This is a genomic window from Amycolatopsis sp. NPDC059235 (assembly GCF_042754125.1).
GTDB lineage: Bacteria > Actinomycetota > Actinomycetes > Mycobacteriales > Pseudonocardiaceae > Amycolatopsis > Amycolatopsis albidoflava.
This window is the reverse complement of sequence record NZ_JBHZAG010000005.1, coordinates 1-57,277: the sequence shown is the minus strand read 5'-3', so window position 1 is coordinate 57,277 and position 57,277 is coordinate 1. Positions and strand designations below refer to the sequence as shown.

Sequence of the window (57,277 nt, the reverse complement as noted above, 5' to 3'; positions counted from 1 at the left end):
CTCCAACCTGCTGTACACGATGACTGGCGCGCACGAGGCGCTCACCAGCGCGGAACCGGCCGACGCCGCCGAAGCGCTGGCGGTCCTGGCGCGCGGGGCGGTCGCACACGCGCGAGGCAATTCGGGCGTGATCCTGTCCCAGGTCGTGCGCGGGATGGCCGACTGGGCGGCGAACGGCGAGGACCTCGACGGCACCGGTCTCGCTGCCGCGCTCGGGCACGCGGACCAGGCCGCCACGGGCGCGGTCAGCAGGCCGGTCGCCGGGACGATGCTGACTGTCCTGCACGCCGTGGCCGCCGCCGTTCGAGGGACGACGCGGACGTTGCCCGAGGTCGCGCGCGAGGTCGTCACCGTGGCCGCGGCGGCGTTGGAGGAGACGCCCAAGCAGCTGCCCGCGCTGGCCAAGGCCGGGGTCGTCGACGCCGGGGGCCGCGGACTGGTCGCGGTGCTCGACGCGCTGGCGGGCGTGATCACCGGCGAAACCGAGGAACCCGGGCACGACCTGCGGGCCGTCGCTTCGCTGCCGGAGCAGGTGCCGTACGCGTGGGAGGTCATGTACTTGCTGGACGAGGTCGACGAGGCCCGGCTGCCGGCGTTGCGCAAGGAACTGAGCGGGTTCGGCGACAGCGTCACCGTGGCCGGCGACGGTTCGGGCAGCCACGCGGTGCACGTCCATTGCGCGGACATCGGCGCGGCCATCGAAGCCGGTCTGCAGCTGGGCAGGCCGCGAAAGATCAGGGTCGAGCCGCTGCTCACGCCGACGCCGATCGAACCGGGTGGCGGAATCGACCGGTCGGTCGTCGCGGTGGTGCGCGGCGGCGGGCTCGCCGAGCTGCTGCGGGCCGAGGGCGTCGCGGTGCTGGCGGTGCCGGAGGGCGAACTTCCCAGCGTCGAGGACATGATCGGGCTGTTCAACGAGGCGGCCGGGCAGCATCTGAGCGTGCTGCCGGGCGGGCCGGACCTCACCGCGGCCGCCGACACCGCCGCCGGGCATCCGATGGCGGGCGAACGCGACGTCGTGGTCATCCCGTGCTCGTCGCCGGTGCAGGTGCTGGCCGCGCTCGCGGTGCACGACGGCGACCGGCGGGTCAACGACGACGTCGTCGCGATGGCCGAGGCCGCGGGCGCGACCAGGCGTGGCGAGCTGCGGATCGCCCGGGAAGAGTCGCTAACCTGGGTGGGCCGGGCCCAGTCCGGCGACGTGATCGGTCTGGTCGACGACGAGGTGGTGCTGATCGAACCCGCCCCGGCGTCGGCGACGAATCTCGTCGCGGCCGCGGTCAGCGTGCTCAACCGGATGCTGGCGCTCGGCGGCGAGCTGGTCACCGTCCTGAGCGGGGCGGACGCTCCGCCGAGGGTGGCCGCGGAGCTCGCCGAGCAACTGCGGCTGGAGCACCCCGAGGTGGAGTTGACGAGTTACGCCGGCGGTCAAAGCGACGCTGTGCTGCTGATGGGGGTCGAATAATCATGGCCGGTCTTCGCGACAAACTCCCGCTGCTGCTGGGCGCGAAAACGGCGAAAGCGCTCTCGAGCTCGCTCGACATCGAGACGGTTTCCGATCTGCTGCGCCACTATCCGCGCCGCTACGCCGAACGCGGCGAGCTGACCGACATCGCCGGGCTGGAGCTGGGCGAGCACGCGACAGTGCTGGCGCGGATCGAGAAGATCAGCAAGCGCCGGATGAAATCCCGCAACGGCACCATCCTCGACATGGTGATCACCGACGGCAAGCGGCGGCTCGCGTGCGCGTTCTTCAACCAGGCGTGGCGCGAGAAGGACCTGGCGCCGGGCAAGACCGGGCTGTTCGCGGGCAAGGTCACCGCGTTCCGGGACACGCTGCAGCTGGCCAACCCGGAGTACGAGCTGCTCGACGCCGAACGCGAGGCCGAGGCGGTCGACAACTTCCTCGCCGAGATCATCCCCGTTTACCCGGCGGCGCAAGGCATGCCGACCTGGTCGATCGCCAAATGCGTCCGGCAGGTGCTGGACGTGCTGGAGGTCGGCGAGGACCCGATGCCCGACGAACTGCTCAAGCGGCACGGGCTGCCCGGCCTGGAGCGGGCGTTGCGCGGCATCCACCGGCCGGAGGACTGGGCGCACCTGGAGTCGTCGCGGCACCGGCTCAAGTGGGACGAAGCGATGGCCGTGCAGCTGATTTTCGCGCAGCGACGGCATTCCGCGGTATCGCGTCCGGCGAAGGCGAGCCCGCACCTCGACGGCGGCCTTCTCGACGCGTTCGACAAGCGGCTGCCCTTCGACCTCACCGCGGGCCAGCGCGCGATCGGCGACGAGATCGCCGCCGACATGTCGTCCGAGCACCCGATGAACCGGCTGTTGCAAGGTGAAGTCGGTTCCGGCAAGACGGTGGTCGCGCTGCGGGCGATGCTGCAGGCCGTCGATTCCGGACGGCAGGCGGCGATGCTCGCTCCCACCGAGGTCCTGGCCGCGCAGCACGCGCGCTCGCTGCGCGAAATGCTCGGCGACATCGGGATGGCTGGCGAGCTTGGCGCGGCCGAGAACGCCACCCGGATCACGCTGCTCACCGGGTCGATGGGCGCGAAGGAACGCAAGAAAGCGTTGCTGGAGACGGTAAGCGGCGAGGCGGGCATCGTCGTCGGCACGCACGCGCTGATCCAGGACACCGTGCAGTTCGCCGATCTAGGGCTCGTAGTCGTGGACGAACAGCACCGGTTCGGTGTCGAGCAGCGGGATGCGCTGCGCTCGCGCGGCGCGGATTCGACGAGTCCGCACGTGCTGGTCATGACGGCGACGCCGATTCCGCGCACGGTCGCCATGACGGTCTACGGCGACCTGGAAATCTCGGCGCTGCGCGAAATGCCGGTCGGCCGGTCGCCGATCAAGACGACGGTCGTGCCGGTCGCGGAGAAGCCCGCCTGGTTCGACCGGGTGTGGCAGCGGGTCAGCGAGGAAGTCGGCAAGGGACATCAGGCGTACGTCGTGTGCCCGCGGATCGGCGACGAGCCGCCGTCGGACAAGAGCGACAAGCGGCCGCCGCTCGCGGTGCTGGACGTCGCGCCGGATCTCGCCAACGGCGCGTTGAAGGGCTTGAAGATCGCCGCTCTGCACGGCCGGATGCCGACCGACGAGAAGGACGCCGTCATGCAGGCCTTCGGCGCGGGGAAGGTCGATGTCCTGGTCGCGACGACCGTGGTCGAGGTCGGCGTGAACGTCCCCAACGCGACGGCGATGGTCATCCTCGACGCCGACCGCTTCGGCGTGAGCCAGCTGCACCAGCTGCGCGGCCGGGTCGGGCGAGGGAGCGTGCCCGGATTGTGCTTGCTGGTAACGGAAACCCTGGACGGGACTTCCACCCGCGAACGGCTGGCCGCCGTCGAGTCCACAACGGACGGTTTCGAACTGTCCCGGTTGGACTTGGAGCTGCGCCGCGAGGGCGACATCCTCGGCGCGGCTCAGTCCGGCAAGCGGTCCGGGCTGAAGTTGTTGTCGCTGCTGCGCGACGAGGACGTGATCACCGAGGCGCGGGAGCAGGCGCAGGAGATCGTGACGGCCGATCCGGAGCTGGCTTCGCTGCCGGGGTTGGCGCAGATGGTGGCCGACGTCGTGGACCTGGAGCGCGCGGAGTACCTGGAGAAGAGCTGACGCGCTGTCGGCTGCTTCGTCTGCTTCGGACGGCGCGTGCTGACGGCGAAGGGGCCGGGACTTCTTGTCCCGGCCCCTTCGCCGTGCTGGCGGTTGTGTCTGGTCAGGCTGGTCGCTCAGGCGTCGTAGAGGTCGTCGTCCGAGTCGTAGCCGTGCCGGTTTCCGCCGGAGTGGCCGCCGCTGTAACCGCCGCCGGTGTAGCTGCTGCCGCCGCCGGTGTAGCTGCCACTGGAATGGCCGCCACTGCTGGGTCCGTAGACGTATTGGGTGCCGTTTCTTCCGCTGCTGCCATAGGCACCGCTGGATCCGCCGGCGTGGCTGCTGCCGCCGTAAGTGCCGTAGCTCCCGCCGGAATGGCCACCGCTGGGGTAACCGCCGCCTCCGGAATGGCCATAGCCGCCGCTGCTGGAATGGCTGCCGGTGCTGGGTCCGTAGACGTATTGGGTGCCGTTTCTCCCGCTGCTGCCATAGGCGCCGCTGAACCCGCCGGAATGACTGCTGCCGCCGTAACCGCCGGAATGGCTGCCGCCGCCGGAATAGTGGCTGCTGCCGCCGCCGTAGCCGCCGCTGCTGTAATGGCCGCTGCTGCCGTAGGTGCCACCGCTGGTGTAGTGGCCGCCGCTTGAATAACCCGGCGGATGAACAGTTTGGACATAAGGCGCCGAACTCGACGACGGCCCGGCATGCCCGCCGGAGTAGCTCGTGTGCCCGCTGCCGCCGGAATAACCTCCGCCGCCGTAACCGCCGCTCCCGCTGCTCGGCTGGACTTTCTTGACCTCCGGCCGATATTCCGCGACCGGGTTGCCGCGGTAGTTGGGGGCCTTCGGGTCCCACCATTGCCGGTTGGCGCCGTTGCTCGGGGTCGCGTCCCGGTACTTTTGCTCCTTGCCGCCGCTCTTGTCGGAATCAGCGCGCTTCTCGAGCCAGCCGAAGGAATTGGGGTCTTCGTTGTGCGCCTTGTTCTGCGGGTAGGTGTTCTTGTAGCCCGTTTTGTTCCAGTGCGCGCTGGCCGAGGGGTTGTGCCCCATGACGAGGTTGCTGTGGCCCTTGACGATGCCGGTCGGCTTTCCCTGGTAGTCCCGGGTGTAATAGCGCCGGTTCGAGTCCATGTACCACTTGGTGTCCTCGCCCCGCTTCTTGAACGAGGGCGGCGGCGACACCGCGTTGCGCTGGAAGATCGGCCGCATCTTCCCGCTGCTGTGCGACAGGTTGGTGTACCCGTAGTCCTTCCGCCGGTTCTTCTTCCCGGATTTCTTGTGCTCCACGTAAACCGTCCCGCCCGGCGACTGCTTCCGGGACCGGCCCTGCGGATCCGGAGTGAGGCTCGGCCCGCGGTCGTAGGGATCGGGGCTGGGGCTGCGGCTCGTGCAGTTGCTGCCCGCGAGGCCGAGCGGGTCGACCAGGACGTGCGGGTTGCTGACGTAGGCGTGCGGGTCCGGTCCGCCGGCCAGCCCGATCGGGTCGGGGCTGACGTAGCGGGCGAGCGCCGGGTCGTAGTAGCGGTGCAGGTTGTAGTGCAGGCCGGTTTCCGCGTCGAAGTACTGGCCTTGAAAGCGCAGCGGGATGCCGGTTTCCCCGGCCGCGTCGACCACCAGGCCGAACAGGCTGGTGCGGGCGTGCCAGACGATCTCGCCCTGGTCGTCGAGCAGTTCGGTCGGCGTTCCGGACGGTTCGGCGACGATGGCGAAGAACTGCGCGTCGATCTTGTCCTGCGAGTCTTTCGAGACCGGGCGGCGGCGTTGCAGCAGCGGCCGGAAGCTGTCGAGTTCGTAGTCCCACACCGTCGTTTCCGCCGTGCTGTCGACGGAACGGGTTTCCTCGACCAGAGTGTCGCCGTCCCAGACGAAGTCGACGCGTTCGAGCGAAGTGGTCCCGTCCGCGGCGAAGTGCTCCTTGCGGGTCCGGCGGCCGATCGGGTCGTAGGTGTAGCGCCACGAGGTGCCGTCCGGGACCTTGACCGCGACCAGCCGCTCCAGCGGACCCCAGGCGTACTCCCAGGTCCGCCCGTCCTCGTGCTGGCGGGTGAGCATCCGGCCGGCGTCGTCGTAGGTGTAGCGGACGCCGCCCGCCTCGGTGATCACCGAAGCCGGGCCCGCGCGCCTGCCGAGCCGGTCCTCCTCTTCCGGCGCGGGCCAGGCGGCGTCGACGAGCCGTCCGGTCGCGTCGTAGGCGTATTGCTCGCTCCAGCCCTCCGCGCGGACCGACGTGACCCGGCCGCGGACGTCGAGGGCGAACCAGCGCGAGCCGGACGTCTGGTCGTCGATCCGGGCGGGCAGCCCGTCGGGCCGGTAGTGGTAGCGCCGGTCGCGGCCCAGTTCGCCGGACGCGCCCTGCACGGCCTGGCCGGAAAGCTGCCCGGCCGGGTCCCAGGAGCGTAGGATCGCCGCGCCCTTGCCGAACGTGCGGCGGACCTCGCGGCCTGCCGGGTCGTACTCGAAGCGCGTGGTCCGGCCCGAGGCGTGCATCTCGGCGAGTTCGCCGGCTTCGCTGTACTCCCAAACGCTTTCCGCCCCGGACGGAGTCCGCCGCCGGACCAGATTGCCCGCGCTGTCGTATTCGGAACGGAGAGTGCGCCCGTTGACCGTCTCGGCGATCACGCGACCGGCCGCGTCCCGCGTGTACTCGACGCGGGTGGTGCCGTCGTCGACGGCGGCGAGCTGGCCGAGGACGTCGTGCTCGAACCGGGTGCGCACGGTCCCGGACGGCCCTTCGACGACCTCCTCCACGAGGTTGCCGCGCAGGTCGCGGCTCATGGTCACGACGTCGCCGGACTGGCTGCGGATCTCGGTGAGCTCGCCGGCCGCGTTGTAGCGGTAGGTCGAGGACGCGCCGCCGAAATCGGTCTCGCGGACGAGGTTTCCGGCCGGGTCGTACTCGTAGCGCCAGACCTGGCCGTGTTCGTTGGTGACGCCGGTCAGCCGCAGTTCGGTGTCGTAGGAGTATTCGAGCCGGGTGCCGTCGGGCCGGATCTCGGCGGAGATCAGGTCGAAGTGGGTCACTTCCTGCTGGGTGATCGCGGACGAGGCGTCGGCGTGCAGGCGGTTGTTGCCCTCGCCGTCGTAATGCCATTCGTCGGTCGACCCGTCCGCGCGGCGGTGCCAGGCGAGCGAACCGTTGACGGTGTAGCCGAATTCCTCGACCGCGCCGGTCGGGTCGACGGTGGAGGAGAGCCTGCCGAAACAGTCGTAGCGGTACGCGGTGGTCGCGCCGTGCGGGTCGGTCACCGTGATCGGGTTGCCCGCGTCGTCGGACACCACGGTCAGCTTCACGCCCGCCGGATCGGTGACCGACGCGAGGTGGCCCCACTCGTCGTAGGTGTAGACGGTGGCGCCGCCGCCGGGTTCGACGAACCGGGTCACGTTGCCGCGTTCGTCGTATTCCCAACGGGTTTCGACGCCCGGAGCCTCGACCAGATGCACTGGTTGGCCGAATTCGTTGCGTTCGACGGACCATTCCGTGCCGTCGGGCCGGTGCATGCCGATCAGGTTGTTCAGCTCGTCGTAGCGGTAGCGCTGCGTCCGGCCGAGTTCGTCGGTCTCGCTGAGCAGCCGGTCATTGGCGTCCCATTCGTAGCTGCGCGAGGCGCCGAGTGCGTTGACCTCGCGCAGCAGTTGACCGGATTCGTTGAGGTGGAAGGCGGTGCGGTGGCCGAGCGAATCGACGACGTGGGTGACCAGGTTGACCAGGTCGTACTCCATCGTGACGGTGAGGCAGTCGCCGGAGCCCTCGGTGCGCACCACCCGGCCGGTTTCGTCGTAGTGGAAGCGGTACCACTCGCCGTTGCGGTCGGACCACGTCTCGATCCGGCCCGAGCGGTCGTAGCCGTACCGGAACGGGAGCCCGGATTCGTTGGTGACCTCGGTGAGATTGCCGTTGACGTAGCCGTAGCGGACCAGTTGCACCTCGGCGCCGTCGCCGGTGACCGTCGACAGCCCGGTGACGAGCCCGTCCTCGGTGGCGATGTTGATCCGGTAGCCGCCGCTGTGCCGGATCGCGACCGGCGTGCCGCGCGGGTCGCGCTCGAAGTAGATGTGCTCGTCGTTGCGGTCGGCGATCGAGCGGATCGGCCGGATCTGCTGGCTGCCGCGCTCGAAGGTGAGGATCCGCTGCCGCTCCCGGTCTTCGAGGACGAACCCGCCGCCGGGCTCCTGGGCGAGAAACCGCGCCGGCCCGTGCTCGGCGGCCACCCACTCGTCGCCGTGCGGACGCGGGAAGACCTGGACGATCCCGTCGGAACCGGCGAACCACACCTGGTCGTCGTACACCTCGACGCGTTCGTCCAAAGTGGACACCCAGGCCCCGCCGAGCCAACCGCCCGCGCGGAACGCGGAAAAGTGCGCGCGCTCGAAGACCATCGGCAGCGCGCTGCGGAACACCGCGTCGGTCTCGGTCATCACCATCTGCCCGCTCGCGACGTCGATCGGGTCGCCGGTGGTGCAGATATTCTCGACAGTGCGCGAGTTCTCGCCCTGTTTGTCCAGCGACCTGGTGTTGCCCTGCCCGCCGCGGGCCCCGGACGCCGACGTGTGGCCGTCCAGCCCGCCCCTGACCCCGTTCGGCCCGTCGGGTCCCGGCTCAGGCTTGTCCGTCTGGTGCTGGCCGCCGCCGTGTTCGCCGGACGGGTGAGTGGCCCCGCTGTGGTCGCCGGACGTCGTGGTGCTCTCGTCTTTGGTGCTGGACTTGGGTTTCTCGGACTTGACGTTGATGTCCTTGGGCGTGTGCGTCGGCGCGCCTTTGCCGCTCTTGAGCCCCTTCAACGCTTTGCCCGCGTCGCCGAACAGCGTCCCGGCCTTCTTCAGCAGCGGGATCAGCGCCTTGAGCGCCTTGACCAGCTTCGTCGTCACCTGCGTGATCTTCGAAGCGGTCTTCGCCACCGCCGACACGACCTGCGGCACCACCCAGGCCATCCCGATCCCGAGCGTGAACAGCACCTGCAACGCCCACGAGATCAGGTGCCCGACCAGGTCCGCGATCGTGTCGCGCACCAGCGAGCGGACCGCCGCCACGATCTCACCCGCGGTCTTGACGCCGCTCGCCGCGCCCTCGCTGCCCTTCTGCGCACTGCCGATCAGCGCGGAGGTGTCCTCGGCCTTTTTGCGGTACGTGTCGGCCGCTTCGCCTTGCCAGTCTTGGAGATCCTTCTTGACCAGCTCGGTCAGCTCGGCCGAAACGCTCTCGAGTTCTTTGGCGACATTCGTCCAGGTCTCCGCCTGCGAATGGATCTCGTCCGCCTTGCCGGTGAGCGCGTCGAGCGCCTCCTTGAGCGGCCCGACATGCTCCATCAGCCACCCGACCCCCGCCGCGAAAATCGCGCCGAACGGATCCATCACCGCGGTGAGCACATCGAGCGCAGTCCCCACCGCTCCGATCGCGACAGCCGCCCAGTTCTTGCTCTCGATCGCGGTCTTGAGGCCGGTCGCGTCCTCCAGCAGAGGAATCCCGGACATCGCGGTCGTGGAGTCCTTCACCGGCGCGATCAACGGGTTGGTCATCGGTTGTCCCATTTCCTGGTACGCACGGGCATGACGAACGAGCGGAGCCTGATCCGCCAATCCGCCGAGGCTATCGGCTGGGCGCCCCCGGTGCTGGCGGGCCGCGGCGGTGATGCCTGAAGTCCCGGAACCCTTGCCCGAACACACTCGCCTGCTCCGGGTCGCCTTTCGGCACTTTTGCCCGTCTCCGCGCCGTCGACTGTCCTTTGTGGCCACTTCGGTAAACCGCATGCGCCCCCGCGGGCCGGTGTGCTGAACTGCCAGCGGTTTGATTTCGTCGCCGAGCCGCTGGAGGAATGGTGCCCGAACTCGTGATCCGCCCCGCGACCCCGGAAGACGCGTCCGGCATAGCAGCGGTCCACGTAGGCTCCTGGCAAGCGGCCTACGCGGGCTTGCTGCCGGACGAGTTCCTGTCCGGCCTGTCGATCGAAACGCGGGAACAGTTCTGGGCTTCGAACCTGGCGGACACCTCCCGGCGACACACCGTCCTGACGGCCAGCACTGCCGCGTCGATCACCGGTTTCGCGGTCTTCGGCCCCAGCCGCGACGACGACGCCACTCCGCAGACTGGCGAACTGTCGTCGATCTACCTCCTGCGGTCAGAGTGGGGCCGGGGGCTGGGACGAGCGCTGCACGAGGAGTGCGTACGAGGCCTGTCGACCCAGTTCGAGACAGCGACGCTGTGGGTGCTGTCGACGAACACCCGGGCGCGGACGTTCTATGAACGAGCCGGGTGGGTCATGGACGGAAAGACCAAGGTAGAGACGATGTCCGACGGCGCGGTGACCTTGGAGGAGGTCCGGTACCGGTTGCTGTTGGAGAGTTAGGCTTCGTGGCTTCCGTTCGTCCCTGCTTTTTCTCGTTCGCTGCTGCTCGCCCTAGCCCGCCCCGGTAGCTTCTCTCCGTCACCAAATTGCTGCCACGTCAGCGCCGTCCACCGCCGATCGCTCGCACCGGCCGCTGGCAGACGGCCCGGGACCGGTTCCCGCCGCTGCCGTCATTGCGCTGTTAGACCCGCAGTTTGCCGCTGAGCGGCGACTGCCTGCTCAACCTAGCCCCGTCCGGGCATTCGCCGTTTTGCGGCGAGGGCCAAGCTGACTCGTCCTCCAGTTCTGCACTGCTGTCGCCGTTTGATGGCGAACACCAGGCCAGCTCGTCTGCGGTTTTGTTCCATTGCCACCGTCTTGGCGGCGAGGTCCCGGCCAGCTCATCTGCCAGCCTCGCTTCGCCGCCGCCGCCGCCGCCGCCGTCGCCGTCGCCGTCGCCGTCGCCGCCGCCGTCGCCGTCGCCGCCGCCGTCGCCGTCGCCGTCGCTGCGCCGTCGCGGTCGCGGTCGCGGTCGCGGTCGCGCGGCGAGGGCCAAGCCAGCTCACTTAGCCAACCCCGCTCCACCCATCGCCATTTTCCGGCAACAAGCCCCTCGCCCCGGCCGAGAATCAACCCCCGTCGCCACTCCCCGGCAACCGCCTGCCCAACACCCCCGCCCGAGCCGCCGCAGCCCCCGCCTCCGCCGCGACCCCAGCCGTCTCCTCCGACACCGGCTCCCGCGACACGAACAACCGGTAGAACACCGGCCCGCACACCGTCCGCGTCACCTCATCCGGATCGGTGTCAGCCGGCACCTCCCCGCGCGCGACCGCCCGCTCCACGATCACCGCTGCTCGGGCGTGCCGGTCCTGGTAAAACTCGCGCAGCGCTCCAGCCGCCTGTTCGGAGTGGAATGCCGCCAGCACCGCGGCCGTCGGCAGCTCCCGTTGCCCCGGAGCGGTCAACGCGCGCACCACCTCCAACGCCATTTGCCGCAAATCGGCGACAAGCGAACCGGTGTCCGCCGGGCTCCACGGTTCGTCCGCGCCGAACCTCAACGCCGCGGCGACCAGTCCTTCGCGCGATTCCCATCGCCGATAAACCGTCGTCTTGTGCACGCCCGACCGCTCGGCGACCGCCTCGACCGTCAGCTCGGTGAACCCGACCTCCGCCAGCAGATCGAGCGTTGCCCGCAAAACGGCGACGCGCGTGCGTTCGGTACGCCCGCCCGGCCGGCTTGTCCCCGGTAACTCGGTTGCCAATCGCTACCCCTGTTGCATTAGTGTTCTCAGTATGACACCGCTGAACACCCGTTCGCCGCTGGACGGCGACGTCGCCTCGATCACCGACCTGATCGGCGACGCGCGCATCGTCGCGATCGGCGAGAACAACCACCACATCCGCGAGTTCGGCGAACTCCGCGCCCGGTTGCTCCGCCGGCTCGTCGAGGACCACGGGTTCACGGTGCTCGGCTTCGAATCGGGATTCGCCGAGGGCGATCTGGTGCAGCAGTGGCTGAGCGGTGGTCCCGGCGATGTCGCCGATATCGGGCGAGAGGGATTCACCTTCTCCCTCGGCGAGTCGGCCGAAGTGCACGAAATGCTGACCTGGATGCGCAGCCACGGCGGCGTCCGCTTCGCCGGACTCGACCTGCCCAGCTCGGCCGGTTCGCCGCAACCCGCGTTGCGGATTGTCCGCACCTTCGTGGCGGAAGTCGATCCGGAGGTGCTCCCGCTGGTCGACGCCGCGATCACCACGTCCGAGCCGTACTCGGCGGTCAGCAGCGCGGCCGCGCCTGGCCGTTATGCGGCAATGACCCCCGCCGACCGGGACGCAGCGACCGCTGCGTTGACGACTCTCGTAGCGCACCTTCGTTCCCTGTCGCCAGTTTACCGGCAACGGAGCGCGCCGACCCGATACGCCATCGCCGAACACCACGCGATCGGCGCACTTCGCGTCGACACCTACCTGCGCGAACTCAGCGCGATGATGGCGGGAACAGCACCATCGCTCCAAGGGTCGTCTCGTGACACGTACATGGCCGCCACCGTGAAGCTGCTTCGCCAGCTACACGGCGAAGGCGAGAAGATCGTGGTGATGGTCCACAACGGACACCTGCAGCGAGTGCCCGTCGCCGCACTGCCGACCATGACGTTCCCTTCCGCCGGCACGCATCTCGCCGCAGAGTTTGGTGACGACTACTTCGCTCTCGGCCTGACCGCAGGCACCGGCACGACCACCGGCCTCGAACCGGACGAGACCGAGCGTCTCGGGTTCCGTGTCTACGAGCAGAAACTTGAGCCGCCAGCCGAGGGCAGTGTCGAAGCGGCTTTGGCCGGTTCGGATCCGTGCGTGGTCGATTTGCGGCAAGACCGAGCACAGGGCCTGACCGGACCGTCGAGCCTGCGGCACGCGCACATGTTCACGAAGGTCGACGTCGCGCAAGCCTTCGACGCGCTGGTCTACCTGCCGACGATGTCGGTGAGCGCGCACGTCCCAGCCGCGAAGTAGCCGCCGGTCGGTCAACGGCTCGCCACCCAGCGGCGAAACTCGCTGGTCGGTCGGCGGCTCGCCACTGAGCGGCGAAACCCGCTGGTCGATCGGCGGCTCGCCACTGAACGGCGAAACCCGCTGGTCGGTCAGCGGCTCGCCACTGAACGGCGAAACCCGCTGCTCGGTCAGCGACTAGCCATCCAGTGGCGAAATCCGTCGGTCTGCCAACGCTTGGCCGCGCAATGGCGAAGCCTGTCGTTCTGCCAACAGCTGGCCGCCTGGCGGCGAAACCCGTCGGTCTGTCAGCGGTTGGCCATCCAGCGGCCAAACCTGCCAACCGCTCAACGGATGGCCGCGCAATGGCGAACCCTGTCGGTCGCGCACCCGTTAGCCGCCCAGCGGCGAAACCTGCCAGCCGGCCAACGGGTGGCCACGCATCGGCGAAACCTGCCGGTCGGCCACCCTCTAGCCGCCAATCGACGAAACATCGATAACCCCTGTCCATCGTCCCCTCACCGGTCGCTTATCAGTGCGTCCGGTCGGGCGGGCACTGGACAGGGACCAGCCCATCGTGTGACGTCGAGTTGCCGCTGGATGGCGGCCGGGATACGACCGCAGGCATGCGGAACCGAGCGGCGCGTGGCCTTTTTTCGGCAACACTGACATTCCTGCTGGTCGCCGGTGTGCAACCGGCGGCGCTGGCGGCGAGCGGGACTCAGGCCAACCCGCCGAGCTGGGCGCTCGACCGGATCGACCAGCGAACCGGCCTCGATCAGAAGTACCGCTACGACTCGGACGGCTCCGGTGTCACCGTCTATGTGATCGACAGCGGCGTCGACGCCAAACACCCGGATTTGCAGGGCCGAGTCGTGCCTGGCAAGGATTTCCTCACCACCGGCACGGACACGTCGGACACCAACGGCCACGGCACCCGGGTCGCGGGAATCGTTGCGGGACACAGCTACGGCGTCGCCAAAGGCGCGCAGATCTTCCCGGTCCGCGTGCTCGACAAGGCCGGCGGCGGCGCGACCGACACGATCATCGCCGGCCTGAACTGGGTCGCCCAGAACGCGCACCAGCCGGCGGTCGCGGTGCTGGGCATCGGCGGAGTGCCGAACGAGCAGCTCGACAACGCGGTCAAGGGCGTCGCCGCGGTGATGCCGATCGTGGTTCCGGCGGGGGAGGGCAGCACCGATGCCAGCCAGACCTCGCCTGCCCGAGTGCCCGACGCGCTCACCGTGGGTGCGACTGACGTCCAGGACCAGGTCGCGCCCTTCTCGAACTTCGGCACGTCGCTCGACCTGTACGCACCGGGCGTCGACATCCCCGCGCCGATCGCCGGAACCACCGATGTCGGGACCCTGTCCGGCACCTCGATGGCAGCGGCGGTGACCGCCGGCGCGGTGGCCCTCTACCGGTCATCGCACCCGGATGCCGCGCCCCGTGCGGTCAGCGAAGCAATTGTGCAGGACGCAACGCAGAACGTGGTCAAGAATGCGCCCTCCGGAACTGCGAATCGGCTCTTGTGCACACTGCCTGCGGGAACGCCCTGACGGTTGCGGGACGACGCCTCGGCCAGCATCATGCATGCAGGTCGGCGTGCATGATGTCCATCACCTGGACTACGGCTCCCGCACCGCGGGACGAACCGGGTAACGTGCCTTCGATACCGATCCGAAAAGGGAAGGACCGGGCATGTTCCGCAAAGTGCTGGTGGCCAATCGCGGCGAAATCGCGATCCGGGCGTTCCGCGCAGGCTACGAACTGGGCGCGGGCACAGTGGCTGTGTTTCCGCACGAAGACCGCAACTCGCTGCACCGGCTGAAGGCCGACGAGGCCTACGAGATCGGCGAACCGGGCCATCCGGTCCGCGCCTACCTCTCGGTCGAGGAGATCGTCAAGGCCGCCAAGAAGGCGGGCGCGGACGCGGTCTATCCGGGCTATGGCTTCCTGTCGGAGAACCCCGACCTGGCCAGGGCCTGCGAAGAAGCGGGGATCACCTTCGTCGGCCCGAGCGCCGACATCCTCGAACTGACCGGCAACAAGGCGCGCGCGGTCAAGGCGGCGCGCGAGGCCGGCGTGCCGGTGCTCGGTTCGTCGCAGCCGTCCAGCAACGTCGACGAACTGGTCGCGGCGGCCGACGAACTCGGCTTCCCGGTGTTCGTCAAGGCGGTCGCCGGCGGCGGCGGCCGAGGCATGCGCCGCGTCGAGGACCCGGCTTTGCTGCGCGAGTCGATCGAGGCCGCCGCGCGCGAGGCCGAGTCCGCGTTCGGCGACCCGACCGTGTTCCTGGAGAAGGCCGTGGTCGAACCGCGGCACATCGAGGTCCAGATCCTCGCCGACGGCGCGGGCAACGTGATCCACCTCTTCGAGCGCGACTGTTCCGTGCAGCGTCGCCACCAGAAGGTGGTCGAGCTGGCCCCCGCGCCGAACCTCGACCCCGACCTGCGCGACCGCATCTGCGCCGACGCCGTGAAATTCGCCCGGCAGATCGGCTACCGCAACGCGGGCACTGTCGAATTCCTGCTGGACCGCCAGGGCAAGCACGTGTTCATCGAGATGAACCCGCGCATCCAGGTCGAGCACACGGTCACCGAAGAGGTCACCGACGTCGACCTCGTGCAGTCGCAGCTGCGCATCGCTTCCGGGGAAACTCTCGACGACCTCGGCCTGTCCCAGGACAAGATCTACCTGCGCGGCGCCGCGCTCCAGTGCCGCATCACGACCGAGGACCCGGCCAACGGTTTCCGCCCGGACATCGGCATGATCAGCGCCTACCGCTCGCCGGGCGGTTCGGGCATCCGGCTCGACGGCGGGACCGCGTTCTCCGGCACCGAGATCAGCGCCCACTTCGATTCGCTGCTGGTGAAGCTCACCTGCCGCGGCCGCGATTTCCGCACCGCGGTCGGCCGGGCCCGTCGCGCGGTCGCCGAATTCCGCATCCGCGGAGTGGCGACGAACATCCCGTTCCTCCAGGCGGTGCTGGACGACCCGGACTTCCGCGAGGGCAACGTCACCACGTCGTTCATCGAGGAACGGCCGCATCTGCTGACCGCGCGCCACTCCGCCGACCGCGGCACGCGCCTGCTCACCTACCTCGCCGACCAGACGGTGAACCGGCCGAACGGCGAGCGTCCGCGCACGCCCGAGGCCGCGGCCAAGCTGCCGAAACTGCCCGCGGACCTCACTCCTCCGGACGGCTCCAAACAGCGGCTGACCGAACTCGGCCCCGAGGGATTCGCGCGCTGGCTGCGGGAAACGCCGCAGCTCGGCGTCACGGACACCACCTTCCGCGACGCACACCAGTCGCTCCTCGCGACGCGTGTCCGGACGAAGGACCTGCTCGCCGTCGCCCCGGTTGTCGCCGCGACTGTGCCGCAGCTCCTGTCCCTGGAGTGCTGGGGCGGCGCGACGTACGACGTCGCCCTGCGCTTCCTCGCCGAGGATCCGTGGGAACGGCTGGAGCGGCTGCGCAAGGCCGTGCCGAACATCTGTCTGCAGATGCTCCTGCGAGGCCGCAACACCGTGGGCTACACGCCTTACCCGACCGAGGTCACCACGGCTTTCGTTGAAGAGGCCACCGCCACCGGCATCGACATCTTCCGCATTTTCGACGCGCTCAACGACGTCGAGCAGATGCGGCCGGCCATCGAAGCCGTCCGTGCCACCGGCACCGCCGTCGCCGAGGTCGCGCTCTGCTACACCTCCGATCTGTCCGATCCGAACGAAAAGCTCTACACGCTCGACTACTACCTCAAGCTCGCCGAGCAGATCGTCGGAGCCGGGGCGCACATCCTGGCGATCAAGGACATGGCCGGCCTGCTCCGCGCACCGGCCGCGGCTCGGCTGGTGACCGCGCTGCGCAAGGAATTCGACCTTCCGGTGCACATCCACACGCACGACACCGCCGGCGGTCAGCTTGCCACCTACCTGGCCGCCATCCAGGCCGGCGCCGACGCCGTGGACGGTGCCGTGTCCTCGATGGCGGGCACCACTTCGCAGCCGTCGCTCGGGTCGATCGTCGCGGCGACCGACCACTCGGATCGCAGCACCGGCCTCGACCTGCACGCGATCGGTGACCTGGAGCCGTACTGGGAGAGCGTCCGCAAGATTTACGCCCCGTTCGAGGCCGGTCTCGCTTCGCCCACCGGTCGCGTCTACGACCACGAGATTCCCGGCGGCCAGCTCTCCAACCTGCGCACGCAGGCGATCGCGCTGGGTCTCGGCGACCGGTTCGAGGACATCGAGGCCATGTACGCCGCGGCGGACAAGATCCTCGGCCACCTCGTGAAGGTGACGCCTTCGTCCAAAGTGGTCGGCGACCTCGCGCTGCACCTCGTCGGCGCCGGCGTCTCCCCGGCGGACTTCGAGGCGGAGCCGAACAAGTTCGACATCCCCGACTCGGTGATCGGGTTCCTGCGCGGCGAACTGGGCGACCCGCCCGGCGGCTGGCCGGAACCGTTCCGCACCAAGGCGCTCGAAGGCCGTTCGGCGGCCAAACCGGTCGCCGAACTGTCCGAAGAGGACCACAAGGAACTCGCCGACAACCGCCGCGGCGCGTTGAACCGGCTGCTGTTCCCCGGGCCCACCAAGGAATTCCTCTCGCACCGCGACGCCTACGGCGACACCAGCGTGCTCCCGAGCAAGGACTTCTTCTACGGTCTGCGCCCGGGCGAGGAGTACTCGGTCGACCTCGAACCCGGCGTCCGGCTGCTCATCGAACTGGAAGCCATCGGCGAGGCCGACGAACGCGGCATGCGGACCGTCATGTCGACGCTCAACGGACAGCTCCGGCCGATCCAGATCCGGGACCGTTCCATCGCCTCGGACATCCCGGCCACCGAAAAGGCCGAGAAGGGCAACCCGAAGCAGATCGCCGCGCCGTTCGCGGGCGTGGTGACGTTGCAGGTGGCCGAGGGCGACCAGGTGGCGGCGGGAGCGACCGTGGCGACGATCGAGGCCATGAAGATGGAAGCGTCGATCACCGCTTCGGCGGCGGGCAAAGTCGGTCGGCTGGCAATCACCTCCGTTCAGCAGGTCGAGGGCGGAGACCTTCTCATCGTGCTCGAATAGCCCGCTCTCGCGCCACTTTTTACCGTACGAGGGGTCCCCTCGCTCCAAAACGGAGCGAGGGGACCCCTCGCACCATTTGTGGCTCGCCTTTTCCGGGGTGTTCGCGCTAGCGTCGATGCATGCTGATCAACGCGGTGCCGCAATGGCAGGGCGCGACCAGTCCCCGGGCAAGGGGGCTGATCGAGGGCTGCCGGGCACTTTCCGAATTGGCCGGGCACGTGCTCGGCAAACCGGTCCACCACGTGCGCCAGGAAGCAGCGACGTCCGACGTCGTGACCGGAATAGCCAACCGGGCCGTGCTCACGGGCACGAACCGGCAGCTGCAGCTCGCTGCGCTCGAAGCTCCGGAAGGCCCGGTGCTCACGATCGGCGGCGACTGCGGGGTCGAGCTGGTCCCGGTCGGCGTCGCGCGTTTCCGTTACGGCGCAACGCTTGGCGTCGCGTGGTACGACGCGCACGCTGACTTGAACACGGCGGAGTCCTCGCCGTCGGGCGCGTACCACGGCATGGTGCTGCGGTCGCTGCTCGGCGAGGGCGACAAGGATTTCGCCGCGAGCCCGGCGCTCGAACGCGGGCGGGCGGTGCTGTTCGGCACCCGTTCGCTCGATTCCGCGGAAGAGGAAGCCATTGCCCGCGGCCTCGCAGGGCGCTCCGACGATGTCGCCGGGGCGCTGAACGCAGCAGGAGCCGAGCGCGTTTATCTGCATGTGGATTTGGACATTCTCGATCCCGAAGAGTTCCCCGGAGTGAATTATCCGGAGCCCGGCGGGATCACGATTGCCGAATTGGCGGAAGCGATCGACGGACTTTCCGGAATGGAGGTCGTCGGTGCGGGCATCACGGAATGCGTCGGCACGGAAGTCGCCACGCTGGAACCCGTGCTGGCCGCGGTGGGGAGGGTGCTGATGGAGGGCTGAACCTCCGCATCGAGGCGGTGAGATCCGCGCCTCGTCCGGTGAGTGGACCACGGGAACGCACGGGCAAGAAGGAGGTGCCCGAGACCGTGCGGAAGACGGTTCACAGAACGGCGAAAACCGCGCCGGCCGGACGAACGCCCGGGATTCACTGCGACGGTGCGTCCAGGCTCGCCAAAGCCACGCGCACGGCGTTGACGGCTTCGTCCGGCGCGACCCCGAGTTCCCGGCTGTGCCGGGCGTATTCGGCGGCCGCGTTGCGAAGCAGCGTGCCGGGATCCGGTCGTTCGGCCGGGCCGGTCACGACGGTTCCGCGTGCTCGTGCGGTGGTGACCCAACCGGTGGCCTCAAGCTCGCGGTACACGCGGGCGACGGTCCCGGAGGCGAGCCCGAGGTCCCTCGAGAGCTGACGGATCGGCGGCAGGCGGGCGTCCCTGGCCAGGGAACCGGTCGTGATCGCGCGGACGATTTGGTCGTGCACCTGACGCCAGGGCGGAACCCCGCTTTCGGCGTCGACCACAACTCGCAGCGGCATCTACCGAGCTGCCGTGGTTGTCGCGCGCTGCTTCGGCGGCGGGCCGACGATCGCGAGGAACGCGGCGACGGTGACCACGAACGCGAGGAACGTGGCGAGGTTCCCGATCGTCGTCCAGCCGAGTGTGGCAGCCGTTCCGGTGCCGAGCCCGAGAGCGACACGGGCGCTGCGAACGCGCAGTGCCAGGTCGACTTCCGGGTCGCCGGCGGCCGGACGCCGCACCGCGAGGAGCACGATGATCCACGACACCGCGGCCGCGCCGACGGTCACCGCGAGCGGGCCCCATTGCCGCAAAACGGCGAGATGCACGACGGCGGCGACGGTGGCTAGCCCGGAGACGATGACCGTCCACAACGGAGCGAAATCGAGCACGCCGCGCGGTGCGAGCACGGCTTCCCTGCGGGGTCCCCTCGCGGGTCGCTGCGCGAGGATTTCGGCGGCCAGGCCGCCGAGCAGCACCACGAACACCAGCGAGTTCGCGTTCCGTTCGCCGACGAGATCCGTCGCGCCCGGGATGAGCGGGAGGCCGAGGAACAGCCATGGATACCAGAATCGCCGACGGCGCAGGTAGCGCACGGCCACCGACACCTGGTCGGCGGCCGGGTTCCGCACGCCCCATTTCGCGAGCAGCCGAGCGCCCTGCTTCTCGCCTGGCCACAACGCGACGAGGATGAGCAGGCCGAACAGGCCGGTGATGCCCGCGACGGCGAGCGCCGAGTCGAGTTGCATCGTGGACCCCTCCCTCTTGTATCAAGCATATGCTACAAGAGGGCGCTCCACTCTGCCGTGTGACGCTCCGTGGTCGTTTTCGTTGCCCGCTGGATCGCCGCTGAAGGCAGGCACTCTGGTTCGCCCGTTCGTACGCACGGCGTAGCGCGCCTGGTGGTGTGTTGTCGCGATGTGCCGCTCTGACCTCGTGAACTTGTCACGAACGTGACAAGAAATCGGTTTCTTCGGCGGTTCGTGACACATTTGGCGTTGGTTTTTCGATGTGCCGGGTGTCACCCCTCAATGGATGCGGGGGCTTCCGGCGGTGCTGCGGCGCCGCCGGGGAACCGGGGCGGAGCGAAGGAGCTGCGATGTCGGTGGAGCGGGGACTCGATCACGCTGTGCCGCCGGCTGCGCTGCCGCGCAAACTCGCCGAGATCCTTCGGCCTGAGCTGGCGAGCCTGTCCGCCGAGATCGTCGACGAAATCCGCGCGACGATTCCCGCCTACGCGCGCCCGCTCGACGGGCCGTACGGGAGATCGATCCGCGCGGGTGTCGAGTATGCGATCACGCTGTTCGTCGCGCAGATCGCTGACCCGCGAGCGTCGAAGGAGCAGTCGCACGAGGTGCATCATCGGCTCGGGCAGAACGAGATGCGGGAAGGACGGAGCCTCGACACCCTGCAGTCGGCCTATCGCGTGGGCGCGCGCGTGTCGTGGCGCCGGATCATGCGCGTCGGACGGAGGGCAGGTCTTTCTTCGGCAGTGATGTCGCAGCTGGCTGATGCCATGTTGGCGTTTATGGACGAATTGGCGTCTGTCGCGCTGGATGGCTACTTAGAGGCGAAAGCTCGCACTGCTGGCGCGTTGGACACTTGGCGGCGACGGCTGCTCGGCGTCTTGCTGGAGGTGCCGGCCGCGCCGCCGAAGGCGATTGCGGAACTGGCACAGCTCACCGGCTGGGCCGTGCCGGAACAGGCGTCGCCGATTGCCGTCCATTCGCCATTGAACGGCAGGGCTCGCCGGCACGCGACGTTGGACTCCGACATCCTGGCGGAACTGGACTCCGCCGAACCGTGCATCGTCGTCCCTGGTGTGGTCAACGGTGCGCGGCTGGCGACTCTCCAGGCCGCGCTGCCGAATTGTCGGTTGTCGGTTGGGCCGTGTGTTCCGCTGGCCAGCCTCGCCGATTCTCTGCGCTGGGCACGCCGCACACTGGTTCTCGCCGATAGGGGGCGAATCCCGGGCGAGCGGGTGCTCCGCGCGGAGGAACACCTCGCGGCGCTGCTGGTGCATTCGGATGGTGCGCTGACGGAACTCCTTCGTGCTCGGCTGTTCGCTCCCTTGACGGACATGACCGACAAGCAGCAGGATCGTTTGCTCGAAACGCTGCGCGCGTGGCTCGACAGTCAGGGGAACGTGGTCGAGATCGCCGAACGTCTGCAAGTCCATCCGCAGACGGTGCGGTACCGCATGCGCCAATTGCAGGCGACATTTGGCGAGTTGTTGCGCGATCCGGCTGCGAGGTTCGAGATGGAGCTGGTCTTGCGCGCGGCCGCGCCCGAGAACCTGCGGGCAGAACTGCTTTGGCCAGCACCGCTCAAGAGCGCGAGCGTGGTGCCGGCCAGTCGACGGCCCAGCTCGTACGAGGAGGCGAAAAGCCGCCGTTGACCAGCGGATCCCGGCTGTTGCCAAAAAATGGCGAAACGTCGGCGAGGGCATTTCGAAGCCGGGTTGACGTGCTTCGGACCCGCTGCGGCTAGGTTGGTGGAACGCGGATTGGCTGCGGTTGAGTCGGCAGCAGCTGGTTATATCGCTGGTTCGCCGACTGTGTGGTGGGCAGCGATCAGCCAGGTCGGGCGAGGGTATCGCTGGTTTGGCAGTCCGGCGTCGGCTGGGCGAGCGGTCGAACCGGCGGTTGTGCGAGGTGTTGTTTGTTGGCTGCGAGGATTCGCCGTTTTGCGGCCAAAGCCGGTCAGGTCATTGTGTGTAGCGGCGTTGGCTGAAGGCGGTGTTTGTCAGTTCGGCTGGGGAGACGGGGAGCCGGCTGTGGCGGGATGGTTCGTCGTGGAGCCGGGGGTGGGCGGGGTTGTTTCTGTCCCGGTATTGAGCGTCCGTCCGGTGTTTGGCGCGGTGCTCGGTTTGGGGGTCGATCCTGGCGGGGTCGGGGGTGGCGGGCATTGGGTGTGGTTCGGCTTGGTGCATTCACCGAAGTTCACGGCGACGACCTTGGCCTGGTTGATGTTCGTCGTGGTGGAGGCCATGCCGGTCAGCAGGGCGTTGAGCGGTTCGGCGACGCCGCAGTGGACGAACGGGGGCAACGTGAAACCGCGGTAGTCGGGGTCCGGCGCGTTCGGGTCGGTACCGACGGTGCCGCCTTGCAGTGCGTTGTACGGGCCGAAGAGGTTGAGGGAAATCGGCGAGGCGGAGACGCAGTCCGGACCGAGGTCAAGGGGGACGCCATTGACCGTGGCGTTGCTCATCCTGGCCATGACCTTGACGTGAGTGGTCAGGATGGTGTCGCCGGGCGGTGCGCTGAGCTGCGCGTTGAGCTCGATCAGCTTGGCGTTGTGGTAGTCGGCGGGGAGGAATTCGACCGTGGCGCTCACCGGCACGAAGCCGAAACCCAGGAAAGTCGCCGTGACCGGCTTGAAGCCGACGGATCCCGTGATCGTGCTCGGATCGTGCTGGATGCCGTTGTCGTCCAGCACAATCGTCCAGACTCCGTTGAGCAGGCCGGTCGGTTTGCTGGTGACGGTCGCGCCCACCCGGTAGATCGACGAATTGGCGACGATCTGCACCAGGTTCAGCGGCGTCACGATGGTGAACCCGCCGCTGTCCTGCGGGGCCGCTTCATCGCGCCGCGCGGCGGGCGGCGGAGTGTCCGGGTTGCCTGTGCTTGGCTTGGCAGGAGCCGGGGCGACGAGGATCGAGGCCAGCGTGGTCTTCTGGTTCGGGGCCAGGGTGCACCGGACTGGCGTAGTCTCGCTGGTGGCTTCGGGCACCGGTTTCAGGGCGATGGCCGGGGCACCGACGTCGAAGGTGACTTCGCCGGGGACGGTGATCGCCTGGTCAGGCAAGTCCGCGGTCGCAGTGAACTGGATGTCGCCGTTTTCCGGCAACGGCGTGGGGGCGATCGTGAACGGCGCGGGGATCGCGGTGCTTTTGTCGCCTTGATGGGCGGTCAGGTCGAGGGTCAAGCCGCCGCGGAGGCTGGTGGCGGGGGCCGGTGCCAGTTGGGTCGCGACGGTCCGGGGAAGCGTGAACGACGCGGTCAGGGAACGGAATTTGACCGCGGAGCCCACCGTCGCCGTCGCGGGCAGGGTGGCGGTCGTCTTGAGCGTGATCCGCTGAGGGCCGGCGGGGGCGGCGAACGGGCAGTCGAGGGCGACGTCCGCGGATGCTTGTTGTTCGCCGGACGAGGGCGGGGCGGCCGGGGGTGTCGCGTCGGTCGCGGCGGAGCTGATGCCGGTGAGGCCGCCGGTTCCGATCGACAGGACAGCGAGGATCGCGAGCGCGGTGAAGGTCGTGCGGCGGGCAGTCAGTCTGCGGAGTGCTGGCATTGAGACGCCCTCCTCGCCCGCCGGGAATCGTTCTAGGGCGAAGTTACCGGTGGGTTTACCAGGCGAGCAAGAGGGTCGGTCGCCGGGGTGGATTTCCCTTGGTGGAGAAGGGTTTTCTTATGCTCGCGGGCTAGTTCGGAGCGGTGTTTTCATCGGAATCTGACAAAGAATCCGCGCGTCCGCCGACGGCTGCGAGTATCGCCGGAAAAGTGCGGAGAAAGGGGCTGCGATGGCGACCGGATACAGACGGTGGGGCAGGGCCGCGGCACTCGTTGCCGCGGTCGTCGCGCTCGGGACGGGCGAGGTGACCGTGGCTGCGGCGAGTGAGCCGCAGTTGACGGCGGCGAACGGTGTCTACGCGTGGGGGGTGACGAACGCGATTCTCCGGACGCCGGCGACAGTGTCGTCCGGCGTGTCCGCGGTGTCGGCTGGGGGACTGGTCGCGCTGGCGCTCAAGAACGGCGCCGTGATCGCCTGGGGAGACAACAACTTCGGCGAGACTGAGGTGCCCGCGGACCTCGCGTCCGGGACGAGTCAGATCGCCGCCGGCTGGACGCACGGGCTCGGCCTCAAGGGCGGCAAGGTGTACGCGTGGGGGAACGACTGGTACGGCCAGACTGATCTTCCGGCAACGGTGTCCAGCGGCGTGACGGCGATTTCCGCCAGTTCGGTGCACAGCCTCGCGTTGCTGGGGAACGGCCAAGTCGTGAGCTGGGGCAGCCGGTCGGACGTGCCGGACTTCGCCCAGTCGGGCGTCACCGCGATCTCGGCGGGCGGGGACCACAATCTCGTGCTGAAGAACGGCGGCGTGCTCGCGTGGGGCAACAACACGTACGGCCAGGCAACGGTTCCGGCGGCGGCGCAATCCGGGGTGACGGCGATTTCGACCGGGTTCGAGCACAGTCTCGCGCTCAAAAACGGCGGCGTGCTCGCGTGGGGGCGCGACAATGTCGGCCAGACTGACGTGCCGCCGGCGGCGACGAGCGGGGTGGTCGCGATCGACGCGGGATGGAACCACAATCTCGCGTTCAAGGCGGACGGGTCCGTCGTCGGCTGGGGCAACAACACCTACGGCCAGGCGACCGTGCCTCGGCCGCCGATCTGCGGGCCGGTCGTCAGCGGGTCCGCGGGCGACGAGTTCAGCCTGGTGGTGACGGATCGGTCGATTCCCTGCCACTGAACCGACAACGGAGGGGCGGCACTCGGCCGCCCCTCCGCCGGAACGGGTCAGGAAATGGTGCCCGACGGGCTGAAGCTGGTGCCCGACGCGGCGGTGCACTGCATGGTCCAAGGAGTCCAGCTGCCGTCGGACGCCTTGTGGAACTCGAGTTGCGCCGACAGCGCCGTGTCGAGGCCGAACGTCACCGTGCCGGGGCTGGCGGGCGCGGTGTAGGTCGGGATCGACGACGTCGACGTCTGGGCGATGTTCACCGTGATCGGGCCGCCCGCCGGGTAAATCTGTTCCGGGATCTGCAGGCCGGAGGCGTCCGACGGGGAGAGCGAGCCGTTGTCGACGGTGATCGGGACGTCGGCGGTGCCGCGGATTCCGTCGTATCCCGCGGCGGTGAGCAGCGCGTGGACCAGCGCGGTGATGGTCGCGGTGCCGGACACGTTGGTCGGCGTGGTGGTGCCGTTGACGGGGATCGTGTCCGGGCCGTTGAACTGTGCGGTGACCGCCACGTTCTGGGCCGGAATGGCCGGGAACGTGCAGCTGTAGGTGGCTGGGCCGGCCTGGTAGGTCGCGGTGGCGGCCGAGGCCGTGCCGGCGGTCAGGACCGCGATCGCGCCTACCGCGACGCCGGTCATCACGCCCGTGGACAGTCTGCTGAGCCGGGGCATACCATTCTCCTTAGATCGGATTGCAGTTCTCGCGGCGATCCTGCGCAGTGGGGACGGAGGTTTCCGCGGATTCCGTTCCGGGACATTCGCCGGGAACGGGGATCGGCTCGGTAGGGAATCCCGGCCGCGAGCCCAAGGTTACCCGTGAGTTCAGTCGGCAACAACCCTGGTCCGTGCCTGTTTCGCGGGTTGGCCACTGGACCGATTCTTTTGTCAGCGGCAGCGTAAACAGTATCGCCGTTTCGTTCGCCGGTGACAATTTCGGGAAGTCCGGGTATGCGGAAACGGAGTGCCGGAACAGTTTCCGGCACTCCGTTTCCGTGTTGTCGATCAGTTCTTGGAGGTCAAAGTCAGGGAGATCGTGTTGTCCGGACCGGACACCAGTGCGCCCAGGGCAAGATCGGCGATGAAGCAGTTCTTGAAGTCTGGAATGGTGTAATTGCCGGTGAGGGTGATCGGCTTGGTGATGTCGACGTTCGCCGCGGCCAGGGTCAGGTCGATCGGCTTGACGGTCGTGCAGCTGCCGGGCACGGTCGGCACTGGGAAGACCGGCACGATCGGGCCCGCCCAGATGTCGCTGATCTCCATGTTCGCGGTCTCGTGGGTGGTGAGGGTGCCGTTCGCGAGGGTGCCGGTGGCGGGCGCGGTCGGGGTGACGGTGACCGTCGCCTTGATCTTGAAACCGCCCGCGAGCAGCGAAATGTGCGCGGTGGACGGCGGCAATTGCAGATTGGCGTTGAGACCGACTGCTCCGGTTTGATCGTCGACCAGGAGATTTCCGGCGAGAGTCCCGGGGCCGAGGTCGAGGGTGCTGCCGGTCTTCTTGACGACGGTGCTGCCCGTTACCGAGTAAGAGATCGGAATGGGTATTTCGGACGCCGACGCGGGAACGGCGGAGGCGAGGCTGACCGCGGCCGCGGCGGCCGCTGCGAGCACGCCGATTCGGGTGATCCGGGAAATGGGCATGACGGTACTCCTTCGGCGGTGAGGAAACAGAATTTCATCGGGGCGCGAGATCTGTGACGTACCAGTTTCCGTCAATGCGCTGCGCGGTGACGGACAGTTGTGCGGCGGCTGTCTCCGGAGTGGCATTCCCTCTCGTGGCGGACTGGTCCAGGAATACGAGCAACTGTGCGTGGTCATTCGTGAGTTGCTGCACGGAGGTGGCGGAGACGCGAGAGGCGAGGGTCAGGCGCTGGCCCGGGGCCATGGTGCGGACTTGGGCGAAGAGCTTTTCGTAGGAATCGCGGGCGTGGCCGCGAAGCAGGGTGGCTGCGGCGTTCTCGGTGACGTCGGTTTTGTCGTAGGTGTAGGAGAAGATCTTGTTGAGGGCGAGGCTGATGGCGGAGGTGACTTCGGCGGTGGCCGGTTGATCGGTCAGCGCGTGGTTCGAGGCGGCGGCGGACGCGTTGGTGGAGCGGGCTTCGACGATGCACCAGACGCCGGCGGCGGTGAGGAGAGCAGTCAAGGTCAGGAGGAGCGCGGGGAGGCGGCGGGTGCTGGCCGGGGTGGAGAGGACGGGATCTGCGTGAGGTGGGGAGGGAGTTGGCTCGGCGTCGGGCGGGTCGGCGGCTGAGGGCTGGGCGGGTTTGGGTTCGGAGAGGGGGGATTGGACGGGTTCGGCGGTGGGTGGTTGAGCTGGATTGGAGGTTGTTGCGGACTGTCGGGGAGTTGAGTCGGTGGGGTGCTGGGTGGGGTCCGCGGTGGTGGGCGGGTGAGCGGCTGTGCTGGCTGGGTGGGCAGCGTTGGCTTCTGCGGTGGTTTGCTGGCTGGCGGCGGAGATTGAGGTGAGGTCTGCGGCGCTTTGCTTGGCGGTGCCGGTTGGGGTGGGTGTCTCGGCGGCGGAGGTAGGGGTGAGATCCGCTGCGCTCGGCTGGGCGGTGCCGGTTGCTGCGGGTGTCTCGGCGGCCGAAGTTGGGGCGAGGTCCGCTGCGCTCGGCTGGGCAGCACTGGTTGCGACAGGTGCCTCGGCGGTACTGGCTGCCCGCAGTCGAGCGGCAGAGGTAGAGGCGGAGGCGGCAGAAGCAGAAGCGACAGAAGAGCGTTCGGATTCAGCCGCACCCGCTGAGGAATCAGCGGGCCGAGTGCGTGACCTCGACCAGTGCAGAGTGAGTTTCATGATCCGGCTACCCCCAACTGCTCCAGCGCGCTGAGTTTCCAGCCCGACGCTGTGCGGGTCAGGGTCGCGGCCAGGCGGGTCCGGCGGATGGGCTGGGCGGCGCCGTCCTTGGTCACCGTGATTTCCACTGACGCCAGGAGTTTCGCGGTACCGGCTTCGGCGTCCAAGTCGGCGAGCCCGGCGTCTAGGACGTGGCCGGTGGTCGCGGATCCCTCAGGTGGAACGTTGCCGGGCAGGGTTGCCTGGAGCGCGCCGGTCGTCGCGGCTTGCCAGCGGGCTAGATCCGGGTGTTGCGGGTCGAAGGTGGTGACGGTGGTGATCAAGGCGCGGCCGGCGGCGACGGCCTCGTCTCTCCTCGCGCCTGCGGTTGAGGTGGGGGCTGTCGCGGCGGCGTGCCACGACCAGGCTGACCAGGCGGCGAAAGCGGCGGCTGCGGTCAGGGCGATTCCGGCGGCCCACGTCAGGCGGGATTTGGCGGGCGAGGATGCGGTGGAGACGGCCGAACTGTCTGCGTCGACGGGTGGGGCCGAGGTTGCGGAGTCGTCGGTGGGGGCCGAAACATCAACCTCGGCAGAGGGCAGGGCGGCATCATCGGAAGAAGCGACTTCCGGCGACAAGCTCAGTTTCCCCGGCGCAGCCACAGCATCTCCTCCAGATCAGTCGACGTCGGAAGCCCCTCGGCAAGACCTCCGGCAGGGCCCCCGGGCTTGGCCGGTTCCGGCACTCCGGGATGCGGAGCGTTCTGCGAACCGCGCACGGAAGACGGATCTCCGGCGGGCAGGGTGCAGGCGGCGGAGGTGTTGAACGGGAGCACCGGCAGTTCCTTGCTGCTGCGGTACTTCGTGCTCTCGTAGCCCTTCCGGCAGGGCGGTGGGTCGAAGAACGTCAAGGCCAGCGACAACTTTCCGCCGTCGGGGGTAATGGCCGACGACGTCGCGGCGACGGTTTTCGGCAGCGTCACCAGCAACTGCTCCAGGCCGTCGGTTCGGGCGCTGAAGACGTCGGCCGTCGTGAGCAGGTTGGCCATCAGGATCGGCAGGCCTGGGCTGGTGTCCCGCAGCAAGCCCGTCACCTGGGAAGCGGCGGGCGGGGCAGTCGCGATCAACTTTCGCAGGTCGCCGTCCGAGGACGCCAGTTGCGAGGCGAACAGGCGGGCGTTTCGGCTGAAGTCTCGCCACGCTGTCGAGGAGGCGGCTTGGGTTTTCAGCACCGTCGAGCCGTCGTTGATGAGGTTTACTGTTTGCGGCAGGTGGGTGGAGGCGGAGTTCGTGAAGGATCTCGCGGTGTCCATCAGCAGTTGCAGGTCTGGGCCGCTGCCTTGCAACGCGTTGTCCAGTTCGTTGACCACCGTGCGCAGGTCTTCTGTCGGGACCGACGCGGTCAGGGAGTCCACATCGGACAGGAAGGTCTGCACGGGGAGCGGCAGAGCGGTCGCGCTGCGGGGGATTACGCTGCCGTCCTCCAGGAAAGGTCCCTGGTCCGTTGACGGCTGCAGGTCGACGTATTGCTCGCCCACCGCGGAACGGTTCGCGACGATTGCGCGGGAGTTCGCGGGGATCGGCGGGGCTGAGGTGTCCAGCAGCAGGTCCGCTTCCATGCCGCGGTCGGTCAGGCGCAGGGGGCCGATCCGGCCGACGGCCACGCCTCGGTAGGTGACCTCGCCGTTGGTGAAAATGCCGCCGCCTTCGGAAAGTTCCAGGCGGACGGTGTAGGTGCCGGCACCGAAAAGACGCGCGATTCCAGCGTATTTCGCGCCGACGAAGGAAGTCGCGGCTAAGGCGACGATCACGAAGGCGATGACCTGGATCCGGATCCGTCTGGTGAGCATCAATGGCCCCCGGAGGTGAGCGGCAGGGTCGGGAGGCCGGGCGGGACGCCTTGGCCAGGCGGAGGCAGCGGAACGCCGGGGCCGGGGACCATCGAGGCGTAGACGTTTACGTAGTCGCCCTTGATCGCGTCCAGCACGGGGTCGGTGAACGGGAACGAAGGGAGGATTTCCAACGCCTTGGGCAGGTTTTGCCCGGCATCGGCCAGACGGCGCAGGATGGGGGCGAGCGCGCGCAGGTCGGCAGCCAGGTCGTCGCGGCTTCTGTTCGTGACGTCGGTGGCCACTGTGGACAGTTGGTCTAGCGATTGCAGCATCGTCACCAGCTGCGGTCGCTGGTCGGTAAGGGTCTTCAAGCCGGGCGTCAGGTCGGTGAGGGCGTCGGCGATCTGCGAGTTGCGGTCGGCGAGCGTCGCGGAGAGGCGGTTGAGGCCGTCCAGGGCGGCGGTGATGTCGCGGCGGTGGGCGTCGAGGTTGGTCATCAGCTGGTTGACCCCGCCGAGGAAGCTGCGGATCTCCTCTTCGTTGCCGTCCATCGCCTTCGTCAGTTCGCGGTTGATCGTCTGCAGCTGACCGATTCCGCCGCCGTTGAGCAGCAGGGACAGTGCGCCGAAGATCTCCTCGAACTCAGGGTTGCGGTTGGTTCGCGACACCGGAATGACGGCTTTGTCGCCCAACTGCCCGGACGGGGACGCGACCGGCGCGGCCAGTTCGACGAACTTCTCGCCCAGCAGCGACGATTGCCGCAGTCGGGCGACGGCGTTCGCGGGCAGGTGGACGTCGCCGTTGACAGCCAGGACGGTTTCGGCGGTCCAGCCGTCGGAACCCAGCCGGATCGACTGGACGCGGCCGACGGGGACGTCGTCCACCTTCACCGCGGCCTGCGGGACCAGGTCCAGCACATCGGCGAACTGCACGGTGATCTCGTACGGATGCGCGCCGAGGTCCGCGCCGCCGGGCAGCGGGAGGTCGTAGACGCCCCGGAAGCCGCCGGGTGCGGCGCAGCCAGCGAGCGTGCTCACCGCCAGTGCGAGGAAAAGCCGTCGCGCCTTCATCGGCCGCCTCCCGTCACGGCCACGTCCGTTGCCGGCAGCGGCAGGTACTCAAGCAGGTTGGAGCGGCCCTGCAGACGTCCGGTGGCCGGATCGACCGCGTTCAGCACGTTCTGGGCGGCCAGCGGGGCGACGTCCAGCGCTTCGGCCAGCGAGGCGCGCTGGTCGACCAGGATCTGCGTCGTCTTGGCCAGTTTGTCTACATTGGACTTGACCGCAGCCCTGTTGTCCCGGATGAAACCCTGGACGGAGGCGAGTGCGCTGGCGAGCGAGCGCAGCGCGTCGGAGAGCTCGAAGCGGTTCGCGGCGAGCGTGTCGGACACCTTGGCCAGCTGCTGGTTCACGTCCGCGACTTGATGGTCGTTCGTGGCGAGCATGGTGGTGAACTTCTGCAGCTCGTCGACCGTTCCGAACAGGTCCGAGGAGTTGCCCGCCAGCGTGCGCGCGAGGCGGGCGAAGTCGCGGACGGAGGTGTTGAACGCCTTGCCGTTGCCGTCCAGGTTCGCCGCGCCTGTCCGCAGAAGATCCGACAGCGCGCCGTTGGAGTTCGCTCCGTTCGGGCCGAGCGCTTTGCTCAGCGTGTCCAGGCTCGAATACAGCTGGTCCAGCTCCACCGGCGTGCCCGTGCGGTCGGTGCCGATCACCGCGCCGTCGGCCAAGCGCGGGCCGCCGCGGGCGAGTTTGCCCAGCTGGACATAGCGGTCGGCGACCACGCTCGGCGCGATGACCAGCGCCGTGGTGTCGGCGGCGACCGGAATGTGCGGGTCTACCGACAAGTCGACACGGACCTGCTGGCCTTGCGGGAGAACCGCGGTGACCTCGCCGACCTTCACCCCGAGCACTCGGACGTCGGACCCGCTGTAGACACCGACGGCCCGCGAAAAGTAAGCCGTGACGCGGTATCGGCCGGATCCGGAGAACACCCACCACAGCACGCCGCAGACCACCAAGGCCATGACCAGCAGGAAGACGACGAAACGGTAGGTGCGCGCGGTCATTTCGCGCCTCCCTTCGGCGGGGTGCACGGATCGCGGTTCTCCGGGATGAGGCCGCACAGGTAGCTGTCGAGCCAGCGGCCGTTGCCCGCGGTGTTGTTCAGCACGCGGAAGTACGGTCCGGCGAGTTTGAGGCTCTGCATGAGATTCGCGTCCTGCCGTTGCAGCAGGTCGGTCACCTGGTCGAGCTGCTTGAGCGCCGGCGCGAGTTGCGCGGTGTTGTCCGAAACCAGGCCGGACAGCTGCTTCGCGAGCTGCTGGGTTCCGACGAGCAGCTGATGGATCGCCTCACGGCGGTGGTCCAGTTCGGTGAGCAGCAGGTCGCCGTCCTTGACGAGTTTCTCGAAGTCGTCGTTCGAGTTGGCGAGCGTGGTGGTCAGTTTGCGCGCGTTGGCCAGCAGTTCGGCGATCTCGTTGTCGCGCGACGAGACCGTTTTCGACAGCGCGCTCAGCCCGTCGAGCGCGGTGCGGACGTGTTGCGGCGAGTTGCGGAAGGTGTCGCTGATCGTGGAGAAGCTGGTCGCGAGCTGTTTCGTGTCGATCGCGCCCGCGGTGTCGGCAAGCCCGTTGAACGCGTCGGTCACGTCGTACGGGGTCACGGTGCGGTCGCGCGGGATGGGCTGGTCCGGGTTCTGTTCCGCGCGGCCGGACGGGTCGAGGGCGAGGAACTTGCGGCCTAGCAACGTTTTGATCTTGATCTGCGCCGACGTCCGGTCGCCGATCCAGGCGTCCTTGACCCGGAAGCTGACCAGCACGTGGTCGTCGTCCAGGTCCACCCGGGACACTTCGCCGACTTTGATCCCGGCGATCCGCACCTCGTCGTCCGCCTGCAGCCCGGCGGCCTCGCCGAATTCGGCCTGGTAGGTGGTGCCGCCGAGGAAGGGCAGGTTGTTGTAGTTCAGCGTGCCGGTGAGGATCGCGGCCAGCACGACGCTGCCGACGACCCCCAGCACGAGCGGATTGCGCTCCCGGAACGACTTCACGCGCCACACCTCGCCGCGGTCGCCGCCACTCCGCGCGGCGGCGAAGTTTCCAGGACGGCCTTGCACAAGTAGAAGTTCATCCACGAGCCGTACGAGCCGAGCGTGCCGATGCGGTCCAGCTTCTTCGGCAGCGTGGTCAGGGCCTTGTCCACGTCGGCTTCCCCCTTGTTCAGGTTCTGGGTCAGCACGTCGAGACCGGAGATGCTGTCCTTCAGCCCCGGCCGGATTTCGGTGAGCAGCCCGCTGGTGGACTGCGTCAGGTCGGCCAGGCCGGACACCGCGTCGCCGATCGCCGTGCGGTCCTCGGCGAGGCCGGACACGAGCTGGCGCAGGGTCGACACCAGCGTCGCGAGCGAATCCCCCTTGCCGTTCACGGTTTTCAGCACCGAGTTCAGGTTGCCGATCACCTCGCCGATCACACGGTCCCGGCTGGCGAGGGTGCTGGTGAGCGACCCGGTGTGCTGCAGCAGTTCGGTCACTGTGCCGCCTTCTCCTTGCAGCACTTGGACAATCTCTCCGGACAGGGCGTTGACGTCTTTGGGCGACAGAGCCTGGAAGAGCGGTTTGAAACCGTTGAACAGGTCGGTCAGGTCGAGTGCGGGGGTCGTGCGGTCGAGGGGGATTTCGCCGTCCGGCGGCAACACCCCGGCGGCGGCGCGGGGGCGTTCCAGCGCGAGGTAGCGCTGGCCGACCATGTTGCGGTACTTGATCACCGCGGTCACGTTGGCGGGCACCGTGCGGCCGTTCTCGAGCGAGAAGCTGACGTGCGCGCGGTTGTGGTCGGTCACGCCGAGGTCTTCGATCTGCCCGACCTTCACCCCGGAGATCCGCACGTCGTCGCCGACATTCAACGCGGTGGCATCGAGGAAAGTGGCTCCGTAACGCTGGCTCCCGCCGACTGAACCGCCGGTGATCGACAACGCGAGAATGACCGTCGCGAGGACCGTGACCAGGATGAAGATCAGGCTTTTGACCAGGGGAGCGGCAAGGTTTCTCACTTCGCCGTCACCTCCGTTCCGCGGTAGAGCGGGCCGACGAGCACGCTGCTCCACATCGGCACGTCAGCGGTCGACATGCCCAGCGACGGCGCGATCAGCGAGGACAGGAACTGTTGCTCCTGCGGGGAATTCGCGATGCCGAGGTCGCCGGTCGACGGTGTGGTCGCCGGAGTTCCGGCGCGCGGCACGACGCCGCTCGGGTAGCAGCGCGGGCCGGTCTTCTCGGTATAGGCGGGCGCGTCCTTGCCCGGCACGTATTTCCCGCGCGACTGCGACACGGTGACCTCGACGTGCAGGCCGGGTTCCTTCGACCCAGCGCCGAGGATCCGGTCCATCGACGGTTTCATGTCGGTGAGCGCCTGTAGAGTGCAAGGGAAGCTGGGGGAGTACTTAGCGCCGATTTCGAGCGGACGGCGGCTGTCCGCGGACAACGCGATGATGTTGTTCCGGTTCTGCCGCAGGAACGTCGTGAGGTCCTGCGACGACGTCGTGACCTGCTGATACAGCGAACCGAGGTCCGTGCGCTTCGCGTCGACCGTGCCGAGGGTGACCGACGAATCGGTGAGCGCGTCGAGCAGATCGGGTGCGATGTCGCCGTACATCTGGGTGACGGTGGCGAGGTCGCGCACGTTTCGGTCCAGCTGCGGCAGGTTCGGGTTGAACCGCCGCAGGTAGTCCGACGCGGTCGCCAACGTCTGGCCCAGTTGTGCGCCGCGGCCTTGCAACGCCGTCGACACCGCGGTCAGCGTGGTCGCGAGTTTCTGCGGCTGGACGGCCTTCAGCACCGGCAGCAGGTTGTCGAAGACCCGCTCCAGTTCGATCGCGTTCGCCGACCGGTCCTGCGAGATCACATCTCCGGCCTGCAGCGGCCGCTTCCGGCCAGTGTCCGGAATGGACAGTTGGACGTACCGTTCGCCGAAGAGGGTCTTGGGCACGAGCAACGCGGAAACGTTGACCGGCAGCCATTTCACCTGCTCCGGGTCCAGCGCGAGCGAGATCTCCGCGCCGCCGCGGATCGCGTGCACGCCCCGGATCTCGCCGACCACGACCCCGCGCGCCTTCACCTGCCCGCCCGCGCGCAGTTGGTTGCCGACACGGTCGGCCTGCAGCGTCACCGGGACCGTGGTGGCGAAGTCCTTGTTGTAGATCTTCACCGTGAGCAGCACGAACGCCGACAGCGCCGCCAGGAACAGCACCCCGGCGGTGCGGACTCGGGTCTTGTGCCAGCGCCGGTTCATCCGGCCACCTGGACGGTCGTCGTGGCGCCCCAGATGGCGAGGCTCAGGAAGAAGTCCAGGACGCTGATCGCGACGATCGCCGTCCGCACCGCCCGCCCGACCGCGACGCCGACGCCCGCCGGACCGCCGCTCGCGCGGAAGCCGTAATAGCAATGCGCGAGCACCACGACGACGCTGAAGATCAGCACCTTCCCGAACGACCACAGCACGTCGCCGGGCGGCAGGAACAGCAGGAAGTAATGGTCGTACGTCCCCGCCGATTGGCCGAAGCCCCACACCGTGACCTGCCGCGACGCGAGATACGACGACAACAGCCCCACCGCGTACAGCGGAATCACCGCGATGAATCCGGCGATCACCCGCGTGGTCACGAGATACGGCACGCTCGGGATGCCCATCACCTCGAGCGCGTCGATCTCCTCCGAGATCCGCATCGCGCCCAGTTGTGCGGTGAACCCGCAGCCGACCGTCGCCGACAACGCCAGCCCGGCCACCAGCGGCGCGATCTCGCGCGTGTTGAAGTACGCCGAAATGAACCCGGCGAACGCCGACGTGCCCACCTGGTTGAGCGCCGAATACCCTTGCAGCCCAACGACAGTCCCGGTCGCGACGGTCATCCCGACCATCACGCCGATCGTCCCGCCGATCACCGCCAGCGCGCCGCTGCCGAAGCTCACCTCGGCCAGCAGCCGGACGATCTCGCGCAGGTACCGGCGCACCGCGCGCGGCACCCAGCCGAGCGCGCGCAGGAAGAACAGGATCTGGTCGCCGAGAGTGTCGAGGAAGCCCAGCCTGCGGTCGATGGCTTCGAGCACGCGCGTCGGAGTCGGGGTGGCCATCAGCTTCCCTTCGGCGGCACGAGCTGGAGGTACACCGTGGTGAGGATCAGGTTCAGCACGAACAGCAGCAGGAACGTGATGACGACGGACTGGTTCACCGCGTCGCCCACGCCCTTCGGCCCGCCGCGCGGATTCAGCCCGCGATAGGACGCGACGACCGCGGCGACGAAGCCGAACAGCAACGCCTTGATCTCGCTGATCCACAGGTCGGGAAGCTGTGCCAGCGCGGAGAAACTCGCCAGGTACGCGCCCGGCGTGCCGCCCTGCATGATCACGTTGAAGAAGTAGCCGCCGAGCACGCCGACCACGCTGACCATGCCGTTGAGGAACACCGCCACGCCCATCGCGGCCAGCACGCGCGGCACGATCAGGCGCTGGATCGGCGAAACTCCGAGCACCTCCATCGCGTCGATTTCCTCGCGGATGGTGCGGGAGCCGAGGTCCGCGCACATCGCGCTGCCGCCCGCGCCCGCGATGAGCAGCGCGGTCACGATCGGGCTGGCCTGCTGGATGATCGCCAGCACGCTCGCCGCGCCGGTGAACGACTGCGCGCCGATCTGTGTGGTCAGCGACCCGATGTGCAGCGCGATCACCGCGCCGAACGGGATCGACACCAGCGCGGTCGGCAGGATCGACACGCTCGCGATGAACCAGAACTGCTGCACGAGTTCACGGAACTGGAACGGACGGCGGAACGTCAGCCGGACGACGTCGAGCCCCAGTGCGTAAAGCCGGCCGGTCTGGTGCAGTGCCGCGGCGCCGGGAAACGCCATCGCCCGACCTCCCAGCAATTTCCGGGCACGGCGGAATGCCCGTCGAACGCCCGTTCCGGTGCTGGTCCGAATGGAGGACCGGGTCGGAAGCGAAAGAGTCGGCGGGGTTACCGTGCGGTTTCGTTACTGGTCAGTACGCTAACGAGGGCCTTGCCCGCAGACAAGAACTTGCCCCGTCCTGCGGGGTCACGGCGTCGTAACCGCCGAATTCTTGTGCGGTTGTGACAACTGCCGGGAATGCGGTTGTCAGTGCCGGAAAATAAATACCGGTGCGGCGGTTTCCGGATATTTCAGCGAGCGAGCCAGCGGTGCAGCGAAGCCGTCAGCGCCTCGGGTGCGTCGAGCTGGATGAGGTGTCCGGCCGAACGGACCAATTCCAGTCCGGCGCCCGGGATCATCCCGGCGAGCCGGTGCGCGCGGTCGACCGGGATCCAGGTGTCGTCGGTGCCCCATACGACGAGTGTGGGCACGCTGATGTCGCGGTAGCGCGGCTCGATCTCGTCGGTGTACCGCTGATCGGCCTGCGCGATCTGCCGGTAGAAGGCCGCCTGTCCAGCCGAACCGAGCCACGGCGTGACCAGCATGTCGTGCGCTTCGGCGGACAACGGACGGTGGGCGGCACCGGCGATGTACTCCCGCACGAGCGCCTCGTGCAGGTTCGGCGGCAGCTGCGCGAACACGTCCGCGTTCTCGGCCACCAGGCGGAAGAACTCCGACCCCCACGGCGCCAGCGCGACGACGTCCACCAGCGCCAGCGACCGATAAGCCGCGCCGTGCAACAGAAAAGCGCGCAGACTGACCGCGCCGCCGTAATCGTGCGCCACGACGTCCGGCTCTTCGAGACCCCAATGGTCCAGCAGCGCGGCGAACGTCTCGCCCTGCGCGGCAAGTGAGACGTCCTGGCCTTCAGCCATCGTGGAACTGCCGTAACCCGGCATGTCCCACAGGTACACGGTGAAGTCCTGCGCGAACGTCGAGGCGATCGGCTCCCACAGCTTCGAGGACCACGGCGTCCCGTGACAGAACACGAGCGGCGGCCCCGCGCCTTGCCGGGACCACCGCACCCGCTGCCCGCGCCAGTCGAAGACCTCCATCAACGCTTCAGGTCCGCGACGATCTCGTACGAACGCACGCGGTCTTCATGGCCGTGCACCATCGTGGTGATCATCAGCTCGTTGGCGTCGGTGTCGGCCAGCAGCTGGTCCAGTCCCTTCCGGACACTCTCCGGCCCGCCGACGATGCTCGACCCGAACCGCTCGGCGAGGAACGCGCGGTCCATCTCGGTGTACGGGTACTCGGCGGCGTCCTCCGGCGTCGGCAGCGCGATGGGGCGGCCGCGGCGGAGGCTCAGGAAGGTCAGCCCGCTCGGCCCGGCCAGGTACTCCGCGCGCTCGTCGGTCTCGGCGGCGATCACCTGCACGCCCAGCATCACGTACGGCTCGGAAAGCACCTCGGACGGACGGAAGTTCTCGCGGTACAGGCGCACCGCCGGAATCGTGTTCTCGGCGGCGAAGTGATGGGCGAAGGAGAACGGCAGCCCCAGCCGTCCGGCCAGCTGCGCGCTGAAGCCGGACGAGCCGAGCAGCCACACCGGCGGCTTGTTGCCCTCGGCGGTGATCGCGTTGACGCCGCGCGCCGCGTCCGGCTCGAAGTAGGAGATGAGTTCCATCAGGTGCTCGGGGAAGTTCTCCGCGGACAGCCCGCCCGGCCCGCGCAGCGCGAGCGCGGTGCGCTGGTCGGTGCCCGGCGCGCGGCCGATGCCGAGGTCGATCCGGCCCGGGTGGAACGCCTCCAGCGTGCCGAACTGCTCGGCCACCACGAGCGGCGCGTGGTTCGGCAGCATGATCCCGCCGGAGCCGACGCGGATGCTCTCGGTGGCGTCCGCGACGTGCCCGATCAGCACCGCCGTGGCCGAGCTGGCGATGCCGGGCATGTTGTGGTGCTCGGCGAGCCAGTACCGGTGATAGCCCAGCCGCTCGGCGTTGCGGGCGAGATCGAGCGTGTTGCGCAGCGCCTCGCCGACCCCCTTCCCTTCGGAAACGGGGGAGAGGTCGAGCACGGACAGCGGCACGTCAGGCAGGGAGGTCACGTACAGCCGCAACGCGCGCGGCCGCGATTCCCTTCCCGCCTCACGCGTGCGGCAGCCAGTCCGGGTTCGAGGCGAGCACGATCAGCTGCTGCGTCGCCCGGGTGAGCGCGACGTACAGCACGCGCCGCCCAGTCGAGGACTCGGTGACCAGGTCCATCGGCTCGACCAGCACGACCGCGTCGTATTCGAGGCCCTTCGAATCGAGACTGCCGACGACCTTGAGCCGCTCGTCGGTCTGCCCGGCGAGCCAGCCTTCGACCTCTTCGACCCGGTCCATGGCGGTGATCACACCGACCGTGCCCTCGACCGCGCCGAGCAGTTCCTTCGCCGCGGACTGCGTCGCGGTGGCCAAAGCCGCCTGGTCGACCGGCCGGACTTCCGGCTCGATCCCGGTGGTGCGCACGGCCTTGGGCAGCTCGTCGGCCTGCGCGTGGCCGGCCACGACCTTCGCCGCCAGGTCGAAGATCTCCGCCGAGTTCCGGTAGTTCGTGCGCAGCGTGAAGCGCCGCCGCGTGGTCTTCACGCCGAACGCCTGGTCGCGCGCCTGCGCCGCCTCGTCCGGATCCGGCCACGAACTCTGCACCGGGTCGCCCACGACGGTCCAGCTCGCGTACTTGCCGCGCCGGCCGACCATCCGCCACTGCATCGGCGAAAGGTCCTGCGATTCGTCGACGACCACGTGCGAGTACTCGTCGTAGTGCTCCGGGCGGTGCGGCGCGCCCCCGGAACTGCCGCGCTCCGGGGCCACCTCGACCACGGTCTGGCGACGGCGGCGCTTCGGTTCCGGCCCGACCAGCACGCGCAGCTCGTCCAGCAGCGCGACGTCGGCCACCGACCAGCCGCGCGAACGGTCCGCGAAATCGGCCGCCAGCAGGCTGATCTCGTTCCGGTTCAGAATGCCCTTCGACGCCGCGGCGAGCCGCTTCTCGGCACCGAGCCACTTGAGCACCTGCGCCGGGTACAGCGTCGGCCACCACACCACGAGGAAACGGTGGAAGTCGATGCGCTCGCCGAGATCGTTGATCAGCTCCGCGCGGTCGATCTCCTTGCCGTCCGCCTTCGCGTACTCCTCAGCCTTGTCCGCGAGCGCGCCCAGAAGCAGCTCTGCCACGCGTACGCGCGACCGGTTCGGCGGCGCGCCCTGCGTGTGCGCCTTGCGCCGTACCTTCTCCAGCTCGCGCGCGGTGAGCTTCAGGACTTCGCCGCGGTACACGATCTTCAGCTCTGTCGGCGCTTCGGGCGGGGTGTCGCGCAACGCGCGCAGAAGCACCTTTCGGATCCGCAGCGAACCCTTGATCGCGGCCAGCGCGGCCGTGTCCTGTCGAGTCGCTTCGAGACCGTCGAGCACTTCGCCGAGCGCGCGCAGCTCTACGTTCGTTTCGCCCATCGACGGCAACACGCGCGAGATGTACGTGGTGAAGACGCCCGAAGGGCCGATCACCAGCACGCCCGCGCCGCCGAGCTGACGGCGGTGCCGGTACAGCAGGTACGCCGCGCGGTGCAGTGCGACCGCCGTCTTGCCGGTGCCCGGGCCTCCGGTGATCTCGGTGACCCCGCGCCACGGCGCGCGGATGACCTCGTCCTGTTCCTTTTGGATCGTGGCGACGATGTCGCGCATCTTCTCGCCGCGCGAGCGGCCGAGCGCGGCCATCAGCGCGCCCTCGCCGACGATCTGCATGTCCTCGGGCACGGCGTCGGCGATCAGCACGTCGTCGTCCACGTCCAGCACCGTCTGGCCGGAGCAGCGGATGACGCGGCGGCGCACGACGTCCATCGGCTCTTCAGCGGTGGCCTGGTAGAACGCGGCGGCGGCGGGCGCTCGCCAGTCGGTGACCAGGTTGTCGAACTCGGTGTCGCGGATGCCGAGGCGGCCCACGTAGATGTGCTCGCGGTCGAGGTGGTCGAGCCTGCCGAAGACCAGGCCCTCGTACTCGGCGTCGAGCGTCTGCAGGGTCTGGTTCGCGTGGTAGACCATCATGTCGCGTTCGAACAGCATCGACGCCTGCTCGAAGATCGCTTCGCGCTGGGCGCCTTGGCCGAGCTCGTAGCCCTTGGCCCGCATCGCCTCGGCCTGGGTCCGCAGCTCGGCGAGCCGCGTGTAGACCCGGTCGACGTGTGCCTGCTCGACGGCGATCTCAGCCCGTCTCACCCGGGGTTCCGACACGCAACGCTCCCTTGAACACCATGACTTCGCCTCTGGAGGGCGAAGAACGACTCTACGCGCCCGCGCGCGCGGGCTCGGCAAGTCCTGCCCAACGCCACATCGCGACCTTGGGCGAAGATGGCCGGGTGACGAGGATCGTGGCGGGGAAGGCGGGCGGACGGCGGCTGAAGGTGCCGCCCAAGGGCACCCGCCCGACGTCGGAGCGGGTGCGGGAAGCGCTGTTCAACGCCCTCGAAGTGGCCGGTGAGCTGGACGGTGCCCGCGTGCTCGACCTCTACGCTGGCTCAGGCGCGCTCGGTCTCGAAGCGCTCTCGCGGGGTGCTGCGGAGGCGTGGTTCGTTGAGGCCGACCGTCGGGCGGTAGAGGTGCTTCGCGGCAACGTCGCCGAATTGCGGCTAGGCGGGACGGTGCGCGCGGGCCAGGTCGAGACTGTCGTCGCTGCTCCTGCGTCGGGGCAGTTCGATGTGGTGCTCGCAGACCCGCCGTACGCGGTTGACGCTGCTTCGCTGGGCACTGTGCTCGCTTCGCTGCACAGTGGTGGCTGGCTCGCGGACGGCGCGTTGACGGTGATTGAACGGGCTGCGCGCGACGGCGCTCCAGACTGGCCGTCGACGTTCAAGCCGCTTCGCGACAAGCGCTATGGAGACACGGCGTTGTATTGGGCTGAGTACGACAGCTCATCTGAGGTGTGACGCAGTCGTCACGAGTGCGCGCGCGACCGCGTGGCTTGATAGCGTCCGCGCCATGCGGCGTGCGGTCTGTCCCGGTTCTTACGATCCGGCCACCAACGGACATCTCGACATCATCGAGCGTGCTTCGGCGCTCTTCGACGAGGTTGTCGTCGCGGTGGGGGTGAACAAGAGCAAGAAGGGCCTCTTCAGCGTCGAGGAACGCATGGAGATCCTGCGCGAGATCACCGCGAAGCTGCCGAACGTACGCGTCGATTCGTGGCAGGGCCTGCTCGTGGACTACTGCCGCGACAACGACATCGCCGCGGTCGCGAAGGGCCTTCGCTCGGTCAGCGACTTCGACTACGAGCTGCAGATGGCCCAGATGAACCGCGAGCTCACCGGCCTCGAAACGCTGCTGATGGCCAACAACCCGGCGTACGGCTTCGTGTCCAGCTCGCTGGTCAAGGAGATCGCGGCGCTCGGCGGCGACATCGAGAACCTGGTGCCGCCGGTGGTGTACGAACGCCTCGTCGCGGTCTACGCCAAACAGGACTGAGCAGCTCGGGACTGAGCACCGGGGGACTGAGCACCGCCTCCGGCCGAAACGCCAGCCCGGCGGCCGATTTAGCCTGAACGGATTACAGCCTTCGTCGGGACTTCGGCTGCGGCCTGAAGCTGTTCACCTCACGTCATTCTGCGGACTACCCGACCGGGTTACCGTCCGAAAATGACCAACAACCGCAGCCGCATAGTCGGTGTCCTTTTCGCACTGCTGGTCGGTTTCCTGGGGTTCGGCACGGCCGCGGAGGCCGTTCCGATGTCCCCGGCGGCGCCGGCGTCCGTGCAGCCGAAGCAGAACTCCTGTGGGGATCTGTCCGGGTTCACGCACGTCAAGCTGTCCGCGCTGCCCGCGCAGGCGACTGACACCTACAAGCTCATCCAGACGAACGGCCCGTTCCCGTACCCGAAGAACGACGGCGTCGTGTTCACCAACCGCGAGGGGATCCTGCCCTCCTGCGCGTCGAGCTACTACCACGAGTACACCGTGCCCACGCCCGGTTCGAGCAACCGCGGCACCCGCCGGATCGTGACCGGCCAGGGCGGCGAGTACTTCTACACCGGCGACCACTACCAGTCCTTCCAGGTCATCGACATCGACGGCGGCAGCACGCCCGCCAAGTGCGGCGACCTGTCGAAGCTGAGCCCGGTCGGCTACTCGACGCTGTCGGACGAGGCCAAGAAGGTCGTCGACGGCGTGCGCGCGGGCACCCTCAGCGACGGCACGACCTACCAGAACCGCGAGGGCGTCCTGCCCGCGTGCGACGCCGGCTACTACACGCTGTACGACGTCGGCTCGGAGGACCGGGTGATCTCCGGCGACGGCGGCGAACTCGTCTACACGCCGGACCACTACGCCACCTTCCAGAAGATCGATCTGAACGGCTGATCGCGGCGCGGCGGGGCGGTCTCACCGGCGGGTGAGGCCGCCCCTTCCCCTGCGTGCCAGGACACGCCCGGTCGGGTGCTCGTTCACCGGTTCAGGCTGCGAAGCGGGCAGACTGGAAGCCAGTGATCGGGGAAACTGCTTGAGGGAGTGGCCGTGTACCGGGTTTTCGAGGCACTCGACGAGCTCGTCACGATCGTCGAAGAGGCCCGTGGGGTTCCCATGACGTCCAGCTGCGTGGTGCCCCGCGGCGACGTCCTCGAGCTGCTCGACGACGTCCGCGACGCGCTTCCCGGCGAAGTGGACGACGCGCAGGACGTGCTCGACAAACGCGACGATCTGCTGCTGGCCGCGCGCAAGGAGGCGGGGGAGACCGTCGCCGGCGCGAACGAGGAAGCCGAGCGGACGGTGTCGGACGCCACGTCCGAGGCCGAACGCATCCTCGCCGACGCGCGCGCCCGCGCGGAGCAGATGCTGGGCGACGCGCACAACGAGGCCGAGCGCATGGTCGCGGGCGGGCAGGCCGAGTACCAGAACCTCACCGAACGGTCCCGCGCCGAATCCGAGCGGATGATCCAGGCCGGCCGCGACGCCTACGACCGCGCGATCGAGGACGCCCGCGCCGAACAGGGCCGGCTCGTCTCGCAGACCGAGGTCGTGCAGGCCGCGCACGCCGAATCCGCGCGCATCGTCGACGAGGCGCACGCCGAGGCCGACCGTCAGCGCGCCGACTGCGACGCGTACGTGGACGGCAAGCTGGCCGAATTCTCCGAACTGCTGGCCACCACGCTGCGCACCGTCGATTCGGGCCGCAACCACCTGCGCTCGCCCTCGACCGGCCACGGCGGCGGCCGCTCGACGCTGTACGACTACCAGGTCTGACCAGGCTCCTCGCGGGTGTTCCGGCCGGTGAGGACGGATGCCGAGGCTCTCGGCGGGCGAGCGCCCCAATGAGGTTTTCTCAGCGGTGCGGTGTGTGGCGGGTTCGCGTTGTAGCGGTGGCTGGCCAGGGTATGCGGAGCACTGCCTGGGGCCAGCCTGGTCGCGTGGCTCCATTCCTGGCGAAAGTCCGTGAGGGGAACCCTGAGGGACTCTGAGTCCGTCAGGGTTCCCCTCACGGACCTCGGCATCACGCGTCAGGTCAGTCGCGCGACGCGAGAACCCCGCGTAAACCGGGGTCTCCCCGCAAGGCTGCGCGGTGGCATGCGGCGCCGGGCCGCTGGCAGATGCGGCCGACCCTCGCCACGCCGCACCCCGCTCCCGCAAACGTCCTTCACAGACCTCCCCAAGGCCCACTGCTGAGAAAACCCCAATGTGGCGTTCGGTGCGTCGCATGCACCCAATGCCGCATTGGGGCGCGTGACCGCCGCGCACCCGGCGCTCGCGTCCGGCCGCTTCTCGCGAGGTTGCGGGGCCTGCGTACGCTGGTAGGCGATGTCCGAAAACCCTGCCCAGAACGCCCGCCCCGCGCAGCTCGACGACCGCAGCCCGTGGGTGGTCGACACCCGTGAGCTCGGCCGCCGCGCGGGACTCAGCCGGGAGTTGCGCCGCACCGCGCCCGTGCCGACCGCGCTCGGCGTCCCCGGCGTGCTCGAAATCCGCGAAGGCGAGCCCGTCGAGCTCGACCTGATGCTCGAATCCGTCGTCGAAGGCGTCCTCGTCACCGGCACTGCCACAGCAGTGGCCGCCGGCGAGTGCTCGCGCTGCCTCGACCCGGTCACCGAGCACATCGAAGTCGATCTCACCGAGTTGTTCGCCTACCCGGGATCGGCCACCGAGGAGACCACCGACGAGGACGAGATCCCTCGCCTGATCGACGACCGGATCGACCTCGAGCCGACCGTCCGCGACGCCGTGGTGCTGGCGCTTCCGCTCGCCCCGCTGTGCCGCGAGGACTGCCCGGGACTGTGCATCGAATGCGGCGTCAAGTGGGCCGATCTCGAGCCCGGACACGGGCATGAGAAGATAGACCCTCGGTGGGCCGCGCTGGTCGAGCGATTCGACGAGAACGCGGGCGAAAAGCCTGCGCACGGCTCCGGAGAGCAAGCCTGACGAGCGTCCAGCTCGATCCGGGAGAAGTAAGTTCGCTCGCATCCGCGAGCAGACCGTTTGAAGGAGATCTACTCGTGGCCGTCCCGAAGCGGAAGATGTCGCGATCCAACACGCGCTCCCGCCGCAGCCAGTGGAAGGCGGCTCCGGTTCAGCTGGTGCCCTGCTCCAACCGCGCCTGCCGCCAGCCGAAAATCCAGCACGTCGCTTGCCCGGCTTGCGGCCAGCACAACGGCCGCCAGGTCGTCGAGCCCGCCTGAGCGGGCAGCCGACCATGGGGGGTAAGCCCGTCGGAGGACCCGCGGCCGAACCCGCATCGTTGCTCGAGGCGCTCGGGGTCGTTCTCGACCCCGAGCTGCTCCGTCTTTCGCTCACGCACCGCTCGTACGCGTACGAGCACGGCGGCCTGCCGCCGAACGAGCGACTGGAGTTCCTCGGAGACGCGGTGCTCGGCCTCGTCGTCACCGACCACCTCTACACCACCCACCCCGACCTGCCCGAGGGCCAGCTCGCGAAGCTGCGCGCCAGCGTCGTCAACATGCACGCGCTGGCAGGCGTCGCACGCGGGCTCGGCGAGGGCGGGCTCGGGGCGCATCTGCTGCTGGGCAAGGGCGAAGAGCTCACCGGCGGCCGGGACAAGGCGAGCATCCTCGCCGACGGTCTCGAAGCCGTCATCGGCGCCACGTACCTCGCGCACGGCATCGAGGTCGCGCGCAAGCTGGTGCACCACCTCTTCGACGGGTTGCTGGCCGAGGCTCCGCTGCGCGGGGCAGGCCTCGACTGGAAGACCAGCCTGCAGGAGCTGACCGCCTCCGGGGGACTCGGCGTGCCCGAGTACCGCGTCGAGGACAGCGGTCCCGACCACCGCAAGGAATTCACCGCCACCGTGCTGGTAGCGGGCCGCGCGCTGGGCGAAGGCAACGGCACCACGAAGAAGGAAGCCGAGCAGAAGGCCGCGGAGACCGCCTGGCGGGCTCTGTCGGAGGAACTCGGCACGGGCGACGACGCGAGCTGAGTCGTTTTTCTTCCCGGGGCCGGCCGACTCGATGTCGGCCGGCCCCGTTTTTCGTTGCCAGGGCACGGGCCCTCCGTTTTTTGTCGGGGGCGCCGGGCAGAATGAGCGCATGCCCGAACTACCCGAGGTCGAGGTCGTCCGCGCCGGCCTCGAAGCGCATGTCGCCGGCCGTACTGTCCGCGCCGTCGAGGTGCTGCACGACCGCGCCATCCGGCGGCACGCGCAAGGAGCCGCCGACTTCACCGGACGGCTCGCCGGAGTCACGATCGAGGCCGCCCGGCGGCGCGGCAAATACCTGTGGCTGGAACTGTCCGACGGCGAGGCGGTGCTGGCGCATCTCGGCATGAGCGGCCAGATGCTGGTGCAAGCCGAGGACGTGCCGGACGAGAAACACCTGCGCGTCCGAGTCCGGTTCGCCGACGACGGGCCGGAACTGCGTTTCGTCGACCAGCGCACGTTCGGCGGCCTGGCCCTGGACGAACTGGTCGAGGTCGACGGCGACAACCTGCCCGGCACCATCGCGCACATCGCCCGGGATCCGATGGATCCGAAGTTCGACCCGGAGGCCGCCGTGCGCGCGTTGCGTTCGCGGCGGACCGAGGTGAAACGCGCGCTGCTCGATCAGACGCTGGTGTCCGGGGTGGGCAACATCTATGCCGACGAGGCGTTGTGGCGCTCCAAACTGCATTGGTCGAGGCCGACCGAGAAACTCACTGCCGCACAAGGGCGAACGCTGGTGTCCGCGGCCAGTGACGTGATGTCGGCCGCGCTGCTGGCGGGAGGGACGTCGTTTGACGCGCTTTACGTGAACGTGAACGGACAGTCGGGGTATTTCGAGCGCTCGCTCGACGCGTACGGCCAGGAAGGAATGCCGTGCCGCCGATGCGGTTCGGCGATCCGGCGGGAGCCGTTCATGAACCGGTCGTCGTTTTCGTGTCCCAAGTGTCAGCGGCGGGCTCGGGTGGCTTAGCCGCACGGGTGGTCGCCCGGCGCAGATGTTGGGCGGGTGCGGCGATCGCAGGCCGCGCGTTGCTGGGAGACGCTGGTCTTGTCGCTAGTGGCGGCTCGGACACGCAGATCGCGCAGCGGCGTGACTCGCGGTGGACCCGCGACGAGGCTGGGCTGGGCCGTCGGTTCTGGCTGCGGTCGGGTGAGAACGGGAGATCGCTGAGCCGCGCGACTGACAGGTGATGAGGCCCGAACCGCACGAACCAGCGACCTCTTCCTTCCACGTCACAGACACTGGACCGCGAAAAGCTCACAGAAGCTGGGCAGCGAAAAGCCTTGTACAGCCGCAACATCGGTAACTTCAGGCTCGCCCCGTCTCCTCGCGGGCGAAGAGCGGTTCCGCCGCTTCCAGCCGTGGTGCCGAGATGCCTGAGCGTCGTGCTTCGGCCAGCGTGTCTCGGCAGACCTCGCGCGGCTCCTGCGCGTCGGGGTTGTTGTGTGCCGCGAAACTCGCGCGCACGGGCGCGACGTGAGCGGTCAGCCAGGCCAGCACGGGGGCTGTCAGCCAGGTGGGTGCTCGGAACAGCAGCAGGCCGCCCCGGTGTCGTCGCAGGTCGATGCCGCGCGCTTCGAGGAGCGGCACGAGTTCGCGCCCGGCCAGCAGGCCCTCGCGCACGTCGCGCGTCGACCCGGCCAGGTCGGACAGGGAACCCAGCCGCAGGCCTTGGGAGAACAGGCCCGCGTCCGACACGAAATGGACCCACAGCCAGCCGCGGAAGTCGGGCCGTTCTTTGATCCGGAGCCCGGCTTCGCGAAACGCTTGGCGCACAGCCAGTTCCCGGTCGGTCGGGGGCTGGCCGAGAGTGCCGAAGACGACTGATCGCAGCAGGAATCCGCGGAGCACGCCGTCCGCGTCGAAACCACCGCCGCCTTGGGGAAAGCCCCAGGCGACCTGGTCGGCCGGGAGTGTGCCGATCGCGTCCAGCGGCTCTGCCCAGACGTTGCCGAAGATCAACACCGTGGCCTGGCCGACGCGCGGGGCCAGGAAGGCCGTCGCCTCCGCGAGGCGGTGGTGTCCCACGCTGAGCACGATCAGGTCGAAGTCGTGGTCCGGCTCGAGTTCCTCGCGGAGGCGCACCGGCCACTTCTCGACGCGCTGCCGACGCCGCGTATCGAACAGGTCGAGGTCGACGGTGTCCCCGTACTGCGCCGCGCGGCCCGGCCGGACGTAGAACTCGACGTCGTGTCCCGCTCGTTGCAGGGTCCAGCCGTAGACGGTGGCGATCACGCCTCGGCCGAACATCAGGATCTTCACGCCGCACCTCGCGGGGTAGCATTCGATGTGGAGACGATCTCCACTTTCCAAAATATGGAGACAGTCTCCACTTGTCAACGCGAGGGAGCCCATGACCGCCGACAAGCCGCTGCGGGCCGATGCCCGGCGCAACCGCGATGTCCTGATCGCCAAGGCGCGAGAGATCTTCGACGCCGGAGAGTTCTTCGACCTGCGTTTCGACGACTTCGCCCGCCTGGCCGGAGTGGGCACCGGCACGCTGTACCGGCATTTCCCCACCCGGGAGGCGCTGGCCGAGGCGGTCTACCACGGGGAGGTCGCCGCGCTGTGCGACCGCGCCCGCGAGCTGCGGGCCACGCTGCCCGCGGCGGAGGCTTTGGCGACCTTCCTGCGCGGCATGGTCGACCACATCGACGCCCACGAAGGCCTGGCCCGGACGCTCGCCACCCTCATGTCCGAGGGCTCGGGCGACCTCGCCGAGGGCAGTCAGGCGCTGGAACAGGCTGTCGCCGACCTGGTGGCCGCTGCCGTGCGAGAGGGCACCGTCCGCGACGACGTGGACTCCGGTGCCGTGATGATGGTGCTGCACGGCATCGGCGCGGCCCATGACCGCCCCAATTGGCGGGCCGAGGCGGACGATGTCATCACCCTCGTGCTGGACGGGTTGCGCCGCCCGCAGTGACGCGGTGCCCGGGCACACCTGTGAACTTTCAGGATGCGTGAGGGTGTGGACCAACCACTGTCGTGTCGGCGGTGGAGGAGGGCTGCGAGGCCGCGCGAAGGCGAGTGAAAACCAAGCCAGCAACGGCAATCGCAGCCGCGAGCCAAGCGAACCAATCACCGAAGCGCGTGTGGAACGTCTGGCCGGGGCCTGCCGGAACATCGGCAACGACCGTCGTGAACGGTGCCGGTCCTCCAGTGCGGGCTTCGCCGAGGACGCGGCCGTAGCCATCCGACAGCATCAGGCTTCCGTTCGCGTCGGAGAGCGCGATCGACTGTCCACTTTCGACACCCCGGAGCAGTGCGTTGCGGGTGTGCTGCCAGCCGCCCTCGTCGTTGTTGCCCGGCGGGACCGCCAGTTCCGCCGGGATCGCGAGGATCCGCGAACCGGCGGCGGCGTAGTCGCGGCTGGGGGAGGCGAACGTCGTGTCGCCGCAAATCACCAGCCCGGTCGGGACCTCGGTGCCAGGCACGAACACCAGATCCCGGCCCGGCGGGCTCACCAGGTCGTGGTGCTTCAGGTACCGAGCGGGCGCGGCACCGTCTGCGGGGAAAGCCAGCGCGTAGTCGTAGTTGTGCTTGCCCGGCCGGTCGTAGTACTCGAAGCCGACCACGATCGCCGCGCCCCGGGCCTTGGCCGCGCGCCGCATCGGCTCCACCAACGCCGCTGGCCATTCCTCCTCGGCGCTGAACGCGGCTTCGGGCAATACAATGAGCCGCACGCCGTCCGGCATCGCTGAGATCTGCTGGATGTAGTCCTGCGCCAGGGCGCGGCCTTGAGCAGTGCCAAGCGCGGGACCCCAGTGATAGCCAGCATTTTGCGTGATGGCGGCCATTCGCACCGACGGACCGCCCGCGCCGGACAGCCGCAATGCGCCGCCGCCGAGCGACAAAACCACGATGATCGCGGCGACAACGCCGATGCGCAGCCGGGAAGCTCCGGGAGCGCACATTGCGGCGACCGCGAAAGCGGGCAACAGCACCAGGAATTCGACGCCCCACATTCCCGCCCACGAAGCGGTTTGCAGCACGAGCGGGGCGTCGCCCTGGTCGTTGGCGAGGGAACCCATCATCCCCATCGGGCTCAGCGTGGCGATCAGGTACAAGAGGCCGGTCCACGCCGCCGGTGCGGCCAGGCTGGCCAGCAGCGTCCGGCGTCGGCGCACCAAAGCCCAGAACAGCCATACCGCGAACGTGAACACCAGCGACATCCCGACATCGATGGTGGCGCCGAACGGCCACAACGGTTCGTCGCCGGAATGTGCTTGGTAGGCCCACATATTCGCGGTGCCGAGCAGGAACGCGCCGAACGCGGTGCTCACCGTGGTCCAGCCGCCGGCGCGAGTCGCAAGCAGCAGTACGGGAAACGGCGCGAGCCAAGTCAGCGCGGCGATCGGCGCGAGCCCGGTGCCGAAGTAGAAGAGCGCCGCCGAAGACAGCAGCGCGGCCGGGGCCTGCCACCGGGCATTACGTTCTGAGGCCATCGAAAATCCTCCGGGAAGTACGCCGGCACAGCGCGCGGAACTCGGGTTCCGCGGCCCCCATTCGGCCGGCGAGGTAGTGCAGGACCATGCCTTGCGTCTGCGTGCTGACGGTCAGCGCGGCTTCCAGCGGATCGTCGTCGCGCAGCACGCCTTCGCGGATGCCTTCTTCGATCAGCCGGACCAGCGCGGTGAACGGCGGCGAGCCGGGTTCGCGGAAACTGTCGGGATATATCCGGGCCTGCGCCCAGCTGTCGGCCATCAGGAAGCGGTACAGATGCGGCTGGCCGAGCGCGAAGTCCAGGAATCGGTCCAGCAGCGCGTCGAAGCGGTCGAGCCATTCTCCGCCCGGTGCGGGGTCTTTCCACGCCGCGCCCAATTCCCGGCCGGTGGCGTCGGCGACCGCGCGCAGCAGGACCTCGCGGTTCTCGTAATGCCGGTAGATCGCCATCGCGGTGACTCCGGCGGCTTCGGCGACGCGGCGCATGCTGACCGCCGCCGCGCCCTCGGCGGCGATGATCTCGCGCGCCGCCGCGGCGAGCCGTTCGGCGGTCGGGATCTCGGCCATGTCTACACTGTAGACCACGAGGTCTACGCTGTATACCTGACCGTTCGTCTCCCGCTGAGCCGGCCGAATGGGCAGCGATACCGCCGGACGGCCGCTCGCCGCGCACACTACTGCGCTATGCGTGGTAGCTTCTCTCGCGCAGGACCGGGAAGGAACGCGGTGGAGATCAGTCAGCTGCTCAAGGGAGTGCTGGACCTGGCGGTCCTCGCGGTGCTGCGCGACGACGACGGGTACGGCTACGACGTGCTGCGAAGACTTCGCGTCGCCGGCCTGGAGGAGGTCGGGGACGCCTCGGTGTACGGCACGCTGCGGCGGCTGTACAAGGCGGGATTGCTGACGTCGTACGTGGTTCCGAGCGAAGAGGGCCCGCACCGCAAGTACTACAGCTTGAACGACCGGGGCCGGGCGCGGCTCGCCGAATCGGCGCGTACGTGGACCAGCTTCGCGTCCATTATGGACAGTTTGGTGAATGAGCGGGCCTGACCGCGCGGACAGGCGAAACCGCGGGCACGAATCGGGGAGAGGCAGCATGAGCACGGACAAGCCGACGGCCGCGCGGACGTACCTGTCGAGGGTGCGCACCGCGCTCGCGGACCTGCCCGCGAACGAGATCGAGGAACTGCTCGAGGACGTCCGGCCGCAGCTGGCCGAAATGGAGTCGGAAGCGGGCGCGACGGCACGGGTCGAGGACCTCGTCGCGCGGCTCGGCACTCCGGAGAGCTACGCGGCCGAGCTGCGGGCGTCCGGCGGCTACCCGCCCGCTCCGGCGGTGCCGGAAGCCGCGACCGAGGTCCTGCCGACGGCGAAGACAGGCCGGGTCGGGCCGCGGCTTGCCTTGTGGGGCTTGATGTTCTGCGCGGCGGGGACGGCGCTGATCGCGTTCTACACCGCGGTGCGCTTCAACGCCGCGGCGCTGGCCGGGATGGTCTTGCTGGCCCCGGTGTTCGCGGTGAGCGTGGCGTTCCTGCTGCTGCGCGGGCTCGACGCGGTGCGGGAGCTGCCGGAGGTGGTCCGCGCGCGGGCGGTGGTGAAGTCGATGCGGGAGGACCGGTCGGCCGACCGCGCGCTCACGTACCTCAATTCGCTGAAGCCGGCGTGGTGGGTGGTCTGCGGGTTCGCGCTGCTGGCGTTCGGGCTGCTGCTGATGATCCGGGACCTGCACGCGGTCCTGCTGCTGCCGGTGCTGCTCGTCGGCGCGGGCCTGGTGATGTGGGCGGGCCCGCGGATCAAGGTCGACGGCCGGATGCTGTGGATCGCGGTGCCGGTGTCGGCGTTCGTGGTGGGCAGCGCGTTCGGCGGCCTCGGCGCGGCGGTCAACCTCGTGCGGGACCGCACTTACTCGTCGAGTTCCACCCCGTCGTACGCCTCCTCGATGTACGAGGACGTCCACGGCAACGAATCGCTGCGCTACGGCCAGCACGAACTGACCAATCTGTATGCCTTCGACGCGAACGGCAAACCGCTGGAGAACGTCTATCTCTACGACGACCGCGGACGTCCGCTCACGATCACCCGCTACGGCTGCGAGAAGGACACCGGCACGAGCCAGATGACCGGAGAGGACAACCAGTTCCCGCGCCCGAAGGTCACCCTGGGAACGCAGGACGACCGCGGGAACGTCAACGGCTACAACGGTTATCGCAGCTACTGCCGGGAGGACGCGGGGGTGCCGTTCGCGGCGGTGATCCCGAAGGCTCCGGCGACATCCGGTGCGCCGGTTCCGCCGAGCAGCTCCACGAAGGCTGCTCCGCCGACGAGGTAAGGGGCACCGGGGTGGGTGTGGCTCGTGAGTGTTGAAGCCGGTTAGAACCGGCATAGGCGCGCACGAGCACCGACCAGCACGGCAGTCCGCCCTCTCGGCAAGGCCCGCAACGCGAAACCGGGCGCCCAAGCCGCGAACGGCCCGGGCGCCCGGGAGGCGAGTTGCCGGAACTCAGTGGTTGAACGCCGAGCGCGCCGCCAGGTCCGCCAGCAGCTGGCGGCCCTTCTCGGCGTTGCGCGGCTGCGACAGCACGTCGTAGCGCTGGGCGACGAGCTGGCTCTGCGAGATGAACCCGCGCTTGTTGCGGTTCGCCGCGTACCCCAGCGCGCCGAAGGCCACGTTGAACACGACACCCGCGGCGAGGCCGAGCACGATCGACAGCAGCCCGGCGGCCGGGTTGAGCATGCTCAGCACCAGGCCCAGGAACAGGCCGAACACCGCGCCGGACATGGCCGCGCTGCTGAGCATCCGGCTCCAGCTCATCTTGCCCGCGATGCGCTCGACGAGCATCGGCTGGACGCCGACGATGGTGACGTCGGCGACCGGGAAGTCAGCGTGCGCGAGGTGGTCGACGGCCTGCTGGGCCTGCTCGTAGGACTCGTACGACCCGATCGGCCACCCGGTGGGCAGCGTCGGGAGCTGCGGCCGCGCCTGCTGCTGGCTGAACGTGGTCTGCGTGAATGCTTCAGTCATCCCTCTCACCTCTCTTGCCCGGTCCAACGCACGAGGCGGCGGATTTGGTCCCGGACGCACCCGATTCACAGTATCTTCTCAGCCGGGCAACCCGGACATAGCAGGCGCCGCGCGGGTGAGCCCCGCGGAACCCGCGTTTAAAGGTCTAAGAAAATACCTTTCGGTGGATTGACCCTGGCAGGACGGCCCGGTAAGAAGAAGCCGCAAAGGACCTGATCCGAACCTTTGGGGCGATGCGATGGCGGCCAGGCGAGGAATGCTCACGCTCGAAGATCTCCGCGAACGGGTGACGGCGGGCACGATCGACACGGTGCTCGTCGCCCTCACCGACATGCAGGGGCGGCTCCAGGGCAAGCGTTGTTCGGCGGAGTACTTCCTCGAAGAGGTGGCCGGCCACGCCACCGAGGCGTGCAACTACCTGCTCGCGGTGGACGTCGACATGAACACCGTCGACGGCTACGACATCTCGTCCTGGCAGAGCGGCTACGGCGACTTCGTGCTCCGGCCGGATTTCGCGACGCTGCGGGAAATTCCGTGGCAGGAGGGCACTGCGCTGGTGCTCGCGGACGTCGAGCGCGTGCAGGGCGGCCCGGTTTCCGTTTCGCCGCGCCAGGTGCTGCGCCGCCAGCTCGACCGGCTCGCCGAGCACGACCTGAAGGCCTACGTGGGCACCGAACTCGAGTTCATCGTGTTCGACGACTCCTACGAGACCGCGTGGGACAAGCGGTATCACGGCCTCACCCCGTCCAATCAGTACAACGTCGACTACTCCATGCTCGGCACCGCGCGCATCGAGCCGCTGCTGCGCCGGATCCGCAACGGAATGGCGGGCGCGGGCCTGTATCCGGAGTCGGCGAAGGGCGAGTGCAACCCGGGTCAGCACGAGATCGCCTTCCGCTACGCCGAAGCGCTCGCGACGTGCGACAACCACGGCATCTACAAGAACGGTGCGAAGGAGATCGCCGCGCAGGAGGGCAAGAGCCTCACGTTCATGGCGAAGTACAACGAACGCGAGGGCAACTCCTGCCACATCCACCTGAGCCTTCGCGGCAAGTCCGGCGAAGCGGTGCTTCCCGGCGACGGCGACCACGGCTTCTCGAAGCTGATGCAGCACTTCCTCGCCGGACAGCTGGAAGCTTTGCGCGAGCTGACGTACTTCTTCGCTCCGAACATCAACTCGTACAAGCGTTACGTCCCTGGCAGCTTCGCGCCGACAGCGATCGCGTGGGGAACGGACAACCGTACGTGCGCGTTGCGCGTCGTCGGGCACGGTGACGGGTTGCGCGTCGAGAACCGCGTACCCGGCGGAGACGTGAACCCGTACCTCGCAGTCGCCGCGATGATCGCTGCTGGGCTGCACGGCATCGAGAACGAGCTGCCGTTGGAGCCTGAGTTCGTAGGCAACGCGTACGCGTCCGACAAGCCCACTGTGCCCGTCACGCTTGCTGAAGCCGCTGAAGTCCTCGAAGGCAGCCGTATCGCGCGAGATGCCTTCGGCGCCGATGTAGTCGACCATTACCTCAACGCCGCGCGGATCGAGCGCGAAGCGTACGAGCGAGCTGTGACCGATTGGGAGCGCATCCGTGGTTTCGAACGACTCTGACCCACCCGTCATCGGGCTCAGCACCTATTCGGAACAGGCGAAGTTCCTGGCCTGGGACACCGAAGCGACGCTGTTGCACCGGGTGTACGCGGACGGCGTGGTCAAGGCGGGCGGGATCCCGGTGCTGCTGCCGCCGGTAAGCACGAAGTACGACGCGCTCGTGGGACGCATCGACGGCCTGGTCCTCACCGGTGGCGCGGATGTCGAACCCAGCCGTTACGGCCAGGAGCCGCACGAGAAGACGTACATCCGCCCGGAGCGCGACGCGTTCGAGTTCGGCCTGTTCGAGGCGGCGCGCGCGGCCGGAAAGCCGGTGCTCGGGGTATGCCGCGGGCTGCAGGTGATGAGCGTCGCGCTCGGCGGCACGCTCTCGCAGCATCTGCCGGAAACCCTCGGCGACGCGACGCATCAGCCCGCTCCGGCGACGTTCGGAACCAGCACGGTCAGCCTGGTCGACGGCACGCGGGCGGCGGCGATTCTGGGCCAGGAAACAAAAGTTCAGTGTTACCACCATCAGGCGATTGACCGGCTCGGCTCCGGTTTGATCGCGTCCGGTTACGCGGCGGACGGGACGGTCGAGGCCGCGGAGGCGCCGGGGGAGTTCGTGCTCGGCGTGCAGTGGCATCCGGAGCAGGACGGCGACGACGTCCGGCTGTTCGCCGCGCTGGTGAACGCCGCGCAGGAGGGGAAATGACGACGTTCGAGGTGCGCAACCCGGCGACCGCGGAAGTGGTGCGCCAGGTCGAGTTGACCACCGAGGCGGAGACCGACGCCGCGATCGCCCGCGCGCACGCCGCGTTCCCGGCCTGGCGGGCGGTCGCCCCGGGCGATCGGGCGAGGCTGCTGCGCCGGTTCGCGGACGCGGTCGACGCCGACCTGGAGAACCTCGCCCGGCTGGAGGTCGAGAACTCCGGGCACACGATCGGCAACGCCCGCTGGGAAGCGGGCAACGTGCGCGACCTGCTCGAATACTCCGCCGGCGCGCCGGAACGGCTGCTGGGCAAGCAGATCCCGGTCGACGGCGGCGTCAACGTGACCTTCCAGGAGCCGCTGGGCGTGGTCGGCGTGATCGTGCCGTGGAACTTCCCGATGCCGATCGCGGGCTGGGGCTTCGCGCCGGCGCTCGCGGCAGGCAACACGGTCGTGCTCAAACCGGCCGAGCTGACCCCGCTCACCGCGTTGCGGCTGGCCGAACTCGCCCGCGAGGCGGGGATCCCCGAGGGCGTCTTCCAGGTGCTTCCAGGCAAGGGATCCGTTGTCGGGCAACGGTTTGTCACGCATCCGGCGGTGCGCAAGGTCGTGTTCACCGGGTCCACCGAGGTCGGCAAGCAGGTCATGGCCGGCTGCGCGGCGCAGGTGAAACGGGTGACGCTGGAGCTGGGCGGCAAGAACGCCAACATCGTGTTCGCCGACGCCGACCTGGAGAAGGCCGCGGCGACCGCGCCGTACGGAGTGTTCGACAACGCCGGTCAGGATTGCTGCGCGCGGTCGCTGATTCTGGTGCAGGACAACGTTTACGACCGGTTCCTCGAACTGCTGGAACCCGCGGTGCGGGGCGTGGTCGTCGGCGATCCCGGCGACGAAGCGACCGAGATGGGCCCGCTGATTTCCGCGGACCACCATGCCAAAGTCTCCTCCTACGTCACCGAACAGACGCCGGTCGCTTTCCGCGGCAGCGCGCCGTCCGGGCCGGGGTACTGGTTCGCGCCGACCGTGGTGCTCCCGCCGGGCTTGGACGATCCGCTGGCCCGCGACGAGATCTTCGGCCCGGTCGTCGCGGTGGTCCGCTTCCGCGACGAGGCCGACGCCGTGCGGATGGCCAACGACACCGAATACGGCCTGTCCGGCTCGATCTGGACGCGCGACGTCGGCCGCGCCTTCCGGGTCGCGCGCGGCGTCGAATCCGGGAACCTGTCGGTGAATTCCCATTCGTCGGTCCGCTACTGGACGCCCTTCGGCGGCTTCAAGCAGTCCGGTCTCGGCCGCGAACTAGGCCCGGACGCCGCCGCCGCTTTCACCGAGACGAAGAACGTTTTCCTGAGCACGGAGGAATGAACCAGATGGTGCAGCGTTTTGACGGCCGCGTCGCGGTGATCACCGGCGGCGCGAGCGGCATCGGCCTCGCCACCGCCAAACGGCTGGCGAGCGAAGGCGCGAAGGTGGTGATCGGCGACGTCACGCCGGAGCAGGGCAAGGCGGCCGCCGACGCGGTCGGCGGGGCCTTCGTCCAGGTCGACGTCACCGACGCTGACCAGGTCGAGGCGCTTTTCCAGACGACGGTCGACGAGTTCGGCGCGGTCGACGTCGCCTTCAACAACGCGGGCATCTCGCCGCCGGAAGACGATTCGATCCTCACCACCGGCATCGAAGCCTGGGAGAAGGTGCAGCGGGTCAACCTGACCTCGGTGTACCTGTGCTGCAAGGCGGTGTTGCCGCACATGCAGCGCCAGGGCCGCGGTTCGATCGTGAACACCGCGTCGTTCGTGGCCGTGATGGGGGCCGCGACGTCGCAGATTTCGTACACCGCTTCGAAGGGCGGCGTGCTCGCCATGACGCGCGAGCTGGGCGTGCAGTTCGCGCGCGAGAACATCCGGGTCAACGCGCTGTGCCCGGGGCCGGTCAACACGCCGCTGCTGAAGGAACTGTTCGCTAAAGACCCGGAGCGCGCGGCCCGGCGCCTAGTGCACGTTCCCGTCGGCCGCTTCGCCGAGCCTGAGGAGATCGCCGCCGCGGTGGCCTTCCTGGCAAGCGACGACGCCAGCTTCATCACCGCCGCCCAGTTCCTCGTCGACGGCGGCATCTCGGGCGCCTATGTAACCCCGCTGTGACTGTCCGTGAAGGGCTCCTTGAGGGAATCTGATTCCCTCAAGGAGCCCTTCACGGACCATTGGCAAGGGGGTGTGGCGTAGGC

General features: G+C 68.7%; 49 protein-coding genes (1 of these 49 cut by a window edge). 24 read left to right on the top strand and 25 right to left on the bottom strand.

Annotated elements, in window-relative coordinates; translation table 11 throughout:
- A protein-coding gene (locus tag ACFXI3_RS04965; protein ID WP_378398135.1) for a DAK2 domain-containing protein crosses the window boundary here: on the top strand, positions 1-1,465 show its 3' portion. The gene continues 122 nt to the left of window position 1, outside the view; only the last 1,465 of its 1,587 coding nucleotides appear in the window; its start codon lies off the left edge, out of view; it ends in the stop codon at positions 1,463-1,465.
- 2 nt (positions 1,466-1,467) lie between these two features.
- Positions 1,468-3,621: an ATP-dependent DNA helicase RecG gene (gene recG, locus ACFXI3_RS04960; protein ID WP_378398134.1), complete on the top strand. Its 2,154-nt coding sequence runs from the start codon at positions 1,468-1,470 to the stop codon at positions 3,619-3,621.
- Positions 3,622-3,737: 116 nt separating this feature from the next.
- On the opposite strand, the gene ACFXI3_RS04955 is transcribed toward recG, so the two are convergent.
- Positions 3,738-9,113: an RHS repeat-associated core domain-containing protein gene (locus ACFXI3_RS04955; RefSeq protein WP_378398133.1), complete on the bottom strand. Its 5,376-nt coding sequence runs from the start codon at positions 9,111-9,113 to the stop codon at positions 3,738-3,740.
- Positions 9,114-9,412: 299 nt separating this feature from the next.
- Between ACFXI3_RS04955 and ACFXI3_RS04950 the strand changes: the two genes are divergently transcribed.
- Positions 9,413-9,940 carry a GNAT family N-acetyltransferase gene (locus ACFXI3_RS04950; RefSeq protein ID WP_378398131.1) on the top strand — a complete coding sequence of 176 codons (528 nt, stop codon included), beginning with the start codon at positions 9,413-9,415 and terminating at the stop codon, positions 9,938-9,940.
- Positions 9,941-10,121: 181 nt separating this feature from the next.
- On the opposite strand, the gene ACFXI3_RS04945 is transcribed toward ACFXI3_RS04950, so the two are convergent.
- Positions 10,122-10,475, bottom strand: coding sequence for a hypothetical protein (locus ACFXI3_RS04945; protein WP_378398130.1), 354 nt, complete (start codon positions 10,473-10,475; stop codon positions 10,122-10,124).
- 73 nt (positions 10,476-10,548) lie between these two features.
- A complete protein-coding gene (locus ACFXI3_RS04940) occupies positions 10,549-11,181 on the bottom strand; it encodes a TetR/AcrR family transcriptional regulator (RefSeq protein WP_378398128.1) in 633 nt (210 codons plus the stop codon).
- 31 nt (positions 11,182-11,212) lie between these two features.
- Between ACFXI3_RS04940 and ACFXI3_RS04935 the strand changes: the two genes are divergently transcribed.
- The 4 genes from ACFXI3_RS04935 (at position 11,213) to ACFXI3_RS04920 (ending at position 18,402) form a co-directional block, all read left to right on the top strand.
- Positions 11,213-12,430, top strand: coding sequence for an erythromycin esterase family protein (locus ACFXI3_RS04935; RefSeq protein ID WP_378398126.1), 1,218 nt, complete (start codon positions 11,213-11,215; stop codon positions 12,428-12,430).
- 602 nt (positions 12,431-13,032) lie between these two features.
- Positions 13,033-13,965, top strand: a complete 933-nt coding sequence (locus ACFXI3_RS04930) for a S8 family peptidase (RefSeq protein ID WP_378398125.1) — start codon at positions 13,033-13,035, stop codon at positions 13,963-13,965.
- 142 nt (positions 13,966-14,107) lie between these two features.
- A complete protein-coding gene (locus ACFXI3_RS04925) occupies positions 14,108-17,485 on the top strand; it encodes a pyruvate carboxylase (protein WP_344285757.1) in 3,378 nt (1,125 codons plus the stop codon).
- Between the two features lie 119 nt (positions 17,486-17,604).
- On the top strand, positions 17,605-18,402 hold the full coding sequence (locus ACFXI3_RS04920) for an arginase family protein (RefSeq protein ID WP_378398123.1): 798 nt from the start codon (positions 17,605-17,607) through the stop codon (positions 18,400-18,402).
- A 145-nt stretch (positions 18,403-18,547) separates the two neighbouring features.
- On the opposite strand, the gene ACFXI3_RS04915 is transcribed toward ACFXI3_RS04920, so the two are convergent.
- Entirely contained in the window at positions 18,548-18,934 is a 387-nt protein-coding gene (locus tag ACFXI3_RS04915) for a GntR family transcriptional regulator (RefSeq protein WP_344285763.1), read from the bottom strand.
- On the bottom strand, positions 18,935-19,663 hold the full coding sequence (locus tag ACFXI3_RS04910; RefSeq protein ID WP_378398121.1) for a hypothetical protein: 729 nt from the start codon (positions 19,661-19,663) through the stop codon (positions 18,935-18,937).
- Positions 19,664-20,013: 350 nt separating this feature from the next.
- Here ACFXI3_RS04910 and ACFXI3_RS04905 point away from each other — a divergent pair, with 350 nt between their 5' ends.
- Complete coding sequence (locus tag ACFXI3_RS04905) at positions 20,014-21,312, top strand: PucR family transcriptional regulator (RefSeq protein WP_378398119.1); 1,299 nt, start codon at positions 20,014-20,016, stop codon at positions 21,310-21,312.
- A 347-nt stretch (positions 21,313-21,659) separates the two neighbouring features.
- On the opposite strand, the gene ACFXI3_RS04900 is transcribed toward ACFXI3_RS04905, so the two are convergent.
- Positions 21,660-23,204: a DUF6801 domain-containing protein gene (locus ACFXI3_RS04900; RefSeq protein ID WP_378398117.1), complete on the bottom strand. Its 1,545-nt coding sequence runs from the start codon at positions 23,202-23,204 to the stop codon at positions 21,660-21,662.
- Positions 23,205-23,433: 229 nt separating this feature from the next.
- Here ACFXI3_RS04900 and ACFXI3_RS04895 point away from each other — a divergent pair, with 229 nt between their 5' ends.
- On the top strand, positions 23,434-24,384 hold the full coding sequence (locus ACFXI3_RS04895; protein WP_378398115.1) for an RCC1 domain-containing protein: 951 nt from the start codon (positions 23,434-23,436) through the stop codon (positions 24,382-24,384).
- Between the two features lie 47 nt (positions 24,385-24,431).
- Here the strand turns inward: ACFXI3_RS04895 and ACFXI3_RS04890 are convergent, their stop codons facing one another.
- The 15 genes from ACFXI3_RS04890 to ACFXI3_RS04820 form a co-directional block, all read right to left on the bottom strand.
- Positions 24,432-25,043, bottom strand: a complete 612-nt coding sequence (locus ACFXI3_RS04890) for a DUF6801 domain-containing protein (protein ID WP_344285778.1) — start codon at positions 25,041-25,043, stop codon at positions 24,432-24,434.
- 330 nt (positions 25,044-25,373) lie between these two features.
- Complete coding sequence (locus tag ACFXI3_RS04885; protein ID WP_378398113.1) at positions 25,374-26,009, bottom strand: hypothetical protein; 636 nt, start codon at positions 26,007-26,009, stop codon at positions 25,374-25,376.
- A gap of 34 nt (positions 26,010-26,043) precedes the next feature.
- Positions 26,044-26,511, bottom strand: a complete 468-nt coding sequence (locus tag ACFXI3_RS04880) for a hypothetical protein (RefSeq protein WP_378398112.1) — start codon at positions 26,509-26,511, stop codon at positions 26,044-26,046.
- Positions 26,512-27,158: 647 nt separating this feature from the next.
- A complete protein-coding gene (locus ACFXI3_RS04875; protein ID WP_378398110.1) occupies positions 27,159-27,803 on the bottom strand; it encodes a hypothetical protein in 645 nt (214 codons plus the stop codon).
- Complete coding sequence (locus ACFXI3_RS04870; RefSeq protein WP_378398109.1) at positions 27,782-28,990, bottom strand: MCE family protein; 1,209 nt, start codon at positions 28,988-28,990, stop codon at positions 27,782-27,784. Before ACFXI3_RS04870 ends, ACFXI3_RS04875 begins: the two co-directional genes overlap by 22 nt.
- Positions 28,990-30,042 carry an MCE family protein gene (locus tag ACFXI3_RS04865; protein WP_344285792.1) on the bottom strand — a complete coding sequence of 351 codons (1,053 nt, stop codon included), beginning with the start codon at positions 30,040-30,042 and terminating at the stop codon, positions 28,990-28,992. The genes ACFXI3_RS04870 and ACFXI3_RS04865 overlap by 1 nt, the downstream gene beginning before the upstream one ends.
- Positions 30,039-31,037: an MCE family protein gene (locus ACFXI3_RS04860; RefSeq protein WP_378398108.1), complete on the bottom strand. Its 999-nt coding sequence runs from the start codon at positions 31,035-31,037 to the stop codon at positions 30,039-30,041. The genes ACFXI3_RS04865 and ACFXI3_RS04860 overlap by 4 nt, the downstream gene beginning before the upstream one ends.
- The gene (locus ACFXI3_RS04855; RefSeq protein WP_378398107.1) at positions 31,034-32,017 is read right to left on the bottom strand and encodes an MCE family protein; all 984 of its coding nucleotides are present in this window, start codon (positions 32,015-32,017) and stop codon (positions 31,034-31,036) included. The genes ACFXI3_RS04860 and ACFXI3_RS04855 overlap by 4 nt, the downstream gene beginning before the upstream one ends.
- Positions 32,014-33,015 carry an MCE family protein gene (locus tag ACFXI3_RS04850; protein WP_378398106.1) on the bottom strand — a complete coding sequence of 334 codons (1,002 nt, stop codon included), beginning with the start codon at positions 33,013-33,015 and terminating at the stop codon, positions 32,014-32,016. The genes ACFXI3_RS04855 and ACFXI3_RS04850 overlap by 4 nt, the downstream gene beginning before the upstream one ends.
- Complete coding sequence (locus ACFXI3_RS04845) at positions 33,012-34,253, bottom strand: MCE family protein (protein ID WP_378398104.1); 1,242 nt, start codon at positions 34,251-34,253, stop codon at positions 33,012-33,014. Before ACFXI3_RS04845 ends, ACFXI3_RS04850 begins: the two co-directional genes overlap by 4 nt.
- A complete protein-coding gene (locus tag ACFXI3_RS04840) occupies positions 34,250-35,092 on the bottom strand; it encodes an ABC transporter permease (RefSeq protein WP_037712855.1) in 843 nt (280 codons plus the stop codon). Before ACFXI3_RS04840 ends, ACFXI3_RS04845 begins: the two co-directional genes overlap by 4 nt.
- Positions 35,092-35,865, bottom strand: coding sequence for an ABC transporter permease (locus ACFXI3_RS04835; RefSeq protein WP_009074192.1), 774 nt, complete (start codon positions 35,863-35,865; stop codon positions 35,092-35,094). Before ACFXI3_RS04835 ends, ACFXI3_RS04840 begins: the two co-directional genes overlap by 1 nt.
- A 290-nt stretch (positions 35,866-36,155) precedes the next feature.
- The gene (locus ACFXI3_RS04830; RefSeq protein ID WP_378398103.1) at positions 36,156-36,959 is read right to left on the bottom strand and encodes an alpha/beta fold hydrolase; all 804 of its coding nucleotides are present in this window, start codon (positions 36,957-36,959) and stop codon (positions 36,156-36,158) included.
- A complete protein-coding gene (locus tag ACFXI3_RS04825) occupies positions 36,959-37,954 on the bottom strand; it encodes an LLM class flavin-dependent oxidoreductase (protein ID WP_344285816.1) in 996 nt (331 codons plus the stop codon). The genes ACFXI3_RS04830 and ACFXI3_RS04825 overlap by 1 nt, the downstream gene beginning before the upstream one ends.
- Positions 37,955-37,994: 40 nt before the next feature.
- A complete protein-coding gene (locus ACFXI3_RS04820) occupies positions 37,995-40,118 on the bottom strand; it encodes an AAA family ATPase (RefSeq protein ID WP_344285819.1) in 2,124 nt (707 codons plus the stop codon).
- A gap of 125 nt (positions 40,119-40,243) precedes the next feature.
- On the opposite strand from ACFXI3_RS04820, the gene rsmD reads away from it, so the two are divergent.
- The 8 genes from rsmD to mutM all read left to right on the top strand — a co-directional run bounded on the left by rsmD (position 40,244) and on the right by mutM (position 46,267).
- Entirely contained in the window at positions 40,244-40,810 is a 567-nt protein-coding gene (gene rsmD, locus ACFXI3_RS04815; protein ID WP_378398101.1) for a 16S rRNA (guanine(966)-N(2))-methyltransferase RsmD, read from the top strand.
- 52 nt (positions 40,811-40,862) lie between these two features.
- The gene (gene coaD / locus ACFXI3_RS04810; protein ID WP_344285825.1) at positions 40,863-41,345 is read left to right on the top strand and encodes a pantetheine-phosphate adenylyltransferase; all 483 of its coding nucleotides are present in this window, start codon (positions 40,863-40,865) and stop codon (positions 41,343-41,345) included.
- 171 nt (positions 41,346-41,516) lie between these two features.
- Entirely contained in the window at positions 41,517-42,236 is a 720-nt protein-coding gene (locus ACFXI3_RS04805; protein ID WP_344285827.1) for a ribonuclease domain-containing protein, read from the top strand.
- Between the two features lie 153 nt (positions 42,237-42,389).
- A complete protein-coding gene (locus tag ACFXI3_RS04800) occupies positions 42,390-43,115 on the top strand; it encodes a DivIVA domain-containing protein (RefSeq protein ID WP_378398099.1) in 726 nt (241 codons plus the stop codon).
- A gap of 552 nt (positions 43,116-43,667) precedes the next feature.
- Positions 43,668-44,285, top strand: coding sequence for a YceD family protein (locus ACFXI3_RS04795; protein ID WP_378398098.1), 618 nt, complete (start codon positions 43,668-43,670; stop codon positions 44,283-44,285).
- Positions 44,286-44,359: 74 nt separating this feature from the next.
- Entirely contained in the window at positions 44,360-44,542 is a 183-nt protein-coding gene (gene rpmF, locus ACFXI3_RS04790) for a 50S ribosomal protein L32 (RefSeq protein WP_009074209.1), read from the top strand.
- A gap of 14 nt (positions 44,543-44,556) precedes the next feature.
- Positions 44,557-45,297, top strand: coding sequence for a ribonuclease III (gene rnc / locus ACFXI3_RS04785; RefSeq protein ID WP_344285837.1), 741 nt, complete (start codon positions 44,557-44,559; stop codon positions 45,295-45,297).
- Positions 45,298-45,406: 109 nt separating this feature from the next.
- Entirely contained in the window at positions 45,407-46,267 is an 861-nt protein-coding gene (gene mutM / locus ACFXI3_RS04780) for a bifunctional DNA-formamidopyrimidine glycosylase/DNA-(apurinic or apyrimidinic site) lyase (protein ID WP_344285840.1), read from the top strand.
- 339 nt (positions 46,268-46,606) lie between these two features.
- On the opposite strand, the gene ACFXI3_RS04775 is transcribed toward mutM, so the two are convergent.
- Positions 46,607-47,560, bottom strand: a complete 954-nt coding sequence (locus ACFXI3_RS04775) for a ketopantoate reductase family protein (RefSeq protein WP_378398097.1) — start codon at positions 47,558-47,560, stop codon at positions 46,607-46,609.
- 91 nt (positions 47,561-47,651) lie between these two features.
- On the opposite strand from ACFXI3_RS04775, the gene ACFXI3_RS04770 reads away from it, so the two are divergent.
- Positions 47,652-48,221 (top strand): TetR/AcrR family transcriptional regulator, encoded by a 570-nt coding sequence (locus ACFXI3_RS04770; RefSeq protein ID WP_378398096.1) that lies wholly within the window; start codon positions 47,652-47,654, stop codon positions 48,219-48,221.
- 28 nt (positions 48,222-48,249) lie between these two features.
- On the opposite strand, the gene ACFXI3_RS04765 is transcribed toward ACFXI3_RS04770, so the two are convergent.
- Complete coding sequence (locus ACFXI3_RS04765) at positions 48,250-49,743, bottom strand: nitrilase-related carbon-nitrogen hydrolase (protein ID WP_378398095.1); 1,494 nt, start codon at positions 49,741-49,743, stop codon at positions 48,250-48,252.
- On the bottom strand, positions 49,727-50,308 hold the full coding sequence (locus ACFXI3_RS04760; RefSeq protein ID WP_378398094.1) for a TetR/AcrR family transcriptional regulator: 582 nt from the start codon (positions 50,306-50,308) through the stop codon (positions 49,727-49,729). Before ACFXI3_RS04760 ends, ACFXI3_RS04765 begins: the two co-directional genes overlap by 17 nt.
- Before the next feature lie 159 nt (positions 50,309-50,467).
- On the opposite strand from ACFXI3_RS04760, the gene ACFXI3_RS04755 reads away from it, so the two are divergent.
- Both ACFXI3_RS04755 and ACFXI3_RS04750 read left to right on the top strand, forming a co-directional pair.
- On the top strand, positions 50,468-50,791 hold the full coding sequence (locus ACFXI3_RS04755) for a PadR family transcriptional regulator (RefSeq protein ID WP_378398092.1): 324 nt from the start codon (positions 50,468-50,470) through the stop codon (positions 50,789-50,791).
- Between the two features lie 46 nt (positions 50,792-50,837).
- Positions 50,838-52,070 (top strand): HAAS signaling domain-containing protein, encoded by a 1,233-nt coding sequence (locus ACFXI3_RS04750; RefSeq protein WP_378398090.1) that lies wholly within the window; start codon positions 50,838-50,840, stop codon positions 52,068-52,070.
- Positions 52,071-52,241: 171 nt separating this feature from the next.
- Here ACFXI3_RS04750 and ACFXI3_RS04745 read toward each other — a convergent pair whose 3' ends face one another.
- Complete coding sequence (locus ACFXI3_RS04745; protein WP_344285862.1) at positions 52,242-52,763, bottom strand: general stress protein; 522 nt, start codon at positions 52,761-52,763, stop codon at positions 52,242-52,244.
- 256 nt (positions 52,764-53,019) lie between these two features.
- Between ACFXI3_RS04745 and ACFXI3_RS04740 the strand changes: the two genes are divergently transcribed.
- From ACFXI3_RS04740 to ACFXI3_RS04725, 4 genes are read left to right on the top strand one after another with little or no spacing between them, the layout of a single operon-like run.
- Entirely contained in the window at positions 53,020-54,366 is a 1,347-nt protein-coding gene (locus ACFXI3_RS04740; protein WP_378398088.1) for a glutamine synthetase family protein, read from the top strand.
- Positions 54,347-55,060 (top strand): gamma-glutamyl-gamma-aminobutyrate hydrolase family protein, encoded by a 714-nt coding sequence (locus ACFXI3_RS04735; protein WP_378398086.1) that lies wholly within the window; start codon positions 54,347-54,349, stop codon positions 55,058-55,060. Before ACFXI3_RS04740 ends, ACFXI3_RS04735 begins: the two co-directional genes overlap by 20 nt.
- Complete coding sequence (locus tag ACFXI3_RS04730) at positions 55,057-56,421, top strand: aldehyde dehydrogenase family protein (protein ID WP_378398085.1); 1,365 nt, start codon at positions 55,057-55,059, stop codon at positions 56,419-56,421. Before ACFXI3_RS04735 ends, ACFXI3_RS04730 begins: the two co-directional genes overlap by 4 nt.
- 5 nt (positions 56,422-56,426) lie before the next feature.
- Positions 56,427-57,194, top strand: coding sequence for a 3-oxoacyl-ACP reductase (locus tag ACFXI3_RS04725; RefSeq protein ID WP_182892139.1), 768 nt, complete (start codon positions 56,427-56,429; stop codon positions 57,192-57,194).
- The last annotated feature ends 83 nt before the right edge of the window (positions 57,195-57,277 follow it).

Bases quoted from the DNA above. Each gene is read 5' to 3' on its own strand.
- ACFXI3_RS04795 (WP_378398098.1), top strand. From the start codon at position 43,668: ATGTCCGAAAACCCTGCCCAGAACGCCCGCCCCGCGCAGCTCGACGAC.
- ACFXI3_RS04725 (WP_182892139.1), top strand. From the start codon at position 56,427: ATGGTGCAGCGTTTTGACGGCCGCGTCGCGGTGATCACCGGCGGCGCG.
- recG (WP_378398134.1), top strand. From the start codon at position 1,468: ATGGCCGGTCTTCGCGACAAACTCCCGCTGCTGCTGGGCGCGAAAACG.
- ACFXI3_RS04860 (WP_378398108.1), bottom strand. From the start codon at position 31,037: ATGACCGCGCGCACCTACCGTTTCGTCGTCTTCCTGCTGGTCATGGCC.
- ACFXI3_RS04840 (WP_037712855.1), bottom strand. From the start codon at position 35,092: ATGGCCACCCCGACTCCGACGCGCGTGCTCGAAGCCATCGACCGCAGG.
- ACFXI3_RS04830 (WP_378398103.1), bottom strand. From the start codon at position 36,959: ATGGAGGTCTTCGACTGGCGCGGGCAGCGGGTGCGGTGGTCCCGGCAA.
- ACFXI3_RS04955 (WP_378398133.1), bottom strand. From the start codon at position 9,113: ATGACCAACCCGTTGATCGCGCCGGTGAAGGACTCCACGACCGCGATG.
- ACFXI3_RS04845 (WP_378398104.1), bottom strand. From the start codon at position 34,253: ATGAACCGGCGCTGGCACAAGACCCGAGTCCGCACCGCCGGGGTGCTG.
- ACFXI3_RS04865 (WP_344285792.1), bottom strand. From the start codon at position 30,042: ATGAAGGCGCGACGGCTTTTCCTCGCACTGGCGGTGAGCACGCTCGCT.
- ACFXI3_RS04805 (WP_344285827.1), top strand. From the start codon at position 41,517: ATGACCAACAACCGCAGCCGCATAGTCGGTGTCCTTTTCGCACTGCTG.
- ACFXI3_RS04870 (WP_378398109.1), bottom strand. From the start codon at position 28,990: ATGCTCACCAGACGGATCCGGATCCAGGTCATCGCCTTCGTGATCGTC.
- ACFXI3_RS04760 (WP_378398094.1), bottom strand. From the start codon at position 50,308: ATGGCCGAGATCCCGACCGCCGAACGGCTCGCCGCGGCGGCGCGCGAG.
- ACFXI3_RS04920 (WP_378398123.1), top strand. From the start codon at position 17,605: ATGCTGATCAACGCGGTGCCGCAATGGCAGGGCGCGACCAGTCCCCGG.
- ACFXI3_RS04740 (WP_378398088.1), top strand. From the start codon at position 53,020: ATGCTCACGCTCGAAGATCTCCGCGAACGGGTGACGGCGGGCACGATC.
- coaD (WP_344285825.1), top strand. From the start codon at position 40,863: ATGCGGCGTGCGGTCTGTCCCGGTTCTTACGATCCGGCCACCAACGGA.
- ACFXI3_RS04750 (WP_378398090.1), top strand. From the start codon at position 50,838: ATGAGCACGGACAAGCCGACGGCCGCGCGGACGTACCTGTCGAGGGTG.
- ACFXI3_RS04835 (WP_009074192.1), bottom strand. From the start codon at position 35,865: ATGGCGTTTCCCGGCGCCGCGGCACTGCACCAGACCGGCCGGCTTTAC.
- ACFXI3_RS04770 (WP_378398096.1), top strand. From the start codon at position 47,652: ATGACCGCCGACAAGCCGCTGCGGGCCGATGCCCGGCGCAACCGCGAT.
- ACFXI3_RS04915 (WP_344285763.1), bottom strand. From the start codon at position 18,934: ATGCCGCTGCGAGTTGTGGTCGACGCCGAAAGCGGGGTTCCGCCCTGG.
- rnc (WP_344285837.1), top strand. From the start codon at position 44,557: ATGGGGGGTAAGCCCGTCGGAGGACCCGCGGCCGAACCCGCATCGTTG.
- mutM (WP_344285840.1), top strand. From the start codon at position 45,407: ATGCCCGAACTACCCGAGGTCGAGGTCGTCCGCGCCGGCCTCGAAGCG.
- ACFXI3_RS04935 (WP_378398126.1), top strand. From the start codon at position 11,213: ATGACACCGCTGAACACCCGTTCGCCGCTGGACGGCGACGTCGCCTCG.
- ACFXI3_RS04890 (WP_344285778.1), bottom strand. From the start codon at position 25,043: ATGCCCCGGCTCAGCAGACTGTCCACGGGCGTGATGACCGGCGTCGCG.
- ACFXI3_RS04910 (WP_378398121.1), bottom strand. From the start codon at position 19,663: ATGCAACTCGACTCGGCGCTCGCCGTCGCGGGCATCACCGGCCTGTTC.
- ACFXI3_RS04765 (WP_378398095.1), bottom strand. From the start codon at position 49,743: ATGGCCTCAGAACGTAATGCCCGGTGGCAGGCCCCGGCCGCGCTGCTG.
- ACFXI3_RS04930 (WP_378398125.1), top strand. From the start codon at position 13,033: ATGCGGAACCGAGCGGCGCGTGGCCTTTTTTCGGCAACACTGACATTC.
- ACFXI3_RS04885 (WP_378398113.1), bottom strand. From the start codon at position 26,009: ATGCCCATTTCCCGGATCACCCGAATCGGCGTGCTCGCAGCGGCCGCC.
- ACFXI3_RS04900 (WP_378398117.1), bottom strand. From the start codon at position 23,204: ATGCCAGCACTCCGCAGACTGACTGCCCGCCGCACGACCTTCACCGCG.
- ACFXI3_RS04905 (WP_378398119.1), top strand. From the start codon at position 20,014: ATGTCGGTGGAGCGGGGACTCGATCACGCTGTGCCGCCGGCTGCGCTG.
- ACFXI3_RS04745 (WP_344285862.1), bottom strand. From the start codon at position 52,763: ATGACTGAAGCATTCACGCAGACCACGTTCAGCCAGCAGCAGGCGCGG.
- ACFXI3_RS04925 (WP_344285757.1), top strand. From the start codon at position 14,108: ATGTTCCGCAAAGTGCTGGTGGCCAATCGCGGCGAAATCGCGATCCGG.
- ACFXI3_RS04895 (WP_378398115.1), top strand. From the start codon at position 23,434: ATGGCGACCGGATACAGACGGTGGGGCAGGGCCGCGGCACTCGTTGCC.
- ACFXI3_RS04730 (WP_378398085.1), top strand. From the start codon at position 55,057: ATGACGACGTTCGAGGTGCGCAACCCGGCGACCGCGGAAGTGGTGCGC.